The organism is Pseudoalteromonas qingdaonensis, assembly GCF_038739665.1.
GTDB classification, from domain to species: domain Bacteria; phylum Pseudomonadota; class Gammaproteobacteria; order Enterobacterales; family Alteromonadaceae; genus Pseudoalteromonas; species Pseudoalteromonas qingdaonensis.
The window spans coordinates 112,277-169,947 of record NZ_JBCGCU010000005.1 but is presented as its reverse complement, the minus strand read 5'-3'; the positions used below and the strand labels follow the sequence as shown (position 1 = coordinate 169,947).

General features: G+C 49.9%; 50 protein-coding genes and 1 pseudogene (1 of these 51 cut by a window edge). 39 read left to right on the top strand and 12 right to left on the bottom strand.

Annotated features, from left to right (window positions below):
• Nucleotides 1–171 precede the first annotated feature (171 nt).
• The 4 genes from ccoG to WCN91_RS06610 are packed head-to-tail and all read left to right on the top strand — an operon-like array spanning nucleotide 172 to nucleotide 3,888.
• Complete coding sequence (gene ccoG, locus WCN91_RS06625; protein ID WP_342677460.1) at nucleotides 172–1,605, top strand: cytochrome c oxidase accessory protein CcoG; 1,434 nt, start codon at nucleotides 172–174, stop codon at nucleotides 1,603–1,605.
• Between the two features lies 1 nt (nucleotide 1,606).
• Entirely contained in the window at nucleotides 1,607–2,584 is a 978-nt protein-coding gene (locus WCN91_RS06620; protein WP_342677458.1) for a serine/threonine protein kinase, read from the top strand.
• A 34-nt stretch (nucleotides 2,585–2,618) separates the two neighbouring features.
• A complete protein-coding gene (locus tag WCN91_RS06615; RefSeq protein WP_342677456.1) occupies nucleotides 2,619–3,239 on the top strand; it encodes a thiol:disulfide interchange protein DsbA/DsbL in 621 nt (206 codons plus the stop codon).
• 16 nt (nucleotides 3,240–3,255) lie between these two features.
• On the top strand, nucleotides 3,256–3,888 hold the full coding sequence (locus WCN91_RS06610) for a thiol:disulfide interchange protein DsbA/DsbL (protein ID WP_342677454.1): 633 nt from the start codon (nucleotides 3,256–3,258) through the stop codon (nucleotides 3,886–3,888).
• A 50-nt stretch (nucleotides 3,889–3,938) separates the two neighbouring features.
• Here WCN91_RS06610 and trmA read toward each other — a convergent pair whose 3' ends face one another.
• A complete protein-coding gene (gene trmA, locus WCN91_RS06605) occupies nucleotides 3,939–5,036 on the bottom strand; it encodes a tRNA (uridine(54)-C5)-methyltransferase TrmA (protein ID WP_342677452.1) in 1,098 nt (365 codons plus the stop codon).
• 668 nt (nucleotides 5,037–5,704) lie between these two features.
• Between trmA and WCN91_RS06600 the strand changes: the two genes are divergently transcribed.
• From WCN91_RS06600 to WCN91_RS06585, 4 genes are all read left to right on the top strand, one after another.
• The gene (locus WCN91_RS06600; RefSeq protein WP_342677450.1) at nucleotides 5,705–6,760 is read left to right on the top strand and encodes an OmpA family protein; all 1,056 of its coding nucleotides are present in this window, start codon (nucleotides 5,705–5,707) and stop codon (nucleotides 6,758–6,760) included.
• Nucleotides 6,761–7,018: 258 nt separating this feature from the next.
• Nucleotides 7,019–9,616 (top strand): bifunctional aconitate hydratase 2/2-methylisocitrate dehydratase, encoded by a 2,598-nt coding sequence (gene acnB / locus WCN91_RS06595; protein WP_342677448.1) that lies wholly within the window; start codon nucleotides 7,019–7,021, stop codon nucleotides 9,614–9,616.
• Nucleotides 9,617–9,849: 233 nt separating this feature from the next.
• Nucleotides 9,850–10,482 carry a 2OG-Fe dioxygenase family protein gene (locus tag WCN91_RS06590; RefSeq protein ID WP_342677446.1) on the top strand — a complete coding sequence of 211 codons (633 nt, stop codon included), beginning with the start codon at nucleotides 9,850–9,852 and terminating at the stop codon, nucleotides 10,480–10,482.
• Nucleotides 10,483–10,491: 9 nt separating this feature from the next.
• Nucleotides 10,492–11,730, top strand: coding sequence for a cysteine desulfurase-like protein (locus tag WCN91_RS06585; RefSeq protein ID WP_342677564.1), 1,239 nt, complete (start codon nucleotides 10,492–10,494; stop codon nucleotides 11,728–11,730).
• A 55-nt stretch (nucleotides 11,731–11,785) separates the two neighbouring features.
• Here the strand turns inward: WCN91_RS06585 and WCN91_RS06580 are convergent, their stop codons facing one another.
• Nucleotides 11,786–12,490, bottom strand: coding sequence for a 2OG-Fe(II) oxygenase (locus WCN91_RS06580; RefSeq protein ID WP_342677444.1), 705 nt, complete (start codon nucleotides 12,488–12,490; stop codon nucleotides 11,786–11,788).
• Between the two features lie 28 nt (nucleotides 12,491–12,518).
• On the opposite strand from WCN91_RS06580, the gene WCN91_RS06575 reads away from it, so the two are divergent.
• Complete coding sequence (locus tag WCN91_RS06575; RefSeq protein WP_342677443.1) at nucleotides 12,519–12,917, top strand: acyl-CoA thioesterase; 399 nt, start codon at nucleotides 12,519–12,521, stop codon at nucleotides 12,915–12,917.
• A 257-nt stretch (nucleotides 12,918–13,174) separates the two neighbouring features.
• Here the strand turns inward: WCN91_RS06575 and uvrA are convergent, their stop codons facing one another.
• A complete protein-coding gene (gene uvrA, locus WCN91_RS06570; protein ID WP_342677442.1) occupies nucleotides 13,175–16,000 on the bottom strand; it encodes an excinuclease ABC subunit UvrA in 2,826 nt (941 codons plus the stop codon).
• A 208-nt stretch (nucleotides 16,001–16,208) separates the two neighbouring features.
• Between uvrA and WCN91_RS06565 the strand changes: the two genes are divergently transcribed.
• A complete protein-coding gene (locus WCN91_RS06565; RefSeq protein ID WP_342677440.1) occupies nucleotides 16,209–17,576 on the top strand; it encodes an MFS transporter in 1,368 nt (455 codons plus the stop codon).
• 19 nt (nucleotides 17,577–17,595) lie between these two features.
• On the top strand, nucleotides 17,596–18,285 hold the full coding sequence (gene ssb, locus WCN91_RS06560) for a single-stranded DNA-binding protein (protein ID WP_342677438.1): 690 nt from the start codon (nucleotides 17,596–17,598) through the stop codon (nucleotides 18,283–18,285).
• Nucleotides 18,286–18,333: 48 nt separating this feature from the next.
• Here the strand turns inward: ssb and WCN91_RS06555 are convergent, their stop codons facing one another.
• Nucleotides 18,334–20,745 carry a TonB-dependent receptor gene (locus tag WCN91_RS06555; protein ID WP_342677437.1) on the bottom strand — a complete coding sequence of 804 codons (2,412 nt, stop codon included), beginning with the start codon at nucleotides 20,743–20,745 and terminating at the stop codon, nucleotides 18,334–18,336.
• A gap of 466 nt (nucleotides 20,746–21,211) precedes the next feature.
• Here WCN91_RS06555 and WCN91_RS06550 point away from each other — a divergent pair, with 466 nt between their 5' ends.
• Complete coding sequence (locus WCN91_RS06550) at nucleotides 21,212–22,795, top strand: EAL domain-containing protein (RefSeq protein ID WP_342677435.1); 1,584 nt, start codon at nucleotides 21,212–21,214, stop codon at nucleotides 22,793–22,795.
• Here WCN91_RS06550 and WCN91_RS06545 read toward each other — a convergent pair.
• On the bottom strand, nucleotides 22,779–23,684 hold the full coding sequence (locus tag WCN91_RS06545) for a 1-aminocyclopropane-1-carboxylate deaminase/D-cysteine desulfhydrase (protein ID WP_342677562.1): 906 nt from the start codon (nucleotides 23,682–23,684) through the stop codon (nucleotides 22,779–22,781). The two genes, WCN91_RS06550 and WCN91_RS06545, sit on opposite strands and share 17 nt — an antisense overlap.
• A 526-nt stretch (nucleotides 23,685–24,210) precedes the next feature.
• Here WCN91_RS06545 and WCN91_RS06540 point away from each other — a divergent pair.
• The 25 genes from WCN91_RS06540 to tldD all read left to right on the top strand — a co-directional run bounded on the left by WCN91_RS06540 (nucleotide 24,211) and on the right by tldD (nucleotide 50,528).
• On the top strand, nucleotides 24,211–25,122 hold the full coding sequence (locus WCN91_RS06540) for a type IV pilus biogenesis protein PilM (protein WP_342677433.1): 912 nt from the start codon (nucleotides 24,211–24,213) through the stop codon (nucleotides 25,120–25,122).
• Nucleotides 25,119–25,712: a PilN domain-containing protein gene (locus WCN91_RS06535; RefSeq protein ID WP_342677431.1), complete on the top strand. Its 594-nt coding sequence runs from the start codon at nucleotides 25,119–25,121 to the stop codon at nucleotides 25,710–25,712. Before WCN91_RS06540 ends, WCN91_RS06535 begins: the two co-directional genes overlap by 4 nt.
• Nucleotides 25,709–26,368, top strand: a complete 660-nt coding sequence (locus WCN91_RS06530) for a hypothetical protein (protein ID WP_342677429.1) — start codon at nucleotides 25,709–25,711, stop codon at nucleotides 26,366–26,368. Before WCN91_RS06535 ends, WCN91_RS06530 begins: the two co-directional genes overlap by 4 nt.
• Nucleotides 26,346–26,669 carry a hypothetical protein gene (locus WCN91_RS06525; RefSeq protein ID WP_342677427.1) on the top strand — a complete coding sequence of 108 codons (324 nt, stop codon included), beginning with the start codon at nucleotides 26,346–26,348 and terminating at the stop codon, nucleotides 26,667–26,669. Before WCN91_RS06530 ends, WCN91_RS06525 begins: the two co-directional genes overlap by 23 nt.
• Nucleotides 26,653–28,320, top strand: a complete 1,668-nt coding sequence (mshL, locus tag WCN91_RS06520) for a pilus (MSHA type) biogenesis protein MshL (RefSeq protein WP_342677425.1) — start codon at nucleotides 26,653–26,655, stop codon at nucleotides 28,318–28,320. Before WCN91_RS06525 ends, mshL begins: the two co-directional genes overlap by 17 nt.
• Nucleotides 28,320–29,216 carry an ExeA family protein gene (locus WCN91_RS06515; RefSeq protein ID WP_342677424.1) on the top strand — a complete coding sequence of 299 codons (897 nt, stop codon included), beginning with the start codon at nucleotides 28,320–28,322 and terminating at the stop codon, nucleotides 29,214–29,216. Before mshL ends, WCN91_RS06515 begins: the two co-directional genes overlap by 1 nt.
• Nucleotides 29,213–30,310 (top strand): tetratricopeptide repeat protein, encoded by a 1,098-nt coding sequence (locus WCN91_RS06510; protein WP_342677423.1) that lies wholly within the window; start codon nucleotides 29,213–29,215, stop codon nucleotides 30,308–30,310. Before WCN91_RS06515 ends, WCN91_RS06510 begins: the two co-directional genes overlap by 4 nt.
• Nucleotides 30,310–32,022: a GspE/PulE family protein gene (locus WCN91_RS06505; protein WP_342677560.1), complete on the top strand. Its 1,713-nt coding sequence runs from the start codon at nucleotides 30,310–30,312 to the stop codon at nucleotides 32,020–32,022. The genes WCN91_RS06510 and WCN91_RS06505 overlap by 1 nt, the downstream gene beginning before the upstream one ends.
• On the top strand, nucleotides 32,022–33,248 hold the full coding sequence (locus WCN91_RS06500) for a type II secretion system F family protein (RefSeq protein WP_342677421.1): 1,227 nt from the start codon (nucleotides 32,022–32,024) through the stop codon (nucleotides 33,246–33,248). Before WCN91_RS06505 ends, WCN91_RS06500 begins: the two co-directional genes overlap by 1 nt.
• 21 nt (nucleotides 33,249–33,269) lie before the next feature.
• Entirely contained in the window at nucleotides 33,270–33,749 is a 480-nt protein-coding gene (locus tag WCN91_RS06495; protein WP_342677419.1) for a hypothetical protein, read from the top strand.
• A 70-nt stretch (nucleotides 33,750–33,819) separates the two neighbouring features.
• Nucleotides 33,820–34,404: a prepilin-type N-terminal cleavage/methylation domain-containing protein gene (locus WCN91_RS06490; RefSeq protein ID WP_342677418.1), complete on the top strand. Its 585-nt coding sequence runs from the start codon at nucleotides 33,820–33,822 to the stop codon at nucleotides 34,402–34,404.
• Between the two features lie 21 nt (nucleotides 34,405–34,425).
• Nucleotides 34,426–34,941 (top strand): prepilin-type N-terminal cleavage/methylation domain-containing protein, encoded by a 516-nt coding sequence (locus WCN91_RS06485; RefSeq protein ID WP_342677417.1) that lies wholly within the window; start codon nucleotides 34,426–34,428, stop codon nucleotides 34,939–34,941.
• A gap of 7 nt (nucleotides 34,942–34,948) precedes the next feature.
• Nucleotides 34,949–35,464 carry a type II secretion system protein gene (locus WCN91_RS06480; RefSeq protein ID WP_342677416.1) on the top strand — a complete coding sequence of 172 codons (516 nt, stop codon included), beginning with the start codon at nucleotides 34,949–34,951 and terminating at the stop codon, nucleotides 35,462–35,464.
• The gene (locus WCN91_RS06475) at nucleotides 35,451–35,960 is read left to right on the top strand and encodes a type IV pilus modification PilV family protein (RefSeq protein WP_342677415.1); all 510 of its coding nucleotides are present in this window, start codon (nucleotides 35,451–35,453) and stop codon (nucleotides 35,958–35,960) included. The genes WCN91_RS06480 and WCN91_RS06475 overlap by 14 nt, the downstream gene beginning before the upstream one ends.
• Complete coding sequence (locus WCN91_RS06470) at nucleotides 35,960–36,682, top strand: prepilin-type N-terminal cleavage/methylation domain-containing protein (RefSeq protein ID WP_342677414.1); 723 nt, start codon at nucleotides 35,960–35,962, stop codon at nucleotides 36,680–36,682. The genes WCN91_RS06475 and WCN91_RS06470 overlap by 1 nt, the downstream gene beginning before the upstream one ends.
• Entirely contained in the window at nucleotides 36,672–37,109 is a 438-nt protein-coding gene (locus WCN91_RS06465; RefSeq protein WP_342677413.1) for an agglutinin biogenesis protein MshP, read from the top strand. Before WCN91_RS06470 ends, WCN91_RS06465 begins: the two co-directional genes overlap by 11 nt.
• The gene (locus tag WCN91_RS06460) at nucleotides 37,106–39,718 is read left to right on the top strand and encodes a DUF6701 domain-containing protein (protein WP_342677412.1); all 2,613 of its coding nucleotides are present in this window, start codon (nucleotides 37,106–37,108) and stop codon (nucleotides 39,716–39,718) included. The genes WCN91_RS06465 and WCN91_RS06460 overlap by 4 nt, the downstream gene beginning before the upstream one ends.
• Nucleotides 39,719–40,022: 304 nt before the next feature.
• On the top strand, nucleotides 40,023–41,066 hold the full coding sequence (locus tag WCN91_RS06455) for a rod shape-determining protein (RefSeq protein WP_342677411.1): 1,044 nt from the start codon (nucleotides 40,023–40,025) through the stop codon (nucleotides 41,064–41,066).
• Complete coding sequence (gene mreC, locus WCN91_RS06450; protein ID WP_342677409.1) at nucleotides 41,066–41,914, top strand: rod shape-determining protein MreC; 849 nt, start codon at nucleotides 41,066–41,068, stop codon at nucleotides 41,912–41,914. The genes WCN91_RS06455 and mreC overlap by 1 nt, the downstream gene beginning before the upstream one ends.
• Entirely contained in the window at nucleotides 41,907–42,383 is a 477-nt protein-coding gene (gene mreD / locus WCN91_RS06445; RefSeq protein ID WP_342677407.1) for a rod shape-determining protein MreD, read from the top strand. The genes mreC and mreD overlap by 8 nt, the downstream gene beginning before the upstream one ends.
• A 2-nt stretch (nucleotides 42,384–42,385) precedes the next feature.
• Nucleotides 42,386–42,943, top strand: a complete 558-nt coding sequence (locus tag WCN91_RS06440; RefSeq protein WP_425416016.1) for a Maf family protein — start codon at nucleotides 42,386–42,388, stop codon at nucleotides 42,941–42,943.
• 1 nt (nucleotide 42,944) lies between these two features.
• Nucleotides 42,945–44,417, top strand: a complete 1,473-nt coding sequence (rng, locus tag WCN91_RS06435) for a ribonuclease G (protein WP_342677405.1) — start codon at nucleotides 42,945–42,947, stop codon at nucleotides 44,415–44,417.
• Nucleotides 44,417–48,265 carry a YhdP family protein gene (locus WCN91_RS06430; RefSeq protein WP_342677403.1) on the top strand — a complete coding sequence of 1,283 codons (3,849 nt, stop codon included), beginning with the start codon at nucleotides 44,417–44,419 and terminating at the stop codon, nucleotides 48,263–48,265. The genes rng and WCN91_RS06430 overlap by 1 nt, the downstream gene beginning before the upstream one ends.
• The gene (locus WCN91_RS06425) at nucleotides 48,265–49,092 is read left to right on the top strand and encodes a carbon-nitrogen hydrolase family protein (protein ID WP_425416018.1); all 828 of its coding nucleotides are present in this window, start codon (nucleotides 48,265–48,267) and stop codon (nucleotides 49,090–49,092) included. Before WCN91_RS06430 ends, WCN91_RS06425 begins: the two co-directional genes overlap by 1 nt.
• Nucleotides 49,089–50,528: a metalloprotease TldD gene (gene tldD, locus WCN91_RS06420; protein WP_342677400.1), complete on the top strand. Its 1,440-nt coding sequence runs from the start codon at nucleotides 49,089–49,091 to the stop codon at nucleotides 50,526–50,528. The genes WCN91_RS06425 and tldD overlap by 4 nt, the downstream gene beginning before the upstream one ends.
• Nucleotides 50,529–50,587: 59 nt before the next feature.
• On the opposite strand, the gene yjgA is transcribed toward tldD, so the two are convergent.
• Entirely contained in the window at nucleotides 50,588–51,100 is a 513-nt protein-coding gene (gene yjgA / locus WCN91_RS06415) for a ribosome biogenesis factor YjgA (protein ID WP_342677398.1), read from the bottom strand.
• A gap of 191 nt (nucleotides 51,101–51,291) precedes the next feature.
• Between yjgA and pmbA the strand changes: the two genes are divergently transcribed.
• Together pmbA and WCN91_RS06405 are read left to right on the top strand one after the other, a co-directional pair.
• Nucleotides 51,292–52,641 carry a metalloprotease PmbA gene (gene pmbA, locus WCN91_RS06410; protein WP_342677397.1) on the top strand — a complete coding sequence of 450 codons (1,350 nt, stop codon included), beginning with the start codon at nucleotides 51,292–51,294 and terminating at the stop codon, nucleotides 52,639–52,641.
• Nucleotides 52,642–52,775: 134 nt separating this feature from the next.
• Nucleotides 52,776–53,191, top strand: a pseudogene (locus tag WCN91_RS06405) (VOC family protein).
• Nucleotides 53,192–53,689: 498 nt separating this feature from the next.
• On the opposite strand, the gene mgtE reads toward WCN91_RS06405, so the two are convergent.
• The 6 genes from mgtE to WCN91_RS06375 all read right to left on the bottom strand — a co-directional run.
• The gene (mgtE, locus tag WCN91_RS06400) at nucleotides 53,690–55,048 is read right to left on the bottom strand and encodes a magnesium transporter (protein ID WP_342677394.1); all 1,359 of its coding nucleotides are present in this window, start codon (nucleotides 55,046–55,048) and stop codon (nucleotides 53,690–53,692) included.
• Between the two features lie 110 nt (nucleotides 55,049–55,158).
• The gene (locus WCN91_RS06395) at nucleotides 55,159–55,425 is read right to left on the bottom strand and encodes an HPr family phosphocarrier protein (protein ID WP_342677392.1); all 267 of its coding nucleotides are present in this window, start codon (nucleotides 55,423–55,425) and stop codon (nucleotides 55,159–55,161) included.
• 5 nt (nucleotides 55,426–55,430) lie between these two features.
• Nucleotides 55,431–56,276, bottom strand: coding sequence for an RNase adapter RapZ (rapZ, locus tag WCN91_RS06390; protein ID WP_342677390.1), 846 nt, complete (start codon nucleotides 56,274–56,276; stop codon nucleotides 55,431–55,433).
• Nucleotides 56,277–56,381: 105 nt separating this feature from the next.
• Nucleotides 56,382–56,828: a PTS IIA-like nitrogen regulatory protein PtsN gene (ptsN, locus tag WCN91_RS06385; RefSeq protein WP_342677388.1), complete on the bottom strand. Its 447-nt coding sequence runs from the start codon at nucleotides 56,826–56,828 to the stop codon at nucleotides 56,382–56,384.
• A 1-nt stretch (nucleotide 56,829) separates the two neighbouring features.
• Entirely contained in the window at nucleotides 56,830–57,117 is a 288-nt protein-coding gene (gene hpf, locus WCN91_RS06380) for a ribosome hibernation promoting factor (protein WP_342677386.1), read from the bottom strand.
• 25 nt (nucleotides 57,118–57,142) lie between these two features.
• On the bottom strand, nucleotides 57,143–57,671 hold the 3' end of the coding sequence (locus WCN91_RS06375; RefSeq protein ID WP_342677384.1) for an RNA polymerase factor sigma-54. The gene runs 959 nt beyond the window's last position; only the last 529 of its 1,488 coding nucleotides appear in the window; its start codon lies off the right edge, out of view — the gene reads right to left on this strand; it ends in the stop codon at nucleotides 57,143–57,145.

The window sequence follows — 57,671 nt, the reverse complement described above, 5'->3', positions numbered from 1 at the left end:
TAGTAAACTCTGGGTTTTAAAAGCAAGCTTATTAAAGCGCTTAGGGTGAAATATAATCTCCTGGTTACATCATTTTGGTGGCCGAATTGATATACTTGCCCGAAACGACAAACCTAATTACCAATTAGGTGAGTTTGCCCATTCCTAAATCCCTGGCGTTGAGGAACTAAGATGGAAAAAGAGCAGCGGATCAAGGTAAAAAACATACCCAGTGACGTGAAAATCGTGAAGCCCAGCGCGGCCGAGTACGATAGATTTAATCCCCGTAACCGTATTTATGTCCGGGCCGTCACCGGATTGCATCAACTGCTAAGGCAGCGTATCGGCTTAATCGGTATGCTCGCTTTTATGCTCTTGCCATGGATTAATTATAATGGCCAGCAAGCGGTACTTTTCGATATTGAGAATCAACAGTTCAGTATCTTTGCCCTGACTTTCTGGCCGCAAGACTTAACCATACTCGCCTTTATTTTTATGATTGCCGCCTTTGCGCTGTTTTTGGTGACCACCTTCTACGGCCGTGTCTGGTGTGGTTATACCTGCCCGCAAACTGTGTGGACCTTTATCTTTATCTGGTTTGAAGAGAAGTTTGAAGGCACCGCTAACCAGCGTAAAAAGCTGGATCAGCGCCCCATGGACTTTGATAAGTTTTGGCGCAAAACGGCTAAACATGGCAGCTGGTTGCTTTTCTCCTTGTATACCGCCATTACCTTTGTCGGCTACTTTACACCCATGCGTGAGCTGGTGATCGACTTTGTGACCTTTTCAGTGGGCGGCTATGCGCTGTTGAATATTGTCGTATTTGCCCTTTGTACCTATGGTAATGCAGGCTGGATGCGGGAAATTATGTGTTTGCATATTTGTCCTTATTCGCGCTTCCAGTCGGCCATGTTCGACAAAGACACCTTTACCGTAAGCTATGATGCCAAGCGTGGTGAAAACCGCGGTCCGCGTGGACGTAAACAAGACCCTAAAGAGTTGGGGCTGGGTGATTGTATCGACTGTAGCCTGTGCGTGCAGGTGTGTCCTACCGGTATAGATATTCGTAACGGTTTGCAGTACGAGTGTATTAACTGTGGTGCTTGTATCGATGCCTGTGACGGCGTTATGGATAAGATGAATTATCCACGCGGCCTGATCTCCTATACCACGGAACGTAACCTGGAGGCTTCCGCCGAGAAAACCAAACCGGTGCGCGGCAAGTTAATCGGCTACTCAATTATTCTCTTTATTCTCGTCGGTGCACTGGCGGCCAATATCGCCATGCGGGTGCCTATGGATCTCGATATTATTCGTGACCGTAATCAGCTGTTCCGCGTTAATGTCGATGGCTTGGTAGAAAACACCTATACATTGAAGGTATTGAATAAGGCCCAGGTAACTCAGCAGTTCCGCGTTGAGGTTGAGGGGCTGGAGCATTACCAGGTGATCGGTCAGCTTGAGTTTAGCGTAGCACCGGGACGCTCTCACGATCTGCCCTTGTCTGTGATTATCGACCCCTACGATCTGAAAAAGCCGATGACAGAGTTTAATTTTGTGCTTTACCCGGTGACGGATCCCGAGTCGCAAATTAAGCAAAGCAGCAACTTCTTTAAAGGTCGTTAAGGTGAGTGAATTTAGTTTTGCCTCGCTCACACCTGATACCATTTTAGATGCCCTCGATGGTGTGGGCATCTATGCTGAGTCAGGCCTGCTGGCGCTTAATAGCTACGAAAACCGCGTTTATCAGTTTATGGCCGAGGATAAGCGCCGCTATGTGGCAAAATTTTATCGCCCCCAGCGCTGGAGCAATGAGCAGATCCTTGAAGAGCATAGCTTCAGTGCCGAGCTGCAAGAGGCTGAGGTACCTGTGGTGGCGCCGTTGCGTATCGATGGTCAGACCTTGTTTGAGCATCAAGGCTATCGCTTTACACTGTTCCCCAGTGTGGGTGGTCGCCAGTTTGAGATGGATAATCTCGACCAGCTAGAACAGCTTGGCCGTTTAATTGGCCGTATGCACAAGGTGGCCGCGGCAAAGCCTTTTACCACGCGGCCTGTGCTTGGTTGTGATGAATACCTATATCAAGCCAAGGTTCATTTGCAGCACAGTAACTTGGTAAGCGAGGCAATGTCTTTACCTTTTTACACCGTGCTCGATCAGGTTATCGACAAAGCTAGCCGCTTATACCAGAGTGTTGCTACTATACGCTTGCATGGAGACTGCCACGCTGGCAACATTCTCTGGTCCGGTGATGATATGCTAACCTTTGTTGACCTTGATGATAGCCGTCAGGGCCCAGCGATGCAGGATTTATGGATGATGCTAAGTGGCGATCGCCATAATCAGCTTATTCAGCTTGATACCCTGGTGAATGCCTATGAGGAGTTTGCCCATTTTGAGCATGGTCAGTTACGTTTAATAGAGCCGCTGCGGGCGATGCGCATGGTGCATTATATGGGCTGGATTGCCAAACGTTGGCAAGACCCGGCATTTGAGCGGAACTTTTCTTGGTTCGCACAAGACAAATACTGGGAGCAGCAAACTCTGGCATTAAAAGAGCAGCTGGCGGCGCTGGATGAGCCAGCGTTAAAATTGATGCCATAAGCGCGCAGCCAAATTGAATTTAAAAGAGACGATTATGATAAAAACATTAACAGCTTCGTTATTACTACTTTGTTTACCTCTGGCCTCTTGGGCTGCCGACTTTAAGGCTGGCGAGCATTATCAGGTACTTGAGACCCAGGCTTCTGAAAGTGACAAGGTAACCGAGTTCTTTTCTTTTTACTGTCCTCATTGTTACCGTTTAGAACCGGCGGTTGATGCGCTTAAAGGCGCCTTGCCAAAGGATGTGCCCTTTATTAAAAGTCATGTAAACTTTTTACGTTTGGACAAGGCCGCGCAAAATCGTCTGACTACGGCGTATCTGATTGCTCAGCAAGAAGGCAAGGGCGAGCAAGTTGCCGAGGCCATCTTCAAGAGTATTCATCTGCAACGCGAGCCGCTGCAATCGCAACAAGCGGTAGCAAAATTACTGGCGGATCATGGGATTGGTGCCGAGCGTTATAGCATGTTAGCAAGCAGCATGCCGGTATTGGCCGGTGAAAAGGCCGCTTTGGAAGCACAGGAAACCTATACCAAGGCCGGCGCTCTAACAGGTGTGCCTACCATTATTGTTAACGACAAATACAAGGTGCATGTACACACTGTGAAGTCGCAGCAAGAGCTTAATGAGCTCGTTAACCATTTATTAGAAAAATAACACGGAGAATAAAGGTATGAAGAAGTTTATTGCCCTGGCGCTAATGGCGCTGGCATTACCTTTGACAGCAGTGGCAGCACAGTTTGAAGAAGGTACTCACTATGAAGTTGTTTCTGAGCGCGCTAGCCATAAGCCGGAAGTAAAAGAATTCTTTTCTTTCTACTGCCCAGCCTGTAACGCTTATGAAGGTTTACTAAGAGACGTTAAGCCTAAGCTAAACGAAGGCGTGAGCTTTAAGCGCAGTCATGTAAACTTTATGGGTGGCCGCACCGCAGAAAACCAGGACATGTTGTCGCAAGCGCTGGCCACAGCCAGTGTGTTACCTGAAAAAGAGCTTTTGGTTGCTGCCATCTTTAACCACATTCACAATAAACGTTCGCAGTTTAACGAAATGGCCGACGTAAGAGATGTGTTTGTTGCCAATGGCGTTGATGCACAAAAGTTCGACAAGTTATTCGAAGGCTTTGCGGTACGCACTAAAGCCTCAAAGATGCAGCGCGATCAAGAATACTTTAAAGAAAAGGGTGCCCTTAAAGGTGTGCCTACCTTTATTGTTAACGGTAAGTATCGTTTAATCTTAGGTCGTGATTCTGGCGTCACCGAGCCAGATGATATCGCCGCGCTAATTAATTACTTAGCTAAGAAGTAAGTACAGCGAAGAATAAAAAAACCGCATCTTGATGCGGTTTTTTTATGTCTTTATTTGCGCTTTAGGTAGACCCCGGATTCAATATGATGGGTGTAGGGGAACTGATCAAAAATAGCAAAACGGGCTATTTCGTGAGTTTGCGTCAGCATCTCCAAATCTCGCTCCAGGGTTTCTGGGTTGCAGGAGATATAGATGATGTTGTCGTACTCGCTGGTAAGCTTACAGGTTAGCTCATCCATACCGGCTCTTGGTGGATCGACTAATATGGTTTGGCAATCATAGCTGTGCAAATCGATATTGCCCAAGCGGGTAAAGGTACGTTCTTTACGCATTGCCTGCGTAAATTCTTCGCTACTCATACGGATGATATCCAGGTTTTCAACCTTGTTGGCGGCAATATTATATTGCGCCGAGTGTACCGATGACTTGGAAATTTCCGTGGCCAGTACGCGATTAAAAGAACCCGCTAGGGCGATTGAGAAGTTGCCATTACCACAGTAAAGCTCAAGCAGGTCATTGCTCAAGGGCGCACAGATATCCTGAGCCCAAGCCAGCATAGACTCATTTACCTTGGCATTGGGTTGGGTAAAGCTGTTTTCCACTTGCTGATAGGTATAAGTACGGCCATTTACTTCTAGTTGCTCAATCACGTAATCCGTGGCCAGTACCTGCTTTTGTTTGCGGGCGCGGCCAATAAGCTCGACATTAAAGCGCTGTTGCAGTCGTGCTTGTAGATCCTGCGCCGCTTGCAACCACTGTTCATCTAACTGTTTGTGATAGAGCAGGCTGATTAAGGCGTTGCCGCTCAACGTGGTCAGATAATCGATTTGAAACAGCTTACGGCGCATCAGCTCGTTATCTTTGAGCTCGGTGATCATCGCACTCATCAGTTCATTGATCAGCTCGGCACCCGGGTCGAAGCGCTCGACACGGACTTTTTCTTTGCTCTGTTGATCGAACATAATGTGATAAAGGTCATCGCCATCATGCCAGACACGAAATTCCGCACGTTGCCGGTAATGTTTCGGGGCCGAGGCAAACACTTCTAACTTATTGACACCAAAGCGAGAAAATTGCGCAAGAATACGCTGTTCTTTTTCTGCTAATTGCTGGTCGTACCCGGACGCGTCGATTTCTATTACTGGCATGCAAACCTCTACTAATTTATGTGCGCCGCTATTGTAGGTAGCTGCGCCCAATTGTCCAGTACAAGCGCCATATTCTTGTTTGTTTTTTCTACAGCTAGATACCTTGCTCTGACTATGAGCGCTTTGGGCCATTATAAAATTCGGGTCTTGAGCCGGGAGAATTACTTGTCGAAGTTCGGGTAATAAAGAAACCTTGGTAAACGAGGCGGGTGGATACAGGGGGTTTACTACAGATGCGATGAGTATTTTTCTGCCTTGCTTACTCAATTTAACGACTGCGGTTAATTAAATCACAATTTATCGTCTAGGCTGACTATAAGAGATGACTTTTATATTGCACTTTGCAAAGTGGCAGAAATTTTACTACTTTAATACTAAAATCATCTTATATTCAGGAATATAATGCTTTAATATAGCGTACCTGATTAAGTTAAGGCGCGAACTTGCTTAATTAGGCTACAATGTAGATGTGTTGAAACCTGTTAGCGCGGATCTAGACCTGGTGCCGTATAGCACCTGCGATAAAAGCAAGAAATGTCGGCTGATAGATTAATGAATCATCGGAATATAACTAAGTAAGAGGCACAAGATGGAGCTCTTACTTGGCGCATAAAGGCCCAATTTGCCTTAGTGCGCATAATCGATAATCGTAAAATGGGATGGAAACAATGAAAATCAAATCACTTTCTGCTGCTATCGTTTTGGCAATGGCATCACAAGCTGTTGTTGCTGAAGAACAGAAAAACCCTCATGAAGGTATTCACATTGGTGTTTTTGGTGATTACTTCTGGGCTGACTGGGACAACATCAAGGGCGCAACCCCTGCCAATGTTGCACTAGGTGAGTCTTTCGGTTCAGGTATCGAAGTAGGCTACCGCTTTAACGAAGACTGGACTGCGCGTCTAGAATTCGCGGCGCTTGAGCTTGATAAAGAAAACTCAAACAACCACAAAACCGGTGAGCGTTACGGTGCTGATGTATTGTACCACTTCAACGACACTTTCTACGGTGTGCTAGGCGCGAAGAAATTTGACGTATACGATGATTTCAACGCAGCTAACCTAGGTTTCGGTTTCCGTAATCACCTAAACTACAACTGGGCGATGTTTGGTGAAGCTAACTACTATGAAGGTCTTAACCAGAACCATTCTGATTTCGGTCTTAAACTAGGTCTTAGCTACCACTTTGGTGACAAGCCTGAGCCTAAAAAAGTTGAGCCAGCACCAGTAGTTGTTGCACCTAAGCCAGAGCCAAAAGACACAGACAAAGACGGTGTACTTGATGCCAACGATAAGTGTGCAAACACACCTATGGAAGATGCAGTAGATGCGTCTGGCTGTACTCGTTACATGGAAAAAGGCGACAAGGTTAGCTTGTTAGTTCGTTTCCCACACGATAACTCAGATGTTAACCAGCGTTACTTGGATGATATCCAAAAAGTAGCTGATTTCATGACCAAGTACCCGCAAACTAACGTACTACTTGAAGGTCACGCTTCAGCAGTAGGCGATGCTGGTTACAACAAAAAGCTTTCTAAAAAGCGTGCAGACGGCGTTGCTAAGCAACTAATCAATGATGGTATCTCTGCTTCTCGCGTAGAAACTGTAGGCCTAGGTGAAGAGCGTCTATTGAACACTGCAAACACCAAAGAAGCTCACGCTGAAAACCGTCGCGTTGAAGCACACATCTCAGTAACTGAGCGTGTTAAAGTTAAACGCAACTAAGTATTAGGTTATTTTACCTAAGATAATGAAGCCCGGCACCAGCCGGGCTTTTTGCAAATAATTATTACTCAATATTCACCAGTCTATAGTTTTAAAGCCCCTACATTCACTGTATTTATATTGACTATTTTGCCTCTAGGCGGCGGTGACAATTTTCTTCTATCTTTAAAGCCTTTATACTTGCATGGTGTCAAAATTCTATAAGTAGTATGGACGCGCTGAAGTCTGCTACTTTCACGTCACCAAGAGGGCATAATTGTGCTTCAAGAATATCGTAAACATGTTGAAGAGCGTGCAGCCCAAGGTATTGTGCCTGCACCATTAGATGCTCAGCAAACTGCTGACCTGATCGAATTAATCAAGAATCCACCTGCCGGTGAAGAAGAGTTTATCCTAGACCTTCTTATTAACCGTGTACCGCCTGGCGTAGATGACGCCGCCTATGTAAAAGCGGGCTTCCTAGCCGCAGTTGCAAAAGGTGAAGCGCAGTCGCCACTAATCAATAAAGAAAAAGCGGCCGAGCTACTTGGCACCATGCTAGGTGGTTATAACATCGAGCCTATGATTGATCTGTTAGACGATGCTGCACTGGCGCCATTCGCAGTAAAAGGCCTGTCACACACCCTGCTTATGTTTGATGCCTTCTATGATGTAGAAGAAAAAGCCAAAGCGGGTAACGAATTTGCTAAGCAGGTTATCGAATCTTGGGCAAATGCCGAATGGTTCCTTGAGAAGCCGGCTGTGCCAGAGAAAATCTCTGTAACCGTGTTCAAGGTAACCGGTGAAACTAACACTGATGACCTTTCACCTGCTCCAGATGCCTGGTCTCGCCCGGATATCCCATTGCATGCCCTAGCTATGCTTAAGAACGAGCGCGATGGTATCAACCCTGATAAACCCGGTGAAATCGGTCCAATCGCCCAGCTTGAAGAGCTTAAAACCAAGGGTCTACCACTAGCCTATGTAGGTGACGTTGTGGGTACTGGTTCATCACGTAAATCAGCGACCAACTCGGTACTTTGGTTTATGGGTGATGACATTCCTCACGTGCCAAACAAGCGCGTTGGCGGTGTATGTCTAGGCGGTAAGATCGCTCCTATCTTCTTCAACACCATGGAAGACTCAGGTGCACTACCTATCGAGCTAAACGTTGACGACATGAACATGGGTGATCAAATCGATATCTACCCGTATGAAGGTGTGGTTAAGCGTCACGGTACCGACGAAGTTATCTCTACGTTCAAGATGAAGTCAGACGTGATCCTTGATGAAGTACGTGCCGGTGGCCGTATTCCACTAATCATCGGTCGTGGTCTAACAGACAAAGCACGTGCATCTCTAGGTATGGAAGCCGAAGATATCTTCCGCAAGCCAGCACTTGTTGCCGATTCTGGCAAGGGCTACACCCTGGCTCAGAAAATGGTAGGTAAAGCATGTAACATGCCTGGCGTTCGCCCTGGTCAATACTGTGAGCCAAAGATGACCACAGTTGGTTCGCAAGATACCACAGGTCCTATGACTCGTGACGAGCTGAAAGACCTTGCTTGTCTTGGCTTCTCTGCTGACCTAACTATGCAGTCTTTCTGTCACACGTCTGCTTATCCTAAGCCTATCGACGTAAATACACACCACACGCTGCCTGATTTCATCATGAACCGTGGCGGTGTATCGCTACGTCCAGGTGACGGTGTAATCCACTCATGGCTAAACCGTATGCTTCTTCCTGATACCGTAGGTACAGGTGGTGACTCGCATACTCGTTTCCCTCTAGGTATTTCATTCCCAGCGGGTTCTGGTGCGGTTGCATTCGCAGCGGCAACAGGCGTTATGCCACTGGATATGCCTGAGTCGGTACTAGTACGCTTCAAAGGCGAAATGCAGCCTGGTATCACATTACGTGACCTGGTACATGCAATCCCTTACTACGGTATCAAGCAAGGCCTGCTTACCGTTGAGAAGAAGGGTAAGATCAACGAATTCTCTGGTCGCGTACTAGAGATCGAAGGTGTTGAGCACCTAACCGTTGAGCAAGCGTTCGAGCTTTCAGATGCCTCTGCCGAGCGTTCAGCCGCGGGTTGTACCGTTAAGCTAAGCAAAGAGTCTATCTCTGAGTACCTAGAGTCGAACATCGTTATGCTTAAGTGGATGATCGCTGAAGGCTACGGTGATGTACGTACTATCGAGCGTCGTATCAACGCGATGCAAGAGTGGTTGGCTAATCCAGAGCTTATGGAAGCTGACGCTGATGCTGAATACGCGCACGTAATCGAGATCGACCTGGCGGAAATCAAAGAGCCAATTCTTTGTGCTCCTAATGACCCGGATGACGCACGTCTTCTTTCAGACGTAACAGGCGAAAAGATCGACGAAGTATTCATCGGTTCATGTATGACTAACATCGGTCACTTCCGTGCCGCTGGTAAGCTACTAGATAACTTCGGTGGTCGTCTACCAACTCAACTTTGGGTTGCACCACCTACTAAGATGGATAAAGACCAGCTTACCGATGAAGGTTACTACGGTATCTTCGGTCGTGTAGGTGCGCGTATCGAAACTCCGGGATGTTCATTGTGTATGGGTAACCAAGCACGTGTTGCTGATAAGGCAACGGTTGTTTCTACCTCTACGCGTAACTTCCCTAACCGTCTAGGTACAGGTGCCAACGTATTCCTAGCTTCTGCCGAGCTTGCAGCGGTAGCGGCAATTCTAGGTAAACTGCCTACACCAGCGGAATATCAAGAATACGCGGAGAAGATCAACGCAACAGCGGCTGATACTTACCGTTACTTGAACTTCCACAAGATGCCTCAGTACACCAAAAAAGCGGATAACGTTATTATCCAGCAAGCCGTGTAATCAGCATTGGTGATAAAAGCCCGCTTATATAGCGGGCTTTTTTATGTTTAAAATTAGTTAAAATAGGATATGATCTTTAGTAAGTTTTCATATTTTTAATTTTCAATCCGTAAAATTTAAGATTAAAGGTTTTTTTATTTAATTTGATATCAAAATTGTCGCTAAATGAAATCAAACCTGCGACGGAAATAGCTTAAAATCCCCGCCAATTTTCTTATCAAGGCAGGATCTTTATGACTTCGTTAAATAACCAGAACCTTCTGCAGCTTCGTTTCATTGACCAGTCTCATATTGACGCGGTAAAGCCTTCTTTCGACCATCTTCCCGATAATCCCTATGCCGATGGTGCCTTCCGTAAGCGTCGTTATTCAGTGATCAAAGCAGAGCAGGGGGCGCTAAAGCTTCAGCCAGCCAAAGCCTTTGTACAAGATGATTCCATCAATACCTTCCAGGGCAATATTGAGCGTAGCTATGAAAACCTCGATGCAGAGCTACTGGCAAGCGAAGGCATGAAGCGCATTGTGGCCGAGTTTATTGCCATGACTGGCATCGACGCCGACCGCGATATCGAAATTCACCAGTTCCGTATGCTGGCCATCGACAGCGATACACCGCCAGCCCCAGAAGGTATACATCAGGATGGTTTCGATCACGTCTGTGTATGTGGCGTGTCTCATGAAAATATTGAAGGCGGCGAGTTATTGGTATACGAGCACAAAGAAGCCAAGCCTTGTTTCAAGATGGAAATCAAAGACGGCATGTTCGCTCTTATCGACGATCGTCAGGTGTGGCACAACGCCACCCCGATGAACAAGCTGGATGAGTCGAAGATCGGCTATCTTGATTGTTTTGTACTGACTGCCTAAGGAAGAATGATGAATCTAGTCTCTCTACGAAGCCAGTTTCCAGCCTTAATGCAGCAAGTTAACGGCGAGTCGCCAATCTTTTTTGATGGCCCGGGTGGCGCGCAAGTACCGCAATCGGTATTGGATGCCATGGCGGCCTACCTGGGTTTTTATAACTCAAACCTGGGCGGCGCGTTTTTCTCCAGCGATAAAACCGTGGCGGTGATGAGCGAGGCCCGTCAGGCCATTGCCGACCTGCTTAACAGCCCTAGCGCTGAGCAAATCGTCTTCGGCGCCAATATGACCAGTTTAACTTTTAGCTTTAGTCGCGCTATTTCACGTACTTGGCAAAGTGGCGACGAGATCATAGTCACCAATGCGGATCACTTCTCCAATGTGTCTTCGTGGCGTCAGGCCGCCGAGGATAAAGGAGCCACTGTGCATGCGCTGCGTATCAATGAAGCGGATTGCACCCTGGATATGGCGCATTTCGAGTCATTGCTTAATGCCAATACCAAGCTGGTCGCCGTAACCTATGCGTCGAATACCACGGGCTCTATCAATGATGTGAAGCGCATTATCGAGCTGGCACATCTGCATGGTGCCCTGGTGTATGTGGATGCGGTTCACTATGCTCCACATGAGCTGGTGGATGTGCAGGCACTGGATTGTGATTTCCTTGCCTGCTCGGCCTATAAGTTCTTCGGCCCTCATGTGGGCATCGTTTACGGTAAGCGCGAGCATTTGGAAAACTTCACCCCATACAAGGTAGAGCCGGCGAAAGATGTAGTTCCGGGTCGTTGGGAGACGGGTACGCAAAGCTTTGAAGGCCTGGCCGGTGTGGTCGCCGCCGTGGACTATATCGCTTCGTTGAGCGGCTTGGATGCGCAACTGCCGCGTCGTCAGCGTCTTGAAGCGGCATTTGCCAACAGCAAAGAGCACGAAATGGCATTAAGCAAGCACTTCCTTACACGCCTAAAAGAATTTCCGCAGATTAGCCTATTCGGTATTGATGATATGGAGCGTCTGGCCGAGCGTACGCCGACCTTTGCCCTGACCTTCGATGATTTAGAGCCACGTCAGGTATCCGAGTTCTTAGGCAAGCAGCATGTCTGTGTATGGGACGGTAACTTCTACGCCCAGGGCCTGTGTGAGCAATTAGGCGTAATGGATAAAGGTGGTGTGGTACGTATCGGTTGTATGCACTACAACAGTATCGAAGAGATTGATCGTTTATTTGCCCTGTTCGGCGAGCTACTCGGCTCGTAGGATTGGGGAACGTAAAAGGCTGCCTAGGCAGCCTTTTTTGATCTTGGGCTGTGGGTTATTTACTTGGTCGGCCGTAGATCTGCTCGGCGCGATTAAACAACACCCAAGAAGTAAGAATGTATTTGTCATTCGACAAGGGTTTGTTACCGCGGTGGGTATGGGTAAAGTAGGCTGGTGCGACCACCATGGTGCCGCGTTTTGGGGCGATTTTACGGTTTTGATAGTAAAACTCGGTTTCGCCGCCTTCACTGACATCGTTCAAGTAGAACATAAACAGCAGCACCCGGTGTAAGGCTTCGTTATGGCCGGTTTGCGGATAAACTTCACTGTGCCAGTAAGGATACCCGCCCTTATTGATATCGTATTTCTGCGCTTGAATACTGCCTAAACGAAACAGCTGTTGCATCAAGGTACCCAGCTGGGGTTTGGCCACCTCTTCAAAGTTGTCCTGATTCAGCGCTACCGGTTTGCCGGTTTTAGGGTGGAAGACCTGTAAACCAAAGGCGCCAATCATCATAAATAGATGTTCTTCAACATAGCGCATCACGTGTTGCGCGGTGACATGTTGAATATGCTGCAAGTGCTGTTGGTACTCGGGGTGAGCATTGAGGTAAAGGTCTTTACTGTCTTTTTTACTTAAATCTATGCCGCCAGAGGTGGTACCCTGCTTCAAATGCGGGCTCTGCTCGAACAGCTCGATAAACTGACTACAAAAAGTGTCACTAAGCGCGTTATCATAAACGCCAATAAAGTCTGTCATGACTGCAACCTTATCTATTGGAATTATTATGCTTATTGAAAAAGTTCAGCCCAGATTTAGTGAAACGGATGTCCTCGGGCACATCAACAATACCGTACTACCGGTGTGGTTTGAAGCCGCCCGTACACCTATTTTTAAAATCTTTACCCCAGATCTTAATCCACATCAATGGCGCTTGATTGTTGCTAAGGTGGAAGTGACCTTTTTGGGCGAGCTTTTTTACGGCCAGGAAGTGGAAGTAAAAACCATGATCGAGCGCATCGGTTCCAGCTCTTTTGTGATCAAACAACAGGCCTGGCAGCATCGCCAGTGCTGCGCCGAAGGAAAAACCGTGATGGTGCGTTATAACTTCGAAGATAAAGCGTCACAAGCCTTAAGCGAAGACGAAAAGGCACAACTTAGCCAGCATCTTGAGGTGGCTCAATAGAGCTTGGGATGGCGGGAAAGGCGGGAGAGACACATTTTTTGTTTCAAAACGCACGCCATATTACGCTTGCTTATCCTCGAAGAGCTCAACAACTTCATAATCATTGAGCTCAACCACCTTACTATTTTTGCTTCAAGGTGCATTGTGGAAGGGGTTTCTTGCGCTGCGAGCTGTTTTTGCTTTAAGGCGTAATAAGGGGGCCGTCATTATAAGCCTGAATATTTTTGTTAACTATTCAGGCTTTACCCCCTAATTGCTTATTTTGCCAACAGTGGCTTGAGATAGTGCCCGGTATGGGATTGCTCATGCGCAGCCACTTCTTCCGGCGTACCGGCGACAAGAATTTCCCCGCCGCCGCTGCCGCCTTCCGGCCCTAGATCAACAATCCAGTCGGCGGTTTTGATCACATCCAGGTTATGCTCAATAACCACTATGGTATTGCCGTGATCGCGCAGGCGGTGCAATACTGTCAGCAGTTGCTGAATATCATGGAAGTGCAGGCCGGTAGTGGGCTCATCGAGAATATACAAGGTTTTACCCGTGTCGCGCTTGGACAGCTCTCGGGCCAGTTTAACACGCTGCGCCTCACCACCGGATAAGGTGGTTGCCGCCTGTCCCAAACGAATGTAAGAAAGACCCACATCCATCAGGGTTTGCAGCTTACGATTGATCGCAGGAATGGCATCAAAGAATTCGCGGGCGTCTTCTACCGTCATTTCCAACACCTGATGGATGTTTTTACCCTTGTAGAGCACTTCCAGGGTTTCGCGGTTATAGCGTTTGCCCTGACACACATCGCAAGGCACATACACATCCGGCAGGAAGTGCATTTCCACCTTGATCACGCCATCGCCCTGACAGGCCTCACAGCGTCCGCCCTTAACATTAAAGCTAAAGCGACCCACCTTGTAGCCACGCGAGCGCGACTCTTGAGTGCCGGCAAAGAGTTCCCGTATGGCGGTGAAAATACCCGTATAGGTGGCCGGGTTTGAGCGTGGCGTACGGCCGATCGGGCTTTGGTCGATATCGATAACCTTATCGAAATGATCCAGGCCAGTGATTTCTTTATGCGGCGCCGGCTCAACCGCGGTGGCACCGTTGAGTACGGTATGCGCTACCTTAAACAAGGTGTCATTAACCAGGGTCGACTTACCCGAGCCGGAGACACCGGTAATACAGGTCATTAAGCCGAATGGAATACGCAAGTCGACATTCTTGAGGTTATTGCCGGTGGCGCCAAACAGCTCCAGCCATTTTTCGTTAGTGGGGTGGCGCTCCTTGGGTACGGCGATTTCTTTGGCGCCGCTGAGGTATTGGCCGGTTAATGAGTCCGGGTTATTTATGATGTCGTCGCGCGAGCCTTCGGCCACCACGTGGCCACCATGGACACCGGCGCCTGGGCCGATATCGATAATGTAGTCGGCGGCGCGAATGGCGTCTTCATCGTGCTCCACCACCAAGACAGTATTGCCGAGGTCGCGTAGGCGCGTCAGTGTCTGTAGCAGGCGGTCGTTGTCACGCTGATGCAAGCCGATGGAGGGCTCATCCAGCACGTACATAACTCCCACTAGGCCGGCACCAATCTGGCTGGCCAAGCGAATGCGCTGAGCTTCACCTCCGGAAAGGGTATCGGCGCTGCGCTCCAGAGATAAATAATTCAGGCCGACATTAACCAGGAAGGATAAGCGGTCGCGAATTTCTTTAAGTATCTTATCGGCTATTTTCGCCTTTTGGCCGCTGAATTCCAGGCTGTCGAAATAGTCGAAGGCCTGGCCTATGCTCATCAGGGTCACGGTCGGCAGGTTGGTTTCATCGATAAAGACGTTACGTGCTTCCTGGCGTAAGCGTGAGCCGCTACAGCTGGGGCAGGCTTGCGAGGTTTGGTACTTGGCCAGCTCTTCACGCACCGAGTTAGACTCGGTTTCATGGTAGCGGCGCTGCATATTATTGAGCACACCCTCGAATTCATGATTGCGGGTAATTAAATCGCCGCGGTCGTTACGATAATGGAAGGCGACCTTGTCCTTGCCCGAGCCTTCAAGCACCACTTTTTTGGCTTCATCGCTTAAATCCTGGAAAGGCGTATCTAAATCAAACTGATAATGCTCGGCTACAGATTGCAGCATTTGGAAATAGTAGAAGCTGCGCTTATCCCAGCCCTTAATGGCGCCACCGGCAAGGCTTAGCTCGGGGTTATGAACCACGCGATGGGGGTCGAAATACTGGCGTACACCCAGGCCGTCACAGCTTTGACAGGCACCGGCCGGGTTATTAAAGGAGAATAATCTTGGCTCAAGTTCGCTCATGGCATAGCCACAGCTTGGGCAGGCAAAGTTGGCGGAGAACACCAGCTCTTCTTCAAGGGAATCATCCATGGCGGCCACCTGAGCAACGCCACCTGAGAGCTCCAGCGCGGCTTCAAAAGACTCGGCTAAACGTTGTTGCTGGCCTTCTTTCACCTTTAAACGGTCAACCACCACTTCTATGGTGTGCTTTTTATGTAGCTCTAACGGCGGAGGATCGGATAGATCACAGACTTCGCCATCGATACGGGCGCGGATATAGCCTTGTGCCGCCAGTTGCTCGAGCAGCTTAACATGCTCACCCTTACGGTTTTTTACCACGGGCGCCAACAACATCAGCTTGCTGCCCTCGGGCAGGGCCAGCACCTGATCTACCATCTGGCTGATGGTTTGCGCCGCCAGTGGCAGGTGATGGGTTGGGCAACGTGGCTCACCAACACGGGCAAACAGCAAGCGCAGGTAATCGTATATTTCGGTAATAGTGCCCACGGTTGAACGCGGGTTATGAGAAGTGGACTTCTGCTCGATGGAAATAGCCGGCGACAGGCCTTCAATATGATCTACATCGGGCTTTTCCATTAGCGACAAAAACTGGCGCGCGTAGGCCGATAAGGACTCCACATAACGCCTTTGCCCTTCGGCATACAGGGTGTCGAAGGCGAGGGACGATTTGCCCGAGCCTGATAATCCGGTAATGACGATCAACTTATCCCGAGGTATGGTTAGGTTGATGTTCTTGAGGTTATGAGTGCGTGCACCGCGAACTTCGATGTTATCCATTCTCCGCCTGTTTCCCGAGCTATTTATTAACCTGTAAGTATCGCATAGTATGCCATGACTTAGCGATGCTTTCTTGTCCTTTCGCTGGGGCGATGGCTTGCATCTTGCCAAGGGCTAAATTCGCCGTCAGGCATGTCCTAATGGCGGGCGATTATGCTATCATCGCCGGCCAAGATAGAATTTTTCATCAGCCGATTATTAATCCGTCATGTCTGCATCCCAGTTAAACAGTGTTGAAAAGCGCGCCGCGCTGTCGTTGGCGAGCGTGTTTGCCTTTCGTATGCTTGGCCTCTTTATGTTGATGCCGGTGCTGGCCATTTATGGTCAGGATCTCAGTGGTTTTTCGCCCTTGTGGATAGGCCTTGCCATTGGTGCCTACGGTTTGACTCAGGCGCTGTTGCAAATCCCCATGGGCTGGCTGTCTGACCGCTTCGGTCGTAAACGTATTATTATCGGCGGATTAATCGTCTTTGCTCTGGGCTCTGTGATAGCCGCTTTGGCCGAGTCCATGTATATGCTGACCCTGGGTCGAGCACTACAGGGCATGGGCGCCATTGCCAGTGCCTTGTTGGCATTGGCTGCGGATTTAAGTCGTGATGAGCAGCGTCCCAAGGTGATGGCGGTGATCGGCATGAGTATCGGCATGAGCTTTGCGATAGCCATGTTGCTAGGCCCCATGGTGGCGGCCAGCTTTGGCGTCTCAGGTATCTTTTGGTTAACGGCGGCTCTGGCGCTGGTGGGTATGGTCATAGTTGTGTGGCTGGTGCCCAGTGCGGTTAATCGGGCTCCCAAGGGGGAAACCAGTGTGACCCTGCGGGATGTGGGTAAGCTGGTGCGTCACCCGGATCTGGCGCGTTTGGATTTGGGGGTGCTGTTTTTACACCTGACCCTGACCACCATTTTTGTTTCCTTGCCGCCGCAGCTTATTAAAGATGGTTTACCTGCGGCCCAGCATTGGCAATTGTATATTCCGGTATTTATTTTATCTTTTGTGCTTATGGTGCCTATGATGATAGTGGCTGTGGCTAAGCAAAAGGAAAAACCGCTGTTTTTGGTGGCCATATTTATGCTGGTTGTCAGCATGCTGGGCTTGGTTTTCGCAGCCAACTCTGTCTATATGATAGCCCTGTGTATGATGTTGTATTTTATCGCCTTTAACTTTTTAGAGGCGACCATGCCAGCCCTGGTATCACGACTATCGCCGGCCAATCAGAAGGGCTCGGCCATGGGCGTGTTCTCATCCTCCCAGTTTATCGGTGCCTTTTTGGGCGGTATTCTTGGCGGATTTGTGGCTCAGCGCGGCACCCCTGAGATGGTGTTTGCGGCTGCCGCCTTGGTTGGGTTAATATGGTTCGTCATTGCTGTAAAAATGCGAGTACCGCCGCGCAGTAAAATTATCAGTTTGCTAAGTGCAGTAGGCAGCGAACATGATGCAGAACAATTAGCGGCGCAATTGGTCGAGCTGCCGGGCGTGCTTGAAGCCACGGTGGTATGTGATGAAAACCGTAGCTACCTTAAGGTAGACGAGAAGAAATTTGATTTACAGGCGGCGCAACAGCTGGTCGCCTCAGCGTAAAAAGTAGGAGTATATATCCATGGCGCGCGGTATTAATAAAGTGATTTTAGTGGGCAACCTGGGTCAAGACCCTGAAGTTCGCTACATGCCTAACGGCAATGGCGTTGCTAACATTAGCATCGCGACCAGCGACAGCTGGAAGGATAAAAACACAGGTCAGATGCAAGAGCGTACCGAGTGGCACCGCGTGGTGTTATTCGGCAAGCTGGCCGAGGTAGCCGGTGAGTACCTGCGTAAAGGTTCACAGGTTTATATCGAAGGTAAATTGCAAACCCGTAAATGGACAGATCAAAGCGGTCAGGAAAAGTACACCACGGAAATCGTGGTAGACGGTTTCGACGGTAAAATGCAGATGCTTGGCGGTCGCGGTGAAAACCCAGGCGGCGGTCAAGGCAGTTACCAAGGTGGCCAACAGCAGGGCGGCTACGGTGGCGGCCAGGCGCAGAGCCAGCAAGGCGGTCAGCAAAGTGGCGGCTATGGTCAGTCACAGCAGCAGAGCTACGCTCCGCAGGGCAACCAAGGTATGCAACAGCAAGCGGCTCCACAGCAAGGTGGCCAGCAGGGCGGCGGTTATGGCAACCAGCAGGGTGGTCATCAAGGTGGCCAACAAGGCGGCGGTTTCGCTCCTAAGCCACAAAATGCCCCTCAAGGTGGTGCAGCCAACCCAATGGAACCGCCAATCGACTTCGATGACGATATTCCGTTCTAGACAAAGACAAAAAGAAAAACCCAGCGAAAATGCTGGGTTTTTTTATCTCTAAAGGCTGTAGCTGAAGGTTAGCTCGGCATTGCGTTCTTCGCCGGGCATACCGCCTAAATACATGGCTTTTGAATAGTATTTTTTGTTAAACACATTGTTGAGGTTTAACTGTACCTGCCACTGCTCAGCCTGATAGGCCAGCACCGCATCATACACAGTATAGCTGGGCACATAGCCGTCGGGAATGCCGAAGGAAGTTGAGTTGGTACTGCGATCATCCACATATTGTACTCCGGCGCTCAGGTTTAATGGTGACGCCAGTTTAAACCAGTCGGCAGAGTAGGTGAGCCAGGTACTGGCAGTTACATAAGGTACCCCTTTTTGGCGGGTGTCGAAAGAGGTAGCGTGAGGGTTTTTCTTATCCCTGGCGTCCTGGTAAACGGCATTGAGGTTGATCTTCCAGCGGGCATTCAAGTCGGCATTGAGATCCAGTTCCACCCCTGTGGTTTGTTCCTCACCGTTATAGTAGCTTTTTGGCACCGAGGGAGCCGAGACGCCGGCTTCATAATCCGGGTTAGCATATTCGAGATTTGTGCGCGCCGTATCGAACAAGATGAGTGAAGCCAAGAGTTGATCGTCGAAGGCTTTAAAGCGCATACCTATATCATTGCTGATCGACTCGGCATCATCCCGATCGGCTTCGTTGCCTGCAACTGAGCCGAGTACGCTGTAAGCAGTGCGCCCTTTGGCATGATTAATAAAGAACGACAGATCGTCAGTCGGCCGATAAGTCGCACCCAGGTTATAAGTCAGGCCACTGTCGGAAGTGTTTGCTTCTGGGGTAGGCGCGGCGGCGCTGGCGCGATAGCGAGGGTCGACACCAAGGTGTTCATAGCTTTGCTTAATGTGGTTGTAGGCCAGGCCAATACGCGTGGTAAAGGTATTATGAATATAAGCCACATGCTGCAAGCCCACGCCCCCGGCGCGCACCTTCTTATTGTAATTGCTGGTTTGTAGCGGGTCGTAATCGTGGAAGTCGCCCGTCCCCCAGTTGGGATTGCGCATATCCAGGATGTAGGGTAGCTGACCTTGGTAGATCACCTCGCCTTGCTTGTTTTTAATTATCTTGTCGGCATCAAAAATAGAGTACTGACTAAGGCGAATATCTCGGTCTTCGTAATTGGCGTTGACCAGCAACTCATTGTCTATATCGTTGATGGTAAAGTTGTAACGCAAGTCGGCAAAGTACTGCCAGGACTTTTCATCGGCCTCGACCTGTCGATATTCCTGGCGTCTGGCAGCAAAGGGGTAAAGTGTGTCGTCAATAACCAAAGGTGCGCGTGGGTCAGCATTAATTACCCCGTTGCGGTTCCAGTATACATAGTTATAGGCTCCGGTTTGTCGGGCAAAGCTAGATTCGTAATTACGGTATTGGAGCTGCTGATTAAGGAGCAGATCATCGGTGATATAAATGTTATGGGTCAGCTTAAGGCGTAATTCTTCGCCCTCGTTGTCTTTGGCCATGGGTGAGATAATCCCGCGATGACCAAAGTGATAAGGGGTTAAGCCATCGTTAGCGCTCAATGAATCTGCCAGTTGTTGGCGCTGTGCATCGCTTAGCTGGACACCTGCACCATTAGGATCATTGAGCAGATCTACGCCACTGACGTCTCCCGCCGTTTTGCCTCCTACAGAGGCGGCATTGTAGATGCGAATTGGGTGGCCGATAGAATCCACGGCAATCGCATCATCTATGTAGGCCGCCGAGAGCATAAGATCTTGCTGGTCGTTGAACACATATTTGAGCGCCGCATATACTTCATCGCGGTCATCTTTTAAATCACGATAGCCATCGCTGCGGGCGCTTTTGGCATTGATACGATAGGCCAGCTGTTCGGTAATGGCCGCTGTGCTGTCGATGGCCAGCGAGTAGCTGTTCCATTGGCCTACCTTGGCGGCAACTGTGTGCTGAGCATTGAATTGCGGTTTTTTCTCAATCAGGTTGATCACGCCGCCAGCACTGCCCATGCCATAGAGGCCGGTTGCCGGGCCTTTAAGCACTTCCACCGATTCAACATTGGTCAGTGAGCGGGTGGGGTTAAAGGTGTTACCAAGGCCTGCACCACCGTACATGCCGTCGTATGTGTAGTTTGCCCCGAGGCCGCGAACAACCAAGTTATCGCCAATACCGTAGTTATTGCCAGCCTGAGTCAGGCCGCTGACATTGCGCACTAAATCCTGCAGGTTACTGACCCCTTGCGAGTTAATTAGGTCGCGATCAATTATCACTACTGGAGCCGGCGTTTCCATCAAGGTCATGTTCGATTTAGTCGCCAGACCTGACTCGAGAACAACGCGGTTTTGTTTGTCGTAAACGGTAATGCGCTCTATGTCGCTGTGATCATTGGCGTGTGCGCTAAGCGCGCTGAGGCAGGCGATGCTGAGTAAAGAGTAATTGAATGAGTTCATAAAGGGTACAAGTTAAATAAATTTGGCCGCAATCTTAATGCGTATTGTTTTCATTTCAAGTTTTAATTACCTTAATTAGAAAATAATTAAAGTGGCTATATGCTTGTATCTGTTTGATTGCAAATAATTAGCCCTGGCGCAAAATACCTTTGTAGGTCTGCATTTTATGCCGACAAAGGGTAACCGGTTGGCACCTTGTCGATGCAGAGAACCGGCCTACAAACAACAAATGCAATGCAGGAGGGGATTATTGTCGAGAGCCAGACGAATGAGAAAAATGCTGCATAGACAAGCTTATTGAAATCTAGATAGTTTCTTCTGCAAGCCCCGTACTTCGGGGCTTTTTTCTGGACTCACACTTGAGCTTCCCCTGCTCATAGACAACACTTTAGTCATGGGTAAAGATGACTAATAGACCTTGGATTTGTCCATTTTCACTAAGTATCAAAAGCTTGGCTTAACTTGCATGCTTGGCACGCTGCTAATGGTGTTGTTCAACGCCATTTTAGTGTGGAGCTTGATGCAGGAGCGGCAATCGCAAATACAGCAACTGGAAACGCGGCTTGAGCAATTGGGCAGTGTTAACGAGCAGGTGCTGTCCACTGTCCTGGCACCTTATGGCTTATCAAGCAAGGCACAGCGGGGCAGTTTTGTGATGCCGGTACAGTTTAAGCTGGCGCTAAGCTCAGGGTCGCTCACCGTCTATAGTCAGCCCTTGTGGCAGCAGCATAGCCATTGGTTTATTGCCATTAATGTTTTGTTGCTTATTTTCTTATGGCGCCTGGTGCAGTGGCTGCGCAGGACCGAATGGCGATCGGCACGGGCATTCAGCCATCGCGGGGGGCAGAAAAAAGAAGCCGAACACCAGGATACCCATCCGGCCAGTGCCAATTTGCTGGGGGTCAACCAGCTTTATCAAAGTGTTTTCGCCATTGTTTATTGCCAGCGTTTAAGCTCGGTGGCAACAGGAATTGCCAGTTTATTCGAGACTCTGTTACAAGAGCAGTTGCAGCATCAACAAAGGGTATCGGTGAAAGTTCTTAATTCCGGCTGCCTTGCCATTACGGTTAAAGAAGTGGCCTATAAACAATTGGAAACCCATCTGCAAAACTTTAGTGTTATGGCCCTTAAATGTTGCCGTAACTTATTACCTGATTTGCGTCGTGATGAGGTGAAAGTTGGGCTTTGTAATTACCGCAGCGGTGCCGATCAGGCGGTGGTGTATCAGCTGTGCCAATCGGCTTTAGCACTGGCGCGTCAGAGCGAGCACAAGCATTGTTACCGCATTCCCTTTAGCCATAATCATTCCATGCTGCTGGCCGCCAAGTCCTGCTCTTTGGTAGATGCCATTAATAACGAGCAGTTTGTGTGTTTCTTCCAGCCTGTATTCGGCTTATATAATGAGGAGATTATTCATCATGAAACCTTGCTGCGAATTCGCCATCCACAGCTTGGGCTGATTTCGTCGGAATATTTACTAAGTCACAGCACCCCTGAAAGCGCCGCGCGCAGCGTTGATATTGCCGTATTAAAGCGTCTTGAAACCATGCTTAAGAGCGAGCAGCTGCAGGCTGATATCAGTTTAAATATTCACCCCAGCTCCTGGCTTGATGATGATATGTGGCGGCGGTTAGAAGAGTTTCTTACGGCACACTCCAGGGTGTGCCTGGAATGCCCGGCAGCGCTGTTGGCAAAACAGCCCAGGCTGATAGCTAAGCGTTTAAAAAGCACGGCAGCCTGTCAGCGCGGTATCATTGTCGATCAGTTAAGCAAGTGGCCCACGGATTCCTTAAGCACTCTTAAGGTGCCGATTAAGGCTGTAAAACTGGCCAGTGAATTGATCAGTCATGTGGATACGGACAGGCATATTCAGCGTCGGGTTTTATCTTATGTCGCTAACGCCCAGCGTTTTGGGATAGCCGTTTACGCGGTTGGTATTGAGCGCCAGCAACAGGCCGAAGTGCTAAAACAACTGGGTGTGCAAGGAGCGCAGGGTTTTTACTTCACCGGCGCTATCAACCAACTCAGTGCCTTTAATTTGCCTCAATAAGGCCGCGGTATCTAAGCCCCATCCTACCCTGTAAACCACCGGTATGAATGGCAATAATATGGCTGCCGTCGGGAAAATAACCCTGTTCGATCAGCTGCCATAAGGCATACATCATCTTACCGCTGTAAATGGGCTCTAGGGGCACCTTATGAGTGCGCTCAAACCACTGACAAAAACGCCATAATTCGGGACTGAAGTGTCCATAACCACCATCATGATGGTCACAGAGTAAACGCCAATCGCGGTTAGGCTGCGGCTGAAACTGGGTGATTTCTTGTTGTAAGTATTCGGCATTTTTCAGCACAGCGATGCCCAACACCTGAGTTTGTGTATGCCCGGATAAAAGTCCGGCCAGGGTACCGCCGCTGCCGGTGGCACATGCTAAAAACTGATGTTCCGGCAGGCTCTGGGCCAGCTCAGCAACTCCCTTTAAAGCTGCTGCATTGGTACCGCCTTCGGGAAGAATATAGGCCTTGCTAAAGCGCTGCTGTAATTGTTCAAGATACTCAGGGCAATTGCGCTGGCGATACTCGATACGGGTAACCGGATGCAGCCGCATACCGCAGGCCCTGGCAAAACGCAGGGTAGGGTTGTATTCATCCAGCTGCGGGCCGCGCACTATGGCGTGCGTTGGTATACGGAATATTTTGCCGGCGGCAGCACTGGCATACAGGTGGTTGGAAAACGCGCCACCAAAGGTCAGTAGCTCGGATTTACCGGATTGGGCAAAGGCGACCAGATTGTATTTTAACTTGCGCCACTTGTTGCCATGAATAATGGGATGCAGCAAATCGTCACGTTTAATACTCAGGCGCACGCCATGTTTTGTTAGCAGTGGATCCCTAAGCGGCTGCAGGGGTGACTCAGGGACTAAATTTGGTACAATCATCATAAATTACTACTAGGTTTTCGTCCTTAGTTGGTTGTTTCAGCAACAGATTGTGGGTTATTACAGGGCGGTAAATGTGTAATTCGTATAGCCCTAAGTACCATCCGCTTAATATTGCTGGCTAACGCTTACAAAACGGATTGAATCGTATCGTAAGTCGAGTGTATTTCGGTTGCACATAAAGTAAAGTGTATAAATTAATGCGCCTTAGTGCCTAGCTTTAACGGTATGTAATACCAGTTCTGTTAAGTATGTGAGCAGAGATAGCGCTGGATAAATGATATGCTAACGAGGCGGAGTTGTTCTTATGTAGTTATTCTACATAGGCGAGCAAGATCGAAGCAATGCTTCGCAGCTTAGCTAGGTGAGCGCATGTATGCGCGATGTAACCAAGCTTCATGGATGAATTTAACCGCAAAAATAAACAGATTAGCTATTTAAGTGAATTGGTATAAGTATTTAAAATATTAATAATTAAAAAACAGGCGGTAAAACTAACTTTATGGGTTCTCAATCACGTGTGCGTATGCCTTGGTTTAAAGCCAGTAAACAGTCACAAACCCTGGTAGGGGTTTCCCTGTGCAGTCACGCTATCCGTGCCGTCAGTTTAAAGCAGCGGCAACAGCAATGGTACGTCAAGGATACGGTCGAAGTGGCGTTACCAGAAGGCACCAGCCCGGCCGCGGCATTAACGCAGTTGCTCAAAGGCCTGACTAGGGATAACAGCCAGATATATGTATTGTTGCCGCAGCATTATTATCAGATTGTGCAAATGGAAAAGCCGGCGTTAGCAGAGCAGGAGCTGATTCAGTCATTAGCCTGGACGTTAAAAGATCTGGTGAATATCAAGGGTGAGCATATCGTTGCCGACTATTTGGATTACCCCATTCAAGTCGCGGGGCAGGGCGCAAAAATAAATGTGTTTGTGGCCGACAAACAAGAGCTACATCCCCTGGTAAACGAAATTCATAAGGTACAAGAATGGCAATTGCAGAGTATTTCCGCCAAGGAAACCGTCATTGCCAACATGACGAGCGATGACAACTACGCGCGTTTGGTTATTTTTCATGAGCGTGGCCAGGAGCCGAGTATTTTAATTATTCGTGAGCGGCAATTATTGCTAAATCGCCGCCTACGCGGCTTTAAGATGTTGGAGCAAGACCTTGATCAGAGTGGAATCAATCATCTGGGCGACTCTTTGGGACTAGAAATCCAACGTTCCATGGACTTTTTTGAGAGCCAGCTGAAGCAGCCACCGATCAAGGAAGTGCTGTTCTTCAGCGATCTTGATACCGCCGCAGTGATCGAGAGGTTACAGCAATTGCAAGCCGTACCCATAGCTCGTTTTACTCCGCAGATGCCCCTTGCCGACGTCGTTGAGCCTGAGTTTTATCTCGCCTTAGCGGGAGCCTATTTACCACAGTTGGAGTCGGCATGAAGCGCAGTATAAATTTTTATCAGGACAGCCTAAAGCCAATGCACGACCCCTTACCTTTGGCCTTAGTAGTGAAAATTATCACCGTGACTTGCGTCTTTCTGGTTCTGGTTTTGCTGCTGCTAAATTGGCACCTGGCATCTACCCAGCAACAACTTGAGCAGAGCCAGCGCCAGGCGACCATGGTGCAGCAAAATGTCGATGCCCTAAATCAGCAATTGCGTCAGCATCGTGATGTCAGTGCCCTTGAGAAGGAACTGCAACACCAGCAAAGCAAGGTGGATTACCGTTTGCAACTGGTTAATTATCTCAATCAGGGTAGTTCCGGTGAGGCAATAAATTACAGCGAGTTTATGACCGACCTGGCTCGTTATCATCATGCTCAGTTGTGGCTAACCGACATTCGCGTGGCGGCTCAGCATCTGCAGCTGCAAGGACAAACTACCGATCCGAGTGCGATTGCCCCCTGGTTGTCGGGTTTGCAACAATCCCCACATTTTGCCGGTCGGGAATTCTCGGTATTGGAATTTGCAAAGCAGGCCGAGCTGAGAAATTTTAAGGTTTCTACCCAGCTTGAGGGGGGGCAGCCATGAGTCTCTGGCAAGATGCGCAACAGCGTTTCAGCGAGTTGCAGCAGCGGGAAAAAGTGTTGGTTTTGGCGGTGTCGCTATTTTGTATCTGCTATTTGAGTATTTGGTTTTTGATTCTGCCTATGACGGCGAAGCAAGCCGATTTTAAAAGGCAAATCAATGGCCTGGAAGCTAGTGTTGCGGCGGCGAAAATGCAGCAGCAAGCCCTGCAACAGGCATTAACGATTGATTATAAAGCGCAGGTACAAGAGAAAATTAAGGCGCAACAAGGCTTGGTTACCAAGCTCGACCTGCAATTGCAGCAACTCAGCCGAGGCTTTGTGGCCGCCGATAAAATGCCCCAGGTGCTAGCCGATATTCTCGCAGGTCAACCCGGTTTACAGCTTATTGAATTTAAGGTGACGGGAATGCAAGCCGTGATGCCGCAAGCGGCGACAGAGGCAGCCGAGCCTGTGAAAAATGTGCTTTATAAGCATGGTATGGAACTGAAAATCAGCGGTGATTACTTCGGTACGCGCGCCTATCTGCAACGCCTGGAACAGGCGCCGTTACAGGTGCTGATAACCGGATTTCACTACAGGGTAACCGACTACCCCATGGGCGAATTAACTTTGAACTTGGCTACGGTGAGTGCGAATGAAACCTTTATTATTCTCTAGTCTGGCCTTGTTGCTAAGCACCAGCGCCACGGCACAACAGCTGAACGATCCCACGCGACCGGCGGCTGGTGTTAGCACTACGGCCTCGACTCATGCCGACGCTAGCGCCAAGCAATGGGTGCTGGAGTCGGTGGTGAACAGAAACGGCCAATTTAAGGCAATTATATCGGGTTCTTTGTACGCCCGAGGCGCACGACTGGGGCAATACCACATTGCCCGTATCGATGCGAACTCAGTGTTATTAACTCAGGGACAAAAACAATTAAAGTTAGAGCTGTATGGCAATGATATTAAAAACTAAAATAATGAGCTCTTGGCTATTGCTAAGTGCATCGAGCCTGTTACTGAGTGGCTGCCAGAGCTTTGGCACCGGCGCCAAGGTACAGCCTCATATTGCCGCCGAGTTGAGCAGGGATGAATCGCTTACTATGAGTGCTCCAGCGCAACCTCCGGCAGAGTTTGCCGACGAACTACTCAGTTCGGTTGCCACCGACCTTAGCGCTTCGACTATGATCAATGCACCACGCTTTGATGTGGTCGCCAACGAGGTGGCACTGCGACCCTTTTTCAATGCTCTGGTCGATGACACCCCCTACAGTGTCGCCATTCACCCACAGGTGAGTGGTCATATTAGCCTGAACCTAAAGCAGGTCAGCATGCCCGAAGTTCTTAAGGTGATCACGCGCCTGTATCCCTTAGATGTATTTCTTGAAGGTCAGGTGGTTCAGGTGTTACCGGCGAAAATGCGCACCGAATCGATAGCCGTTAACTACTTGATGATGAAGCGAACCGGGGTGTCTAATGTCAGTGTGATCGCCGGTGGAGTGAGTGCTTACGACCAAAATAATAATCACAACACTAACTTTAACCGCAGGGACAATGGCAATAGCTCCTTTAACAACGATCGGTTAGATAATTTTGGCAACAATACTCAGCAGCTAAACGGGTCAAATATTCAAACCACCAGTGAAAATGATTTTTGGCACGATCTAAAGCTGGCGCTGCACGCCTTGGTAGGCAGTCAGGATGGTCGCTATGTAATCGTCAGCCCTCAGGCGAGCCTGGTGACGGTGAACGCATTGCCGAGTGAAATCGCGGCGTTGAAAGAGTTTTTACGACACAGTGAAGAAAGCCTGCAACGTCAGGTGGTTCTTGAAGCGCGCATTATCGAGGTTACGCTCAAAGACGAGTACCAGCAAGGGGTGCAGTGGGATCGTATTTCCAGCGGTCTGGCTGGCAGTATCAGCTTTAGCACCACGGGCGGCGTGTTGGGCAACGCCATCAGCAGTGAGTTGGGCGGTATTTCGTCGCTAAGCATCGCTCGGGGCGATTTTGATGGCGTTATCGATCTACTCCAAACTCAGGGCGACGTGCAAATGCTGTCGAACCCGCGAGTGACCGCGACCAACAACCAAAAAGCGGTGATTAAGGTGGGCGAGGACGAGTATTTCGTCACCGATGTTTCCAGCAGTGAAGACATAGGCAGTGTGACCCAGCAAAATAATAATGATATCGAATTAACCCCCTTTTTCTCCGGTATTGCCTTGGATGTGACGCCGCAAATCGACAAACAAGGGTCGGTGATCCTGCATGTACATCCGTCGGTGACGCAAACCGAGGAGCAAACTAAGTTTATTCGTCTGGGGAACGTAGACCTTGAGCTGCCTTTGGCGCAAAGCAATATTCGCGAGTCGGATACGGTGATCCGCGCCGCCAGCGGCGAAATTGTGGTAATCGGTGGTTTAATGCAAACCATCACCAGCGATGAGGTTTCAAAAACCCCCTTGTTGGGAGATATTCCGGTTGTCGGCAATCTGTTTAAAAGCGTGCGCAAAAAGCAAAATAAAAAAGAGCTGGTGATCCTGTTGCGACCCACTGTGGTGATGCCGGATTCATGGCAAAAACAACAGCAGCGCACTAAAAAACTGCTTGAGACCTGGTATCGCAATTAATGTATCTGAGATTCTTTAATTTGCAGGAAATGCCGTTTTCGCTGACCCCGAATACACAGTTTTACTGCGCCTTAGAACCCCATAACGAAGCCCTCAAGGTGTTGCTCAGTGCGCTAAGCATGGGCGAGGGCTTTCTTAAGGTGACCGGCGAGGTAGGCACGGGCAAAACGCTGCTCTGTCGCAAATTAATAAATCATGTCGATGACAAATACGTGGTCGTATACATCGCCAACACTTACCTGAATCCAGAGGAGCTGCGTTGTGCCGTGGCTGGCGAATTGGGGCTGGATACCCAGTGTCCGTCACAGGCTGTAAGCCAGGCCATTGAGAATCGCTTGCTGGCCTTGAGTCAGGCGGGCAAAAAAGTGGTGATGATAGTCGATGAAGCCCAGTGCCTAAGCTGGGAAGCGCTGGAGGCGCTGCGCCTACTCACCAATCTGGAAACGGAAAGTAAAAAACTATTGCAGGTGGTGCTGTTCGGCCAGCCGGAACTGGATGCCCGGTTAGCCAACCCAAGGGTGCGCCAATTGCGCCAGCGTATCAGCTTTTCATATCGCTTAAGGCCGATGACCGCCGTCGAAGTCGAATACTATATTGACCATCGTTTACGCCGTGCCGGCGTGGAGCAAAAACTATTTCCCCGCCCCTTGTGCCGACGTATTGCCCAGGCATCCCGAGGGATCCCGCGTTTGGTGAATACCTTGTGCCATAAAAGCCTGTTGCAGGCCTATGGTGATGGTCGCTCAACGCTGACAAAAGGTTATGTCAAAGCGGCCATCGCGGACACCGATGACTGCAATAGCGCCAAGGCATGGCGTCCCGGGTGGCCGACAGCATTGGCAATTCTAGTGATGCTGCTTGTGGCCGCTATCTGGCTTTGGAGACAAGTGCTATGAGTGTGCTCAACAATACCCTCAAGGCCATTGAACAAAGGCAAGACACCGCTGAACATGGTTTAGAACCCACGGTGGCACTTCGCCAGGGGCGCGATATGCCGCGAGTGCTGGGTTATTGTTTAGCCGCGGTATTGGCGGTGGGGCTTGTTGCGGCGGCTTACCTGCTTATTCCGCAGCGTCAGTCTGAACCACTTCGGCCATTAGCGGTTGCAGCCGCGCCTCAACAGGTGAAAACGCAGAAGGGAGCCAGTCCACAGCCGTTATCCGTGACGAGCAATAGCCAAGAGCCGACACTTGAGGTCGTGGAACAGCATGTGCGTGAGGTTGCCGCGCCTAAGGTAGAGGCAGCATCTCAGCCACAACAGGCCATCGCCTCTGTAACGAACAAGTCGATTCCTTCAGCTTTTTCTACTCCTTCGCTTGCTCAGGCTTCGAGTGCTCAAACGCTCAAAGGGGAAACAGCTGAAGAGCGGGAAAATAAGCCGGTGGTGATCAAGTCACTGAACCCAGAGCAAAGGGCCGAGCGTTGGTTTGTGCAGGGCCAGCAATCCCTGAACTATGGCATGATGGATGAAGCCATCTCTCAATTCGAACAGGCCTTAGCGCTTGCCCCGGATCATGTGCAAGCGCGAACCTTGATGGCGGCGACCCTGTACGGGCAATCCCGTGTTGAAGACGCCTACGCACTGCTGATAAAAGGTCTGGAGCGCCAGCCAGCGATGCTGAAATGGCGCGTCTTGATAGCGAAAATGGCTACCGAGCAACAGCAATATGCCCGTGTTTTGGCTGTACTTGATCAGCCGCAAGACACTTTGGCATTGCAAGCCGATAATAACGACTATTGGATTTTAAAGGGCACAGCGGCACGGCAATTACAGCAGGATCAGATTGCGCGAGATTGTTTTACCTTGCTAGTGCAACGCCAGCCGACCGTGGCGAAATGGTGGTTGGCTTTGGCTGGCAGCGAGGAGGCTCTGGGGGCATCCGAGCAGGCCAAAGAGCATTACGGCAAGGCTATACGGCTTGGTGGCTTATCGAAGGCGGCACAGGAATATGCGCGGGCTAGATATATTAGTTTACAGGGTGGAAAATGATTAGACCTAGGTTGAAAATGCGTTTGGGTGACTTGCTGGTTCACGAGCAGATCATCAGCGAAATACAACTGGAGCAGGCGCTTCAAGCACAAAAAAGCTCGGGACGTAAGCTGGGCGCCACCTTGGTCGATCTCGGTGTGATCAGCGAGCATCAGCTGCTGCGCTTTTTAGCACAACAGCTGAATATACCCTTTTTAGACCTTGCCCAGCGCCGCATCGCGCCGGAAACGGCAAAGTTATTGCCCGAGGTGTATGCCCGCCGCTATCGCGCCCTGGTCATTGAAGACAACGGCGACACCGTGCTGGTGGGCATGAGCGATCCCGCCGATCTCAGCGGCCTCGATCAATTGGTGCCTATTTTAGAGCCGAAGCGCATCGAATTAGCCGTGGTGCAAGAGTCGCAGATTATGGAGGCTTTTGACTCGGTTTATCGTCGTACCCAGGACATCGCCAATTTTGCCGAGCAGTTGCACGAGGAGTATCAAGAAGGGGAAGAGTTTGAACTCAATGCCCTGGACGAGACAACCTCTGATGCCACAGTCGTAAAACTTCTCCAGTCTATTTTTGAGGACGCGGTGCAGGTGCGGGCCTCGGATATTCATATTGAGCCAGATGAAAAGCTGCTGCGTATCCGCCAGCGGGTAGACGGTATCTTGCAGGAAAACACGCTTGATCAGGTGAACATTGCGTCTGCTTTGGTGCTGCGTTTAAAGCTGATGTCAGGCTTGGATATCTCTGAAAAACGGATTCCGCAAGATGGCCGTTTTAACATCAAGGTTAAAGGTCACAACATTGACGTGCGTTTATCGACAATGCCGGTGCAAAATGGCGAGTCCGTGGTTATGCGTTTGCTTGACCAATCAGCGGGTTTATTGACCCTAGACCAAACAGGTATGCCACCCAAATTACTGAAAAAATTACGGGAAGCATTGAAGCGCCCGCATGGCATGATCCTCGTCACTGGGCCTACAGGCTCGGGTAAAACCACCACGCTTTATGGTGCGTTGAGTGAACTCAACACCCCAGATAGCAAGATCATCACTGTTGAAGACCCTGTCGAGTACCGTATTAGTCGTATCAACCAAGTCCAAGTGAATACCAAGATTGGCTTGGACTTTGCCAGCGTGCTGCGTACCAGCCTGCGTCAAGATCCGGATATAATTATGGTGGGTGAGATGCGCGACAAGGAAACCGTTGAAATCGGTTTACGAGGAGCGCTCACCGGTCACTTGGTATTAAGCACCTTGCACACCAATGATGCTGTAACCAGTGCCATGCGACTCATTGACATGGGAGCACCATCTTATCTTGTTGCAAGCTCACTAAGAGCCATTATTGCTCAGCGTCTGGTGCGTCGAGTATGCCAAAACTGCAAACAACCTTATCAAGCCGATGAGCAAGAGCGCGCTTGGGTGCGCTACTTAAAACCTCAGATAGCGGATGCCGAGTTTTTCCATGGTCGCGGTTGTAATAGCTGCAACCACACAGGCTACAAAGGTCGAATCGGGGTTTTCGAATTACTCGAAATGAATGAAGCAATGATGGATGCCCTTAGACTCAGTGATACTCAGGGATTTGCGAAGGCAACCAAAGACAATCCGGATTTCGAGCCTCTATCGCATATGGCGTTAGACTATGCGCAACAGGGTATTACCACTTTGGATGAAGTGTTTAAGGTGTCTGAGTACATTCCCGAAGTGGTGAACAACTAGTGCCACACTTTCGCTTTCAGGCCAAAGATAGCCAAGGAAACTTAATTAAAGGGACGCTAGAAGCTACCAGTGCGCAAGCAGCTGCTGACCAGCTGCTTGCCAAGCGCAGTATTCCACTGCAAATCAGTGAAACTGTGCCGGGCTCTTCGCAAAGTAATTTGAATCTAGGAAACCTTCTGCAAAAGCGGGTCGGCTTGGACGAGATGATTATCTTTTCTCGGCAGATGTATTCGTTGCTCAAAGCAGGCATCCCGATTATTAGAGCGATTAATGGACTTGCCGAAACCACCATTAATACCCGTTTTAGTGACGTATTAAAAGAAATTTCACAACAACTCGAACAGGGCCGAAATTTATCTGCTGCCATGGCTAATCATAAAGATATCTTTAATCGTTTAATGGTTTCTATAGTGGTTGTTGGCGAAAACACCGGTAAATTAGAAGATTCCTTTTTACAGCTTTCCGAATATTTTGAGCGGGAACAAGAAACGCGCAAGCGAATTAAAGCGGCCATGCGCTATCCCACGTTTGTGATTATTGCCTTGGTGGTGGCCATGTTTATTCTGAACCTGGCTGTGATCCCGGTATTCGCCCAGATGTTCTCTCGTTTTGACGCCGAACTCCCGTTGATGACGCGTATTCTGATAGGCACATCAAATTTCTTCGTCAATTATTGGTGGCTACTGCTGCTAGGTATTTTTGGCGCTATTTTCTCAGTGAAGAAATACCTTGCGAGCACCGAAGGGCGGTTGAAGTGGGATAGAGTGAAGCTCAAATTACCTATTATCGGCAGCATCATTGAGCGCTCTTTACTTGCTCGTTACAGTCAGAGCTTTGCCATGGTTTTGCGTTCAGGTGTCTCCATGACTGCCGGTTTATCGTTGACTGCCGAGGCTGTAGATAATGCCTATATGCACGAACGCATAATTGAAATGCGTCGTGGTATAGAAAAAGGGGAAAGTCTTCTTCGGGTCTCACGTAATAGTGAAATGTTTTCGCAACTCGTTTTACAAATGGTCGCTGTTGGTGAAGAAACTGGACGAGTGGATGAGCTATTGCAAGAGAGTGCTGATTATTACGAGCGTGAAGTCGATTTTGATCTCAAGAGCCTCACCGCGAAAATTGAACCGATTTTAATAACCATAGTCGCTGTAATGGTGCTGATATTGGCGCTCGGTATCTTTACGCCAATGTGGAACTTAATGTCTGCGATTAAAGGCAGTTAGGTGATGGCTGACAGCAGCGATGTGCGTTTAGCTAAACTCTATCAATCCTTGGTGAGTGTGATCGTCATTTCGGTGTTAATGGGAAGCTTGTTGTATTACAACCTAGGTTTATCGACATCGGTGGATGAGGTAATCAAGGACAAGGCCTTTGATGAATTCCAGCGCTCAGTGATGCAAGTTCGAGCTAAAGGGTTGGCAAAAAAGCAGAGCAAGGTCACCTTAGCGAAAGTGGATGATGATCTGAAGCAAATTGGCTCGGTGGATTTTATTGTAAATTCTGCGGGATGGCCTGTTGATGTGTTGGCTAATAGCGAGCAAAAGCCCTGCGCTAAGTTGTTTTTCCATTTGCAAGGAAAGCAGCGTTGGCCGGCTTTTTCAGCGCGGCAGGTAGATGATGGCGGAGTAATACAAGAGTGTGAGTTTTATTTGCACGAAGTACAGTGGTTTAAGTTTGATTTACAAACGGGAAAGTTGACTAAATCCAATAATAAGTCCATTTAAATCAAAGCTTTTTGCTTTTAAAAAAATAGGCTAGAATGAAAAAAAGTACGCAGGTGATAAAGTGAATAACATGAATGAAAAACAACAAGGCTTTACCCTTATTGAGCTGATCATCGTGATCATCATTTTAGGGTTGCTCGCCGCCACTGCGTTACCGCGATTTATAGACGTAACAGACGATGCGCGTGAAGCGTCTGTTGAAGGGGTTGCAGGTGGGTTTGCCGCGGCAGTTGGCTTGGTACGCTCACAGTGGGAAGTGGACGGGCGAATTAAAAATAATGCTGGAGCGAATACGACAACGGTTGCGTATGACAAGGTGACTGTAGGCGTCGATGGTGATGTTGGTTACCCAACAAATGACGGTACCAGCAGCAGCTTGGTGAGCGCAATGCAGCAACAAGATTGTAAGGACGTATTCGACCTTATTTTGCAATCGGCACCGGTAAATACAGTGGATGCATCTCAAGTAGTGCAGAGTCGCTACTACGTGCAAATCAGTGGTGCTGGGACGTCAGCACCGCAATGTATTTACTATTTGACCAACTCATTGGACACAAATAACACAGCAAACTTACCAAGTACTGGCACCCCAGACGGCAGTGCTACGGATGGATTCTCTTACTTCCCAGCGACGGGGCAGGTCACCGTTTTTTAAATTTTGATAGAGGTATAACAAATGAAAACTATGAAACAACAGAGCGTCCCGAAAGGAAATCAAAAGGGTTTCACCCTTATTGAATTGATTATCGTCATTGTTATTTTAGGTATTTTGGCGGTCACCGTAGCCCCGCGTTTCTTGAATTTACAAGATGATGCCCGTGATGCCACGCTAGAAGCGATTAAAGGCTCGCTTGAAACATCAGTGTCTATGGTCAATGGTAAAGCAATTATTGCTGGAGCAACGGGAACAAGCGATGGTTCAGAGTCTGTGGATGTAGGTGGTACCAACAATGTGACCTTGGTTAACGGTTACCCTCAAGCGACAGCCAATAACATGACTGAATTGTTGGAATTTGATACCAATGAATTCGCTGTCGCAGCTGTGACAGGCGGTGTTCTGGTATATCCACGTGGTGTAAATAGCTATAGGACTACAGCACCAACGGCTGCTGACGCTGCATGTACAGTGTTATACGCAGATTCTACAGGGGCTAATGTTCGTCCGGTAATCACCGTTAACTCTTGCTTATAGTTTTGAAATGAACTCCCGTGGTTTTACGCTTGTTGAGCTTATAATCACGATGGTCCTGATCGGGGTGTTGGCGGTGACCGTCGTGCCCCGTTTTTTTGACACTCAGGCCGAAGATGCCTATATGCTGCGTGATCGTACCCTGGCGATGATGCGCGCGGTGCAATTGGAAGCAATGCACAATATCAACAGCCGCAATTGCGTCAAAATCGGCGCGACCTTGGTGGCTCCTCCCGAAGAGCGAAACTGCGCCAACCCCGTCTCAACCGAATTTGATGACTTCCTAGTCATAGATAGCAGCGCAGCAAATCTAACCTTTAGCACTTCAAACAATAACGGCGAGAGCTTTAACGCCATGGCATTTGGCAGCCTGGGTCGTCCGGTCATCGCTTTCGACAGCTCAGATCAAACGACCGACTTCGACAACATGGCACAGGCCTTTGATTGCCGCAATACCTGCAGGATTCAAGTTGGCAACCAGGGAGTGTGTGTCAGCGGCGAGGGGCTTATTTATGCGTGCCAATAGCCTCAGCCATCGCGGTTTTACCCTGATCGAACTGATTATGGGAATCGTCGTTTTTGCCATTGCCATGAGCATAGTGATCAGTCTAGTGGCACCCCAGGCACGGCAAAGCGCCGAGCCGTTAATCCAATTAAAGGCGGCTAAACTGGGTCAGTCTTTGATGAATGAAATTCTCGCCAAGGCCTATGACGAACAAAGCGATCGCAGCCCACCATTTCGTCGCTGCGACGAAAAGCCCAGCGGCTGTAGTTCAATAATGGGGCCAGAAGAGCCCAGCCGGGATCTATATGACGACGTGGACGATTATCATAATCTGGTGATTCATGATCTGGGCGGCGAGTACGCCGGTTTTGCGGTTGCAATCAAGGTCAGCATTGACGGCGATTACGACCAAAGCAGTGCGGATGGCCTTAAAGATGTCGCCAAGCGTATTGATGTGAGCGTCACCTCGGCTCGCGGCGAGCGCTATCAATTTCAGGCTTACCGAGGGAACTACTGATGCGGCGGCTGGCCAGTCACAAGGGCTTTTCCTTAATTGAACTGATCATAGTCATAGTGATCCTGGGTGTGGTGGCGGTGGCAACCACTCAATTTGTACGCTTTGCCATGCAGATCTACGGTGAGGGAAATCAACGTGCCGAACAGGTGGCACAGGCCCGTTTTACCTTGTTGCGACTGGAAAAAGAAATACGCAACGCGGTGCCGAATTCGGTGGCGGTCACGGGCTCGTGTCTCAGCTTCTTCCCAATAAAAAACAGCGGCAGCTATATTAGCGGGGCGACCAGTAATCTCTTAACCGTGATCGATTTTGATGGCAATATCGCGGTGGGCGACACCCTGCTTATTTATCCGACCAGTGTTAGCAGTGTGCAAAACAATGCTCTGAATATTATTGCCGTGGACGACCAGGGCAGCGACGATAACCTCTATTCCCTCTCCCTGAGTCATGTGCCAGCCCTGCGCTCACCGGGGGAACGTTATTATGTGCCCGAAAGCCAGGTCGAGGTGTGCTTGGAAACCAATGCCGGGCGTCAGGTGTTGATGCGCCACCAGGGCGGTGTTATGGGTGTGCTGGCGGTGGATGTGAATCAATGGCGGGTGCAGTACAATGCCGGCAGCTTACGTCGCAATGCCATGGTGAGCTTATTCTTGGAGCTAAATTCACCAGGCAATGAACGTTTGGCGTTATCCCATGAGGTGCATATAGCCAATGTTCCCTAGTCAGTCTCCCTCTTTCGCTTCAAAACAGCGGGGCTCCATGTTGGTGATAGCCTTGGTGGTAGCCGTACTGCTGTTGGCTTTGGGATTGACCCTTAGTCAGGTGATCTCTGCCGGAGCCAGCCAAAATGCCTGGGATTATTATGGCACGCGCAGTTATATGGCGGCGCAAAGTGGTATCGAGCGTAGTTTGCGCGACATGGTCAATCACCCGAGCCCCAACTGCGCCTTGGTCAATGGACAGGTTTACAGTTTTAATGCCGAGCAGCTGGAGCAATGTAACGTGCGTATCGCCTGCGCCAGTACCACATATACTAACCCGAGCGGAACCATGAGCTTGTTTAAACTCGACAGTGAAGCGCGCTGCACCATAGGTGATATCGCCACAAGCCGTGCGGTGACGGTGGAATTAAGGGTGGGAGAAGGATGAATACGCCCCTAAGACGCTTATTTTTACTTGGCTTGATAATGGCTTTTAGCTTGCTCAGCCTAGGCGCCCATGCGGCACCTCGATGTGAAGATATTTTTACCGGTTTGGTGAATGATAACCTGTTGGGTACCGAGGGCGGCATTGATCCCATAGATCTAAGCAATGTGCCATGGCGCAGTAACCCCTGGCCTCCCGATGGCAGTACGCTCGGCTCTGGAAGTTATTACTTTAAAACCCTGGATTCAAGGGGGAGTAGGCCTCCGATGAAAAGTTATAGCTTGTATATCGCGCCTGGCGCCAAGGTCACCATTTATGTGAATAGCAATATTAATTTTAATAACCGTTTGTTTCTAAACCCGGGGGGCGACGCTTCTCAGCTCACCATAGTGGTGCGTGGCAATGTTGTTATCAATAACCATGCTGATATCAATGGTTTGATCTTTGCCGCTGGCGCTATAGACATTAATAACAACAATGTCGTGGTGGGTGGTTTGGCTGCCAATGGGCCGATCAGCATAGGCAACAACAACTCAATGGTGTTTGACCCGGATGCCGCTGCGAATCTTGAACTGCCAGGACTGTGCAACAATGACGATAAGGTTTTCGTTGATCATTTTCGCATCTATCATCAGGCCCAAACGGTGCGCTGTTTATCGTCAGACATCGCCGTGCTGGCCTGTGCCGATGCGCAATGCAGCTCCTTGCTTGGCGGCACTGTAGATGTGCAGCTGGGAAGCAATGTCGGCAGTCTTGCGAACAATGGTTTATTAAGTCTCAGCGACGGTTACGGCTATACGCAAATCCAGCATCCGAGTGGCGGTCTCGCCCGGCTGTCATTGCTGGATGCCAACCCGCCAGCGCAGGCGCCGACCCGTTGTTATGCAGGGGGGCAGGCGTCCAATTGCGACATTGACTTTGTCGATGCCGGCTTAGCATTTTTTGCCGGTGATGGCCGCTCTTCGCTGGCGCATATGCGGGCGGGGATGGCGCAAGACGCCATGTTAAGAGCGGTCGCCGCAGATGGGCAAACCGGTGCCTGTGTGGCGCGCACTGTGGGTCAGCAGCGGGTAGATATGGCGCTGTCCTGTGAGAACCCGGGTTCATGCCAGGCGGGGCAGCAGGCCAGAGTGAATGGCGCTCAGGTCGCACTGAACGCTCAGGGGCAAAGTAATAATCGCAGCGCCGTGGCGGTGACCTTTGATAGTCAAGGTGCGGCACCCTTGTCGCTGAATTATTCGGACGTTGGTCAAATTCAGTTGCATGCGCAGCTGGCGCTTGCCGCAACGAGCGGCGAGCCGGCGGTGACCTTGCGTGGCAGCAGTAATCTTTTTGTTAGTCAGCCCTACGCCATGGCGGTGGCACAGGTACGCGGCCAAAATGGTGAAATTAACCCGGCGACTCAAGGAAGCGGGGATGGATTTATTGCCGCTGGCGAGCCGTTTTCAGCTCAAGTACACAGCCTCAATGCCCAGGACCAGTTAACGCCGAATTTTGGTCGCGAATGGCCGCAACAGCGAGCCAGCATTGAGTTGGCCGAGTTGAGCTATCCGCTTCCCAATTATGGTGATGCTAGCCTGCTTTCATCGGGTTTATTTAGCAACACTGCGACATTCGGGGTGCAGCAAAGCAATGATTTGGTTTGGCGTGAGGCCGGCAGCATACGTATCGCGGCGGCGCCGAGCAATCATAGCTACCTTGGCACCACTTATGTGGGGGAGAGCCCGCACAGTGTTGATATCGGGCGTTTTTATCCCAAGCACTTTGTACTGCAATCGAGCCAGGTATTAAACACTTGTAGCAGCTTTAGTTATATGGGCGAGAACCATATTGGCATCGAGTGGTTGGCTCAAGCTCAGGGGGCGGATAATCGGGTGTTGCAAAATTATGGCGCGCAGTATCTGGGCAGTGCCCAGTTTAGTTACGTTGCCCGTAATATAGATACTGCTCTACCCATGGCAAACTTGAGCTCCCGTTTGACAGCGCCGCTTAGCAGTTGGCAGCGTGGTGAGTATCAAGTGACCGCCACGGATGCGTTGTTTTCACGCTTGCCCCTAGCGCAAACCGACGGTCCCTACAGTATGCTCCAATTGGGTCTGGCCGTTGCCAGCGAAATCGACAACCGCGACTGGGTCGATAGTGATATGGACGGTGCCAGCGTTGCGACCTGTACAAACTGCTCCGCCAAGGCGTTGGCCGGGATGTTAGATATGCGTTATGGCCGTTTGGCATTAGATAATAACTTTGGCAGTGAGTTTGAGCCCTTGCAATTACCCATGCGCACAGAGTATTGGCAAGGGGGGAGCTGGGTGCTCAATAATGACGATAATTGTACTTCTTATCAGGGCGGCCAGGTTATCGACAGCAGTGGTGAGCTGGTGTTCACCGGCAGTGGCTCGCTCTCAGGTGGGCGTTATCTGGTTGATATGGGGATTTTTGCAGACTCGCAAGGTAAGGTGGGGGAGTACCCAATAACCTATCCAGCCAGTGACTGGCTCTTATGGGACTGGGACTCGGATAATAACGCCGATGACGATCCGGCGGCCATATTACATTTTGGTCGTTTCCGCGGCAATGACCGCATCATTTATTGGCGTGAACGTTATCGTTAGCAGTTTGGAAAAATAGTTGGATACCTTATGGGTTGTTGCGAGTCAGCCACCGTTAAGACGTACTTCTGATAATAAGCGCCCAGCGGTGGCGCTGTCGCCGGCTTATAGGGTTTGCTGCTATGCTGAACCCGAATCACCTGTAGTTTGTAGATGTCAGCCAATGTTATCAAGCTTGTGTGGAAACGGCGCCCAATGTGCTGTTTTTTCGCGGCCAGGGTAACCTTTATGTTGCCGCGACGCAGTTGCATTGGTAAAGTGTGTCAAGCTTTCAGATAATAAGAATTTTCAAAGGTCAACCAGTCCCATGTTCAAGAAACTCCGCGGTCTTTTCTCCAACGATCTATCGATCGATTTGGGGACAGCGAATACCCTGATTTACGTTAAAGAAGAAGGTATCGTCCTTAACGAGCCTTCAGTAGTAGCCATTCGTCAAGAGCGTGCTGGTGGACCTAAAAGTGTGGCTTCGGTAGGGACGGAAGCCAAGCAAATGCTGGGCCGTACCCCAGGCAATATTAAAGCTATTCGCCCCATGAAAGACGGTGTTATTGCCGATTTCTATGTCACCGAAAAAATGCTGCAGCACTTTATTAAGCAAGTGCACAACAACAATTTTCTGCGCCCAAGCCCACGTGTTCTAATTTGTGTGCCTTGTGGTGCCACTCAGGTTGAAAAGCGCGCCATTCGCGAGTCGGCCATGGGGGCTGGTGCTCGTGAGGTCTATCTTATCGAAGAGCCGATGGCGGCAGCCATTGGTGCTGGTCTGCCGGTATCTGAAGCAACGGGTTCCATGGTGGTTGATATCGGTGGTGGTACTACGGAAGTGGCCATTATCTCACTAAACGGTGTGGTGTATTCTTCATCGGTGCGCATCGGCGGTGATAAGTTTGACGAAGCCATTATCAACTACGTACGTCGTAACTTCGGCAGCCTGATCGGTGAAGCTACGGCGGAGCAGATCAAGCACGAGATAGGTTCGGCATTTAAGACCGACGAAGTAAAAGAAATGGAAGTACGTGGCCGTAACCTGGCCGAAGGTGTACCGCGTTCATTTACACTGAACTCACACGAAATCCTAGAGGCCTTGCAAGAGCCATTGATGGGCATAGTGAGTGCGGTAATGGTGGCGCTGGAGCAATCGCCGCCGGAACTAGCATCGGATATTTCTGCCCACGGCATGGTATTGACTGGCGGTGGCGCACTACTGAAAGACCTGGATCGCTTGTTAATGGAAGAAACCGGTATTCCTGTTGTGGTAGCCGACGACCCACTGACTTGTGTGGCGCGTGGGGGCGGTAAGGCCCTGGAAATGATCGACATGCATGGTGGTGACGTATTTAGCTACGACTAATGAAGTTACTATTTGGTCGCACTATTTCAATGCAACTGCGATTAACCATCGCAGTTGTGCTTAGTGTTATTCTTATTCTTGGTGATCGCTACACCAGTGGCGGCACAGCGGTACGTACCTCGCTTAATACCCTGGTCAGCCCCTTGTTATACCTGGCCAATCTTCCCTATGAGCTGCTTTCGACCAGCGCTAAAAACCTGACCTCTCGTGAGCAACTGCTCAAAGAAAATGAAGCCCTGAAAAACAAGCAATTGTTGCAAAGTGAACAGCTGCAGCAATATGCCTTTTTGGCGCAGGAAAACGAAAAGCTGCGTGCTTTATTAGGCTCGAATCCACGACAGCAGCAAGGTAAGCTGGTGGCCCAGGTTTTATCCGTACACTCGAATCCTTACAGCCACCAGGTGGTGATCAATAAAGGCACCTCGGATGGTCTGCGTGAGGGCTTGGCGGTAATAGATGAGCTAGGCGTGGTCGGCCAGGTGATCCAGGTGGGTGCCAGTACTAGTCGCGTTTTGTTGCTGACAGATACCACTCATGCCACGCCGGTGCGGGTGCTACGTAACAATGTGCGCACCGTGGTTGAAGGCATGGGCAAGCTCTCCAGCGTCAAACTTTCTCATGTGCCGCATAGCCTGGATATTCGTATCGGTGATGTACTATTGAGTTCTGGGCTTGGGGAGCGCTTCCCCGAGGGTTATCCGGTCGCCGTAGTGACTCATATTAATCGCGATGAGGGTCGTCCCTTTGCGCAAATCTACGCGCAGCCTGTGGCGCAACTCGATCGCATTCGACTATTGCTGGTGTTAACCGATACACCCCAGATGCAAGAGGTAAAGATCGATGAGTAAGCGATACGGACTCATTATCTTAAGCGTCTTTTTCTCTCTGGTAATGGCGCTGATGCCCTTACCGATTTCCATGGAAACGTTTCGTCCCGACTGGGTGCTTCTGGTCTTAATGTACTGGTCATTGGCGCTGCCACACCGCGTCAATATAGGCACCGCCTGGCTTACAGGCTTGATCATTGATTTAGCCACCGGCTCTCCGCTTGGGGTGCATTCGCTAACTTACGCGGTGACCATTTACATTACCGCCAGTAATTATCAAAAGCTGCGTAATTTTTCCATTTGGCAGCAAGGCTTATTAGTAGCCGTATTCCTAGCATTACATCATCTGCTGCAGTTCTGGCTCCATCACTTTCTTTTGGACGTCTACTTTTCGCCGCAATACCTGTGGCCGGTGTTAACCGGTGCCATTTGTTGGCCTTGGTTGTTCCTGTTGTTGCGTAAATACCGCCGTCATTTTCGGATCCGTTAATCATGAAGCCAATTTATCTTGCTTCGCAGTCGCCACGGCGCCGCGAACTTTTAGCGCAACTGGGCGTTGAATTTGAACAGTTTTCCGTTGATGCGGACGAGAGCCCCTTTGCCGGTGAAAGCGCTCTGGCGCTGGTGGAGCGCCTGGCCCGACTTAAGGCGGAGACAGGTGTTGCTCTAGGCTATCATGACCGCCCTGTGCTTGGCAGTGATACTCTAGTGGTGTGCGACGAGCAAATTATGGGTAAGCCCCATGGTTTTGAGGACTTTGCCGCCATGATGCGTTTGCTCAGTGGTCGCAGCCATGAGGTTTTGACCGCGGTGGCTTTGGCGGACACAGAGCATACAAGCAGTGTGGTGGTCAGCACCCAGGTTGCTTTCAAGACTCTGAGCGAGGCAGAAATAACCTCTTATTGGCAAAGTGGCGAGCCTTTTGACAAGGCCGGAGGCTACGGCATTCAAGGGCGTGCGGGCGCTTTTGTCACCCACCTTAGCGGTAGCTATTTTGCGGTGATGGGGTTACCTTTGTATGAGACACAAAAATTACTAGCTGAATTTTAGCATGAGCTCAGAATTACTTATCAATGTGACTCCCAGTGAGAGTCGCGTCGCCTTAATTGAAAATGGCGTATTGCAAGAAATCCAGGTTGAGAGAATCGGCAACCTCGGAATTGTCGGTAATATCTACCTTGGCAAGGTGAGTCGGGTATTGCCCGGCATGCAGGCAGCGTTTGTTGATATCGGCCTAGATAAAGCGGCATTTTTACACGCTTCCGACATAGTCAACAGTGCCACCTTTGAGGATGGGCTCGACGAGCAACCGGTGAAAAAGGTGCAGGATATTCGCGAGCTGGTGCGTCAGGGGCAACATATTATGGTGCAGGTGGTCAAAGACCCTATTGGCACCAAGGGTGCTCGATTAACCACGGACATCACCATTCCTTCACGCTATCTGGTGTTTATGCCCGATGCCACCCATGTGGGTGTCAGCCAACGCATCGAGAGTGATGAAGAGCGCCAGCGTCTTAAAGGTATAGTGGCCCAGTACAATGATGAAAACGGTGGCTTTATTGTGCGCACCGCCGCCGAAGGGGCGAGTGAGCATGAGCTAAAGCATGATGCCGAATTTCTTAAAAAGCTGTGGCTGAAGATAGTCGATAAACGTAAAAAAACGCGCAAAGAAAGCATATTGCACGAAGACTTAAAACTGGCGTTTCGTACCCTGCGTGATTACGTTGGTGAGGATATGGAGCGCATTCGTGTTGACTCCAAACTGACTTTTCAGGAGCTGGTGAGCTTTACCGAAGAGTTTGTGCCGCACCTGCATAAGGTATTGGAATATTACCCCGGCGAGCGCCCCATTTTCGATCTTTTCGATGTCGAAAACGAGATTCAAAAGGCACTGCACCGCAAGGTAGAGCTGAAGTCCGGCGGTTATCTTATTATCGATCAGACCGAGGCCATGACTACGGTAGATGTAAATACCGGTGCCTTTGTTGGTCATCGTAATCTCGAAGAAACCATTTTTAACACCAATATCGAAGCCACCAGTGCTATCGCGCGTCAGTTACGCCTGCGTAATCTCGGCGGCATCATCATTATCGACTTTATCGATATGATCTCCGATGAGCACAAAAGACGGGTATTGCACTCTTTAGAGCAGGCGTTGTCTAAGGATAGAGCCAAGGCCAATATCAATGGCTTATCGGCACTGGGGCTGGTAGAAATGACCCGCAAACGCACCCGGGAAAGTTTAGAGCATATTCTTTGCGGTGTGTGTCCATCCTGTGCCGGTCGGGGCTCGTTGAAAACGGTGGAAACCGTCTGTTATGAAATCCTCCGTGAGATTGTGCGCGTCAACCGCGCCTATGATGCCGACAAATTTATGGTGTACGCCTCTGCGGCCGTCAGTGAAGCGCTGATAAACGATGAATATCACAATCTTGCCGAGCTAGAACTCTTTATTGGTAAACAAGTGATTATTCAAACCGAAAACCTGTATAGCCAAGAGCAGTTCGATGTGGTGATGATGTAGTGAACGCCCGGTCGGTTTGCTTTTTTTGCGTCACAAAAATTTGGCAACTCAGCGCCATAATTTTAGTGCTGTTGGCCGTGCTTGTGTCGCTGCTAAAATACAGCTTGCCCTATGCCAACGATTATCGTGTCCAGGTCGAGCAGTTTCTTGGCGAGCAGCTTAACGCCGATATCTCTATAGGTTCACTTAGCGCCAGTTGGCAGGGCAATGGCCCGGCCCTGGTGGTGAACGAAGTGGGTTTTGCCGATAATGCCGACGCGCCTATCAGCGTCAGCGTGGCGCAAACCCGACTCCATATCAATTTGTGGCAGTCCCTGCTGCATCAGCAGTTGCGTTCCAACTATTTTGTACTCCATGGTTTTAAGGCCAAGATCGATGCTCGGCAGTTATTCACTAACGAGAAAAGCAGTAATAACTCGCAGCAGCAAGCGCTGATCGAGAGCCTCTTCCTCGGTGCCTCAGGGCATTTTGCCATAGAGGAAAGTGAACTGAGTATCATCAGTCTTGATAACAGCAGCCACCGAATTTTGTTGGAGAATCTGGTGTGGGAAAACCGTATTGATGGCCATTACGCCGAGGGCCAGGTAAGCCTGCCTGGTATTGAGCAGAACTCTTTGGAAGCGCGCCTTAAAATATCCGGTGACACTCTGGCCGGGGTGTATGGCGACCTTTATGTACAGGCCCAAGGTCTGGATGTTTCCGGCTGGTTAAACGAGTACCTTCGCCCCGAACTCAAAGAGCTGCAGTCGGATTTAAACATTGAATCCTGGCTGCATTTTGCCGGTGGACGCCTGACCGATGTGCAGGTATTAACTCATCCTAGTAAGCTATCCTGGCGCAATGGCGAGCAGGCAGAATACCTTGAGTTGCAGCAAGGCATGGTGCGAATTCACCCGCAAGCCAAGGGCTGGCGTGTGCGTACCTCCGGGCTGCAACTTAGCGACGAGCAATTCCAATGGTCACCGCTGATCTTCGATGGCTTGTTTAGCGATGAACAACAGGTATGGGTGCAGGATTTGGATATCTCCATGGTCTCCACTTTTGCTCGCCTGGCCAAGGGTGAGGCCTTACAAGGCTTGTTTTCCATCCAGCCGCAAGGCTTTATCAATGAAGGTTATTTCCATTGGCAAAACGCCGATAAATGGCGCTTATGGTTTGCTGCCGAGCATCTCGGCTGGTCCGGTATTCATGGTATTCCGGGGGCACAAGATCTCAGTGCCACAGCACATATCACCAATGAAAAAGGCCTGTTAAGCGTACAGGGCAGTGATAATCACCTGCTTACCGGCGACACCTTTAGCCAGCCTTTGGCCTATCAGCAACTGGTGGCGGAAATTGCTTTTTATAACCATGGTGATTATTGGTCGATTGAAAGTGATAATGTGCGCTTAAGCAATGACGACCTGCAACTGGTGAGCGAATTTGCTTTGCGTCTAGAGGCGCAGCCTAACCTGGATTTATACGCCGAGATCAGCGGTGGCAGTGCCGCCAGCGCCGGGGCCTATTTCCCCGTGCCCTATATGCACAAAAATTTGATCGACTATCTTAACGGCGCCATCAAAGGTGGTGAGATGCGTTTTGCTCAGGTGCTGATGCAAGGGCCGATCGCCGAGTTTCCCTATACCGAAAATCAGGGCCGCTTTGTTGTTAAGGCCGAGGTCGACAACGCCAAATTCGCTTTTGCCCCCCAGTGGCCGGCTCTTGATGAGATAGGCGTAAGTCTGAACTTTGATAATCAGCGCATGGATATCTACAGCCGGGAAGGGGAATTGTTAAACCTCAGTCTTGGCAGCAGCGTGCATGTCTATCTTGAAGATTTGCTCAATGCCGACACCCTGTTTATCGATATTGACGAGCAGGTCGATGCCCCTGAATTACAGCCATTTTTTGCCGACACGCCGCTGGCCAAGCCATTGGCGACCGTATTTGATGTGATTCAGGCCAAGGGCAGCATTAGCGGGAAATTGCAGCTGCAAATCGACCTCAAAGATGGTGGCGTGCTGGCTAAGGGTGATGTGGAATTTGCCGGCAACCCTGTGTATCTGGCACAACCCGGTTTAAACCTCGAGGGCTTACGTGGTCGTTTGAGCTTTGCCAATGATCATATTGAGATCAAAGAGGCCAGTGCCAGTTGGCAGGGTATGCCGCTGACCATCAGCTTGTTAGGGGCGCAGGAAGGCGACAGCTATAACACCAATATTGAGCTGAGTCTGGAGGCGGACACCGCCAAGTTAGAGCAGCACCTAAATGGCTTGCTGGCGCCTCAGTTGCAAGGAAAAACGCCGTTGAATGCCCAGTTACAGCTGAGATTCGGTGCTCAAGGCTTTAATTATGAGGCCCATGTGCAAAGTGATCTTATCGGCATCAGCAGCAGTTTACCGGTGCCCTATAACAAACAGGCACAAGAGGTATTACCCCTTAATGTGCTGATCCAAGGCGATGATATTTCTAATTTAATTATGGCTGAGCTCGATGGTCAGCTGTATTTCAATGGCATCTTAGAGAATGGCAATGGGCAGATGAGCAGCGCCCATCTGGTCGTAGGTGAGCACAACCTTGGCCTGAATCAGCAGGGCTTTGATGTTAGCGTAAATCTGCCTAAGGCGGATGTGTTGGCCTGGCAGCCTGTTATCGACAATATTATCAGTGTTTCGAGTCGCCCTGCGAGCGGCGCCTCGGTAATGCCCAAATTCAATAAGGTAGTTGGGCAGATAGGGCAGGCGCAGTTGGGCCCTGTGCCCTTTAACGAGCTGGAATTTACTCTGACACCCACTCCAGGTGCCATGGATTTAAAGCTGAACGCCAAGGAATTAAGAGCGCGTGTTGATATCCCTACGGGGGAGCAGCAGCGCGATATTCATATTCAAGCCGATTACTTACGAGTCAATGTGCATACGGAACAAAAGCCCCAGAGTGAGCTGGAAAATGCATTGGCAGAGCAAGCGCTTGAGCTGACTGAGGAAGACCTTAGCTGGCTAGCACGTCTACCGGCGGTGCGCTTTGATTGCGACGATTGTCGCCTGAATCAATACCAGCTGGATAAAGTCAGCATGGCTTTTGAAGGGGACGGGCAGCAGCTTAATATTAAAAGCATAGTCATCGATAAGGGCGAGCATATTCTACGCGCCGATGGTATCTGGCGAGACGGGCAAACGGCGCTTCAAGGTGAGTTTAAAAGCGATGATATCGGCGAGCTGTTCGATGAATTCGATATTACCTCCACGGTTCAGGACTCCAACGCCAGTATGGATTTTGCCTTGCACTGGCAAGGAGCGCCCTATAATTTCGATATCGCCAGCCTAGGTGGCAATATCGAATGGGGTTTAGGAGAAGGGCATTTAAGCGAGATCAGCGACGGCGGCGCCCGGGTATTTTCACTACTGAGCCTGGACTCATTGGTGCGTAAACTGAAACTGGATTTTCGCGATGTTTTCGCCAAGGGCTTTTTCTATAACAGCATGGAAGGCAGTATGCAGCTGGCCAGCGGTATTGCCTATACCAAGGACACGAGAATGGATGGTGTGCCGGCAGATTTAAGTATTCAAGGGTATGCGGATCTGAATAACCAGACTCTTAATTACGATTTGTCGGTGGCGCCGCAGGTCACTTCCAGCCTGCCGGTTATTGTGGCTTGGATGGTCAACCCGGTAACTGGCCTAGCAGCTTTAGCGCTGGATAAGGTGATCCACTCGGCGCGAGTGATCTCAGAGATTAAGTTTAAGATCCGTGGCCCCATGAGTGACCCTGAGGTGATTGAGCTTGACCGTAAGAGCCGTGAAGTAACCTTGCCTCAGGCGGCGCAAAATGAACCGCCACAAGAGGGCGATCTGGAGCCACAACCACAGTGATTATTTATGCCCTGCAAGTATGCGCTCAAAGCGACCCGGAAATAAACTTCGCCTCAGTGAAAGCCTTGATAGCTGAACTGCCACCACAGCGTCCCGCTCTGGTGTGCTTACCTGAAAGCTGGTTGTGCTTTGCCAAACACAGTGAGCAGGTGCTAAGCGTGGCCGAGCAGCATCAAGCCTGGCGTCAACGTCTGGCACAGCTATGCTGTGAGGAAAATATTTGGCTGGCCGCCGGTACCCTGCCCGTGATGAGCGCCAGTGGTCGCTATTATGCCGCTTCCTTGCTTTTCGATGACCAAGGCGTCGAGCGCGCCCAGTACAATAAAATTCACCTTTTCGATGTCACCGTTGCCGACAGCACGGGCAATTATCGCGAGTCCAAGCATACCCAGCCTGGCGAGCAAGTGGTGGTGGCCGACACGCCTTTTGCCCGGCTGGGACTCAGTGTGTGTTATGATATGCGCTTTAGTGAATTATATCGGGCGCAAGTGCAACAAGGCGCCGATGTGCTGCTTGTTCCCAGTGCCTTTACCGTGCCCACCGGGCGTGCCCACTGGCATACTCTGCTGCGGGCCCGCGCCATTGAAAGCCAGGCCTATGTGGTGGCCGCCGGTTTATATGGCCGTAATGGCACAGAGCTAAGCCATGATAATGGCCGCGAAACCTATGGTCACAGTGTGATAGTGTCGCCCTGGGGTGAGATCCTCGCCGAGCTAGATCATGGCCAAGGCTGGATAAGCGCCACCCTCGACAGCAACGAATTAAATCAATGCCGTGAGCGCATGCCGATGGCCGCTCACCGCCAAGCGAGAAAAGTAATTTTATGAGCCAAGTAGAGCACAATCTCTTAACCCAGAGTCAGATTGACCGTGATGATCTCGCCAAAGCCCTGGCCTACATTCACCAGCACAAGGTGGATTATGCCGACCTGTATTTTCAGTCCAGCTATAACGAGTCCTGGGTATTGGAAGATGGCCTAGTAAAAGAAGGCAGCTACAACATTGAACGCGGTGTTGGTGTGCGTGCCATCAGCGGCGAGAAAACCGGCTTTTCTTATTCCGATGCTATCAATCTTGAGGCCATTAATAATGCCGCCATGGCCGCGCGCAGCATTGCCGATGCCGGTCAGGATGGCAAGGTACAAGTTTTTAGCGAGCAGGATGTAAAGCGCCAGTTTGAGCCTATGCAGCCCATTCAAAGCATGAAGGATGCGGACAAGGTAGCCCTGCTGCATGAAGTGGAAGACTATATCCGCCAACTGGCTCCAGAGGTTGAGCAGGTGGTCAGCTCCATGTCGGCGGTTTATGAAGAGGTTTTGATTGCCGCCAGTGATGGCACCTTTGCCACGGATATTCGCCCACTGGTGCGCTTAAACTGCTCCGTATTGCTGACCAAGGGTGAACGCCGTGAGCGCGGCGGTGCCGGTGGCGGTGGTCGCACAGATTTTCACTACTTTAAAGAGCTGGTTGAAGGTAAGCCGCGCTGGATGCACTACGCCGAGGATGCGGTGCGCATGGCGCGAGTAAACCTTGAAGCCATAGATGCTCCGGCGGGCACCATGCCCGTGGTATTGGGCGCAGGCTGGCCGGGCGTGCTACTGCATGAAGCGGTAGGTCATGGCCTGGAAGGTGACTTTAACCGTAAAGGGGCGTCGGCCTTTAGCGGTAAATTAGGTCAACAGGTGGCCTCAGAGCTCTGCACCGTGGTTGATGATGGCACCATGGCCGATCGCCGTGGTTCATTGAATATCGACGATGAAGGTACGCCTGCCGGTTATAACGTGCTGATTGAAAAAGGCATTCTGAAGGGCTATATGCAGGATAAGCATAATGCCAAGCTGATGGGTGTGGCGCCTACCGGTAATGGTCGTCGTGAGTCTTATGCACATCTGCCCATGCCGCGCATGACCAACACATATATGCTCGCCGGTGAACATTCACAGGCGGATATTATTGCCTCGGTCGATAAGGGCATCTATGCGCCTAACTTTGGCGGCGGCCAGGTAGACATTACCTCGGGTAAATTCGTATTCTCCGCTTCCGAAGCCTATTTGATCGAAAGCGGTAAGATCACCACGCCGATAAAGGGTGCAACCCTGATAGGTAACGGCCCTGAGGTTATGAAGCAGATTTCTATGGTTGGCAACGACCTTGAACTTGATAAGGGCGTTGGTGTGTGTGGTAAAGATGGCCAAAGCGTACCGGTTGGCGTGGGTCAGCCGTCGCTGAAAATTGATCAGCTTACCGTGGGCGGTACCGCCTAAGCGTATTGAGTATTAAAAAAGGCAGCCACGGCTGCCTTTTTGCGTTTTAGAGCCAAGCCCTAAAGCATTAAGTCTTTAAGAATTTGGAATAGCTCTTTAAAGGCCTTGCCTGGTTTTTCATCTTTCACTTCTTTCGCTGCCTGGCGAATAAGCTGGCGCATGCGCTGGCGTTCCAATTGCGGGTAGGTCTCCAGCAAGGGATTAAGACCAGCGTCGCCCTGGGCGATTAGATCATCACGAGTTTGCTCGATATGATTGATGATCACGTCTTTTTGGTTGTTCTTATTGGTGATAATAGCCATTGCCTGGTTAATGTCTTCGACATTGGTGGTGCTGCGCAGGGTTTTGGCAATATAGTTTAAGTGTCGACGGTAGGCGTCCTTTTTATCCTTTAAACGATCGGCCAATTCCATCGCAGCTTCCAAGTCGGGGCTAAGCGGCAGCTTCTCTCGTTGTTTTTTCGATAGATTGGCAATCTCTATGCCTAGCTCATGGTATTCCATGGCGTCGCGCTTAAGCTCGCTTTTAGATACGTAAATAATCTCTTCTTCGGGTTGCGGTTTTTTGGCCATACTGGTCTCGAATAATGCACTTTGTCGTTATTATACCAATTCGTTTGGCTAAGTGGTCGGAAAATTGCGCAGATAAAATCGCTACAACAACGTCTGCAATGCAGAAACAAACAACAAAGCGTAACTGACGCTAAATTAGTGTGAGGCTTTGTGGTAGGCTAGGGTCATTAGATTCAAGAGCGAAACGAATTATGCAAGAAAACGAATCTGCGGCGATTTACCAGCAAATCGACGAAGTAAAAGATGCCGTCAGTGAAGTCTTAGAGCAGGCCAAAAAGCTCGGTGCTACGGCGGCCGAAGCAGCCATGTCGAGCACTAGCGGCTTGTCGGTGAGCACCCGTTTGGGCGAAGTCGAGACCATCGAATTTAACCAAGATGGTGGCTTAGGTGTCAGTGTTTATGTGGGCAACAAAAAAGGTTCGGCATCAACCGCTGACCTCAGTCCACAAGCCTTGCGTTCTGTGGTGGAAAAAGCCATTGAAATTGCCAAATACACTTCGGAAGACCCTTGTAATGGCTTGGCCGATGCTGAGTTGTTGGAAATGAGCCCGCCGGATCTGGATCTTTACCATCCTTGGCAGGTAACGCCGGAGCAAGGTATTGAAATTTGTCAGGAAGCGGAGCACGCGGCGCTAAACTTCGACCCGCGCATAGTGAATTCCGATGGCGCCAGCTTTAGCAGCCACCAAGGTCTGCGCGTATATGGTAACAGTCATGGCATGCTGGCCGGTTTCCCGCGCACCCGTCATAGCATCAGCACCATGGTGATAGGTCAGGAAGGGGAGCAAATGCAACGCGACTCGGCCTACACCATAGCCCGTGAGCAAGGCGGTTTAAAGGCGGCCAGCGAAGTGGGCCTGGAAGCGGCCAGCGAAACCCTGGCGCGATTAAATAGCCAAAAGCTGGGCACCATGAAGGTACCGGTGATTTTCCGTGCCGATGTCGCTAACTCCTTGTTTGGCCACCTGGTAGGAGCCATTGGTGGTGGCGCCCTGTATCGCAAATCCAGCTTCTTGCTTGATAGCCTAAATACTAAGGTGTTCAGCGATATAGTTAATATTAGTGAGCGCCCGCACTTGCTTAAAGGCTTTGCCTCGTCACCCTTTGATTCGGAAGGGGTAAAAACTCAGGACCGTGAAATTATTCACAGCGGTGAGCTAAAAACCTATCTTCTGGCCAGCTATGCGGCGCGCAAAATGGGCATGACGGCAACAGGTCACGCCGGTGGCATTCATAACTGGCTGGTGGAACAAACGCACCAGGATTTAAAGGCGCTACTGAAGCAGATGGGTCGTGGTTTATTGGTGACCGAGCTGATGGGCCAAGGTGTTAATACAGTGACAGGTGATTACTCCCGCGGTGCCGCTGGTTTCTGGGTTGAAAATGGTGAAATTCAGTATCCGGTGAGTGAAATTACCATAGCCGGTAACCTGAAAGACATGTTTAAGGGCATAGTCGGCATAGGTGGTGACATCGACCCGCGCGGTGGTGTGCTTACCGGCTCAGTGTTGATTGAGCAAATGCAGATAGCCGGCGAGTAATCCTCGTTGCTGTAGCAAATAATTGCAAAGCGCCTGATGGGCGCTTTTTTTCATTTTGTGCTTTACCTTAACTTAAGTTGAGGTTTTAAAGTCTTTCCTAAATTAAAAAATGAAAACTAAATTAGGAGAGAGTGATGCACTTAGAGCATGTGAATTTAGTGGTCACGGATATCAATGATTCGCTGCGTTTTTATCGCGCCGCCTTCCCGCACTGGCAGGTACGCAGCAAGGGCGAAGGTACCTGGTCCGGTAAACCGCGCAATTGGCTGCACTTTGGCGATGACTACCACTACATTGCCCTGAACGATAACGGCGAGGGTGAAAATCGTGACTTGGAAGGACATCAACCCGGCTTGGCGCATTTCGCCTATGTCACTCAGGATATCGATGGGGTGATAGAGCCTTGCAGCATGCGGGGTTCGCTATAGCTAAAGATGGGATAGATAATCCCTATCGTCGCAATGTCTATTTTATCGACCCTGCGGGTTTTGAGGTGGAGTTTGTGCAATACCTGACGGATATTCCTGAGCTGCGTAATAATGAATTTTGACTGTGCCTTTTCATATTTAGAACTTGTCGTGGTGACGACGGCACCTTAGGGGTGGTTTACGCCAACCACCCCTAAGAACCCCAAGGCGCCCCAACATTGCACTTTTTCCTCAGCGCGTTACGAGAAATGAAGGTAACCCACATGCACAGTGCGGTCCCCCTCCTCGCAGAGCTCGTCGCCTTCAAGCGGCAGGAGTGAAATTGTTCACTCCTGTATTTCCGCTTTCAGCCATGTCCCGAGCATGTTTTCGCCAGCGTCGTGCTGGCGATTACGCTTCTCGTAACGCGTTTCGGGTACAATGTAAGGGGATCAGGCTGATACACTGGTGTTTACTTTTAGTCCAGCTTTTTCTGTGGGGGTTGGTGCTCTGCGCCGACATGGTGCCAGACGATTCCCCTTTCGTCGGCCTTTTTCGGCAATATGCTCCTGCATTGCTCTACTACCGCCATCCATGGCGGCAAAGACCGACTTACAAGCATGGCGGTAAAGGCCGAGCGGCTAGATCAAGAACCAGGTAGCGGTGCCGAGGAAGGCGAAGATACCGACTATATCTGTGACCGTGGTAAGAACTACATTGCCGGCCAGGGCCGGGTCTATATCCATGCGTTTTAACACTAATGGGATCACTGCACCGGCGATACCGGCGGCCAATAGGTTCATAAACATGGCAAAGGCGATCACCAGGCCTATGGTGAGATCCCATTTCCACAGGGCAATGGCGCTGCCTATAAGTATCGCCCACAGTACGCCGTTCAAGGCACCGATGGCCAGCTCCTTGGTCAGTAGGAACTTTTGGTTGGTCTCATTGATATGGCCTAATGCCAGTCCACGAATAACCAAGGTCAGAGTTTGCGAGCCGGCAACGCCACCCATGGACGGCACTATGCCATTAAGTACGGCTAAGAAGGGTAAAATACCCAGGGTGGTTTCGAAAAAGCTGGCAACAAAGGCTGCCAACATGGCGGTAAGCAGGTTTACACCCAGCCAGATCGAGCGTCGCTTGGTACTTTTCACAACCGGCGCAAAGGTATCTTCTTCATCGTCAAGACCGGCCAGGCTTAACATGCTGTGCTCGGCACTTTCACGGATAACGTCAACGATATCATCAATGGTGATACGACCGAGCAGATGGGCCTGATCATCCACTACTGGGGCTGAGATCCAGTTATGACGTTCGAACAGCTGTGCTACTTCTGACTCGTCCATGCTAATGGGAATGACTTCGCATTCTTCGTCCATTACCTCACGCACTATGGCGTCAGGCATATTGGTTAGCAAGGCGGTCAGTGGCAATGAGCCCAAAAAGCAGTTGTCTTTATCGACCACATAGAGCTCATCCGTGCCCTCGGGCAGCTCGCCTTTTAGGCGCAGGTAACGCAATACGACATCGATGGAAACGTCGGGGCGAATGGTCACGGTATCCGTGTTCATCAAGGCCCCGGCCGAGCGCTCCTGATAAGACAGCGCCGTGGTTGCCCTGTCTCTATCTTGGCTGTCCATCGCCTCGATTACGTCTTTATAAACGGGCTCCGGCAGGCTTCGTAGTACTTCACCGAGATCATCGTCGTCCATGTCCTCGGTCGCCGCGGCAATATGCTCCGGCTCCATGCGCGCAATAATGCTAAGACGTACGTCTTCAGACAGCTCTTCGAGTACGTCACCCTGAACGTCGGGATCGACTAAGGCCCAAAGCTTGGAGCGGGTTTTATGCGGCGATGATTCGAGTAAAAGGGCGGTGTCGCAGGGCGCTGTTTTTGCTAGAAGCCGACGTACATGAACAAATTGGCCGCTATTGAGTGCTTCAGTGATCTCTTGAAGTGGTTGCAGCGGATTTTCTTGTTCATAGGCTTCAGGCATAGGCATCCCTTGTCGATAAAAATGGAAGAAACGCACTGATAAGCGAGCACTTACAAGCGCTTAGTAAGTTTACCTTAACTCAGACTAAGATACCAAAGGTAAATGAGGGGTTATTCTTGTTCGTGAAACTTTTCTGCGATTAACTTCCCAATGGCGGCGAGCGCACCTTCTTCGTCGCTGCCCTCGCACACCACTTTGACTTCTTTACCTTGGCCGCTTTCGAGCAAGAGTAAGGCGAGGACGCTGTCGGCCTCGGCGCTTTTCTCCCCCTGGTACAGGGTGATCTTAGCATCAAAGTTCATTGCCAATTGTGCCAGCTGTGAGGCGGCACGGGCGTGCAACCCCAGCTTGTTTTGAATAACAAAGGTGGCTTCCATCAAGTCTAACCCTCCTGCTCGCGGTGGCGAATTTTCACGTTAGGGTGGGTGTCCATAAAGCGCTCGCCCAGAGTTTGCGCCAGATACACGGAGCGGTGCTGACCACCGGTGCAGCCTATGGCTATGGTCAGATAGCTGCGATTATTGCGCTCTAAGTGTGGCAACCAGGTTTGCATAAAGGTTTGAATTTGCCAGGTAAATTTTTGTACTATGCCTTGACTGGCAAGATAGTCTTTGACCGGTTGGTCGAGGCCGGTTAAGGGCTTAAGCTCCGGCTCCCAATGTGGGTTAGGTAAAAAGCGGGCATCGAATACATAGTCGGCATTTTTTGGTATGCCGTGTTTAAAACCAAAAGACTCGAAGGTAATAAGCAGTTGCTTGTCTTTTTTACCCAATACCTTTTCACGTATCGTCTCGGCCAACTGGTGCACACTTAACTCACTGGTGTCTATGATAAAGTTGGCATGAGTGATCAATACATCCAGTAGTTTTTTTTCTTCGCGTATGGCCAAGTCCAGGGGCAGGTTTTGCATCGACAAGGGGTGCAGGCGCCGGGTTTCCGAGAAACGTTTGATCAGGGTCTGCTCGTCACTGTCTAGGTAAAAGAGTGTCGGTTGTGAAAACTCTGGTAGGTAACCGAGTAAATCGCTGAATTCTTGTTCTTCTTTAGGAAGGTTGCGAACGTCGATACTGACGGCAATTTTATCGTAATTGTCGGACACGCTGCGCACTAGGGAGGGCAATAGGTTGACTGGGATATTATCGACACAGTAGTAGCCGAGATCTTCAAGTACATGCAGGGCGACGGATTTACCCGAACCGGAGCGCCCACTGACAATAATTAAATCCACTTATCCACTCCTTGCCGAGCCAGATGCTGGCATTAAAGTTAAACACTCGAACTTATCAATCGGGCTTTTCAGCCGTACATTCAGCCGAACTTTCCGTGTCGCGCCTTATACAACCATTAACTGGTACAGTTCCTGGTCGCTGGTGACCGATCTTAGCTGCTTACATAATTGTTTATCTTTAAGTTTATCAGCAATTTTCGCCAAGGTCTTGAGATGTTGTTCGCATTGATCGCCTGGTACAAGCAGCGCCACAAAAATATCCACGGGGCGATTGTCGATGGCGTCAAAATTGATTGCTTCACGACTGGTGACAATAATGGCTAGGGTGTTCTCTATGCCTTCAAGGCGACCGTGTGGAATAGCCACCCCTTTTCCTATGCCAGTGCTGCCAAGCTTTTCACGAGCCAGAAGGGAGTCCAGTATGGCTTGCTCACTGAGGTGGGGGATATGTTGGTGTGCTACCTGAGAGAGGTATTCCAACATTCTTTTTTTGCTATTAAAAAGGACCGCAGCCTTGCTGCAGTCCTTGGAAAAAAGTAAATCTAAGCTCATTTTAATGACGAGACAATTTCTCTTTATGTTTGATTACCTGGCGGTCTAATTTGTCAATTAAGCCATCGATCGCCGCGTACATATCCTGATGCTCTGCGGTGGCAAACAGTTCGCCGCCGTTTACATGAAGAGTTGCTTCTGCTTTTTGGTTCAATTTCTCGATATCGAGAATAACATGCACATTATTAATGTGGTCAAAGTGACGCTCTAATTTGGCAAATTTACTATTTACATAGTTGCGAAGAGAGTCTGTGATTTCTACATGACGACCGGTAAGATTTAATTGCATAAGCATTTTCCTTCTTGTCTAACGTCTATATCAAGCTTTTACGTTGATTTGACGGTGGTATGGCCAACGATTCACGATATTTTGCAATCGTCCGTCGAGCCACTTTGATTCCTTGCTCTGCTAGTATGTCGGTAATCTTGCTATCGCTTAACGGTTTTACAGGATTTTCCGCGGCTACTAGCTTTTTGATCAATGCTCTAATCGCTGTGGATGAGCATTCACCTCCATTCTCGGTATTCACATGGCTGGAGAAAAAGTACTTTAACTCAAAGATCCCACGTGGCGTGTGCATGTATTTTTGTGTGGTAACACGAGAGATAGTCGACTCGTGCATTTCCACCATTTCTGCAACGTCGTTAAGGACCATTGGCTTCATTGCTTCTTCGCCATGTTCAAAGAATGCCTGTTGTTGCTGCACAATGCAATTAGTTACTTTAAGTAAGGTGTCATTGCGTTGCTCCAGGCTCTTTATAAACCATTTTGCCTCTTGCAAGTGAGAGCGAATAAATTGGCTGTCACTTTGTGATTTGCAGTTGCGACCCAGGGATGCGTAG

Bases quoted from the DNA above. Each gene is read 5' to 3' on its own strand.
- ccoG (WP_342677460.1), top strand. From the start codon at position 172: ATGGAAAAAGAGCAGCGGATCAAGGTAAAAAACATACCCAGTGACGTG.
- WCN91_RS06615 (WP_342677456.1), top strand. From the start codon at position 2,619: ATGATAAAAACATTAACAGCTTCGTTATTACTACTTTGTTTACCTCTG.
- WCN91_RS06610 (WP_342677454.1), top strand. From the start codon at position 3,256: ATGAAGAAGTTTATTGCCCTGGCGCTAATGGCGCTGGCATTACCTTTG.
- trmA (WP_342677452.1), bottom strand. From the start codon at position 5,036: ATGCCAGTAATAGAAATCGACGCGTCCGGGTACGACCAGCAATTAGCA.
- WCN91_RS06600 (WP_342677450.1), top strand. From the start codon at position 5,705: ATGAAAATCAAATCACTTTCTGCTGCTATCGTTTTGGCAATGGCATCA.
- WCN91_RS06590 (WP_342677446.1), top strand. From the start codon at position 9,850: ATGACTTCGTTAAATAACCAGAACCTTCTGCAGCTTCGTTTCATTGAC.
- WCN91_RS06585 (WP_342677564.1), top strand. From the start codon at position 10,492: ATGAATCTAGTCTCTCTACGAAGCCAGTTTCCAGCCTTAATGCAGCAA.
- WCN91_RS06580 (WP_342677444.1), bottom strand. From the start codon at position 12,490: ATGACAGACTTTATTGGCGTTTATGATAACGCGCTTAGTGACACTTTT.
- WCN91_RS06575 (WP_342677443.1), top strand. From the start codon at position 12,519: ATGCTTATTGAAAAAGTTCAGCCCAGATTTAGTGAAACGGATGTCCTC.
- uvrA (WP_342677442.1), bottom strand. From the start codon at position 16,000: ATGGATAACATCGAAGTTCGCGGTGCACGCACTCATAACCTCAAGAAC.
- WCN91_RS06565 (WP_342677440.1), top strand. From the start codon at position 16,209: ATGTCTGCATCCCAGTTAAACAGTGTTGAAAAGCGCGCCGCGCTGTCG.
- ssb (WP_342677438.1), top strand. From the start codon at position 17,596: ATGGCGCGCGGTATTAATAAAGTGATTTTAGTGGGCAACCTGGGTCAA.
- WCN91_RS06555 (WP_342677437.1), bottom strand. From the start codon at position 20,745: ATGAACTCATTCAATTACTCTTTACTCAGCATCGCCTGCCTCAGCGCG.
- WCN91_RS06550 (WP_342677435.1), top strand. From the start codon at position 21,212: ATGCTTGGCACGCTGCTAATGGTGTTGTTCAACGCCATTTTAGTGTGG.
- WCN91_RS06545 (WP_342677562.1), bottom strand. From the start codon at position 23,684: ATGATTGTACCAAATTTAGTCCCTGAGTCACCCCTGCAGCCGCTTAGG.
- WCN91_RS06540 (WP_342677433.1), top strand. From the start codon at position 24,211: ATGCCTTGGTTTAAAGCCAGTAAACAGTCACAAACCCTGGTAGGGGTT.
- WCN91_RS06535 (WP_342677431.1), top strand. From the start codon at position 25,119: ATGAAGCGCAGTATAAATTTTTATCAGGACAGCCTAAAGCCAATGCAC.
- WCN91_RS06530 (WP_342677429.1), top strand. From the start codon at position 25,709: ATGAGTCTCTGGCAAGATGCGCAACAGCGTTTCAGCGAGTTGCAGCAG.
- WCN91_RS06525 (WP_342677427.1), top strand. From the start codon at position 26,346: ATGAAACCTTTATTATTCTCTAGTCTGGCCTTGTTGCTAAGCACCAGC.
- mshL (WP_342677425.1), top strand. From the start codon at position 26,653: ATGATATTAAAAACTAAAATAATGAGCTCTTGGCTATTGCTAAGTGCA.
- WCN91_RS06515 (WP_342677424.1), top strand. From the start codon at position 28,320: ATGTATCTGAGATTCTTTAATTTGCAGGAAATGCCGTTTTCGCTGACC.
- WCN91_RS06510 (WP_342677423.1), top strand. From the start codon at position 29,213: ATGAGTGTGCTCAACAATACCCTCAAGGCCATTGAACAAAGGCAAGAC.
- WCN91_RS06490 (WP_342677418.1), top strand. From the start codon at position 33,820: ATGAATGAAAAACAACAAGGCTTTACCCTTATTGAGCTGATCATCGTG.
- WCN91_RS06485 (WP_342677417.1), top strand. From the start codon at position 34,426: ATGAAAACTATGAAACAACAGAGCGTCCCGAAAGGAAATCAAAAGGGT.
- WCN91_RS06480 (WP_342677416.1), top strand. From the start codon at position 34,949: ATGAACTCCCGTGGTTTTACGCTTGTTGAGCTTATAATCACGATGGTC.
- WCN91_RS06475 (WP_342677415.1), top strand. From the start codon at position 35,451: ATGCGTGCCAATAGCCTCAGCCATCGCGGTTTTACCCTGATCGAACTG.
- WCN91_RS06470 (WP_342677414.1), top strand. From the start codon at position 35,960: ATGCGGCGGCTGGCCAGTCACAAGGGCTTTTCCTTAATTGAACTGATC.
- WCN91_RS06465 (WP_342677413.1), top strand. From the start codon at position 36,672: ATGTTCCCTAGTCAGTCTCCCTCTTTCGCTTCAAAACAGCGGGGCTCC.
- WCN91_RS06460 (WP_342677412.1), top strand. From the start codon at position 37,106: ATGAATACGCCCCTAAGACGCTTATTTTTACTTGGCTTGATAATGGCT.
- WCN91_RS06455 (WP_342677411.1), top strand. From the start codon at position 40,023: ATGTTCAAGAAACTCCGCGGTCTTTTCTCCAACGATCTATCGATCGAT.
- mreC (WP_342677409.1), top strand. From the start codon at position 41,066: ATGAAGTTACTATTTGGTCGCACTATTTCAATGCAACTGCGATTAACC.
- mreD (WP_342677407.1), top strand. From the start codon at position 41,907: ATGAGTAAGCGATACGGACTCATTATCTTAAGCGTCTTTTTCTCTCTG.
- WCN91_RS06440 (WP_425416016.1), top strand. From the start codon at position 42,386: ATGAAGCCAATTTATCTTGCTTCGCAGTCGCCACGGCGCCGCGAACTT.
- rng (WP_342677405.1), top strand. From the start codon at position 42,945: ATGAGCTCAGAATTACTTATCAATGTGACTCCCAGTGAGAGTCGCGTC.
- tldD (WP_342677400.1), top strand. From the start codon at position 49,089: ATGAGCCAAGTAGAGCACAATCTCTTAACCCAGAGTCAGATTGACCGT.
- yjgA (WP_342677398.1), bottom strand. From the start codon at position 51,100: ATGGCCAAAAAACCGCAACCCGAAGAAGAGATTATTTACGTATCTAAA.
- pmbA (WP_342677397.1), top strand. From the start codon at position 51,292: ATGCAAGAAAACGAATCTGCGGCGATTTACCAGCAAATCGACGAAGTA.
- mgtE (WP_342677394.1), bottom strand. From the start codon at position 55,048: ATGCCTGAAGCCTATGAACAAGAAAATCCGCTGCAACCACTTCAAGAG.
- WCN91_RS06395 (WP_342677392.1), bottom strand. From the start codon at position 55,425: ATGGAAGCCACCTTTGTTATTCAAAACAAGCTGGGGTTGCACGCCCGT.
- ptsN (WP_342677388.1), bottom strand. From the start codon at position 56,828: ATGAGCTTAGATTTACTTTTTTCCAAGGACTGCAGCAAGGCTGCGGTC.
- hpf (WP_342677386.1), bottom strand. From the start codon at position 57,117: ATGCAATTAAATCTTACCGGTCGTCATGTAGAAATCACAGACTCTCTT.